The organism is Treponema sp. OMZ 906, from assembly GCF_024181185.1.
Taxonomy (GTDB): Bacteria; Spirochaetota; Spirochaetia; order Treponematales; family Treponemataceae; genus Treponema.
Map to the genome: position 1 here is coordinate 1 of NZ_CP051196.1, position 57,671 is coordinate 57,671.

51 protein-coding genes and 1 pseudogene (1 of these 52 running past the window's edge) are annotated in these 57,671 nt (G+C 44.6%); 37 read left to right on the top strand and 15 right to left on the bottom strand.

From position 1 onward, the window contains the following. Nucleotides 1-1,389 (top strand): chromosomal replication initiator protein DnaA, encoded by a 1,389-nt coding sequence (gene dnaA, locus E4N69_RS00005; RefSeq protein ID WP_162661916.1) that lies wholly within the window; start codon nt 1-3, stop codon nt 1,387-1,389. A gap of 175 nt (nt 1,390-1,564) precedes the next feature. Here dnaA and E4N69_RS00010 read toward each other — a convergent pair whose 3' ends face one another. Next, nucleotides 1,565-2,278, bottom strand: a complete 714-nt coding sequence (locus E4N69_RS00010; RefSeq protein WP_253824059.1) for a queuosine precursor transporter — start codon at nt 2,276-2,278, stop codon at nt 1,565-1,567. Between the two features lie 547 nt (nt 2,279-2,825). Between E4N69_RS00010 and E4N69_RS00015 the strand changes: the two genes are divergently transcribed. The 6 genes from E4N69_RS00015 (at nt 2,826) to E4N69_RS00040 (ending at nt 9,015) form a co-directional block, all read left to right on the top strand. Then, on the top strand, nt 2,826-3,800 hold the full coding sequence (locus E4N69_RS00015) for an L-threonine 3-dehydrogenase (protein ID WP_253824060.1): 975 nt from the start codon (nt 2,826-2,828) through the stop codon (nt 3,798-3,800). 46 nt (nt 3,801-3,846) lie between these two features. Further along, entirely contained in the window at nt 3,847-5,037 is a 1,191-nt protein-coding gene (locus E4N69_RS00020; protein ID WP_253824061.1) for a glycine C-acetyltransferase, read from the top strand. Nucleotides 5,038-5,374: 337 nt separating this feature from the next. Further along, the gene (locus E4N69_RS00025; RefSeq protein ID WP_016518746.1) at nt 5,375-6,313 is read left to right on the top strand and encodes a hypothetical protein; all 939 of its coding nucleotides are present in this window, start codon (nt 5,375-5,377) and stop codon (nt 6,311-6,313) included. 51 nt (nt 6,314-6,364) lie between these two features. Continuing rightward, complete coding sequence (locus tag E4N69_RS00030) at nt 6,365-7,375, top strand: SPFH domain-containing protein (RefSeq protein ID WP_006187672.1); 1,011 nt, start codon at nt 6,365-6,367, stop codon at nt 7,373-7,375. Beyond that, entirely contained in the window at nt 7,375-8,301 is a 927-nt protein-coding gene (locus E4N69_RS00035; RefSeq protein WP_253824062.1) for an NAD(+)/NADH kinase, read from the top strand. The genes E4N69_RS00030 and E4N69_RS00035 overlap by 1 nt, the downstream gene beginning before the upstream one ends. Nucleotides 8,302-8,346: 45 nt before the next feature. Further along, complete coding sequence (locus tag E4N69_RS00040; RefSeq protein WP_253824063.1) at nt 8,347-9,015, top strand: hypothetical protein; 669 nt, start codon at nt 8,347-8,349, stop codon at nt 9,013-9,015. Nucleotides 9,016-9,088: 73 nt separating this feature from the next. Here the strand turns inward: E4N69_RS00040 and E4N69_RS00045 are convergent, their stop codons facing one another. Further along, nucleotides 9,089-9,922, bottom strand: coding sequence for a hypothetical protein (locus E4N69_RS00045; protein WP_253824064.1), 834 nt, complete (start codon nt 9,920-9,922; stop codon nt 9,089-9,091). A gap of 49 nt (nt 9,923-9,971) precedes the next feature. Further along, the gene (locus tag E4N69_RS12730) at nt 9,972-10,202 is read right to left on the bottom strand and encodes an HTH domain-containing protein (RefSeq protein WP_371922390.1); all 231 of its coding nucleotides are present in this window, start codon (nt 10,200-10,202) and stop codon (nt 9,972-9,974) included. A 656-nt stretch (nt 10,203-10,858) separates the two neighbouring features. Between E4N69_RS12730 and E4N69_RS00055 the strand changes: the two genes are divergently transcribed. The 7 genes from E4N69_RS00055 (at nt 10,859) to E4N69_RS00085 (ending at nt 19,049) form a co-directional block, all read left to right on the top strand. Beyond that, on the top strand, nt 10,859-11,317 hold the full coding sequence (locus E4N69_RS00055; protein ID WP_016522837.1) for a flavodoxin domain-containing protein: 459 nt from the start codon (nt 10,859-10,861) through the stop codon (nt 11,315-11,317). A gap of 19 nt (nt 11,318-11,336) precedes the next feature. Next, complete coding sequence (locus E4N69_RS00060) at nt 11,337-12,359, top strand: ABC transporter substrate-binding protein (RefSeq protein WP_253824066.1); 1,023 nt, start codon at nt 11,337-11,339, stop codon at nt 12,357-12,359. 17 nt (nt 12,360-12,376) lie between these two features. Continuing rightward, nucleotides 12,377-13,396, top strand: a complete 1,020-nt coding sequence (locus tag E4N69_RS00065; RefSeq protein ID WP_253824067.1) for a FecCD family ABC transporter permease — start codon at nt 12,377-12,379, stop codon at nt 13,394-13,396. Continuing rightward, nucleotides 13,393-14,187 (top strand): ABC transporter ATP-binding protein, encoded by a 795-nt coding sequence (locus tag E4N69_RS00070; RefSeq protein WP_253824068.1) that lies wholly within the window; start codon nt 13,393-13,395, stop codon nt 14,185-14,187. Before E4N69_RS00065 ends, E4N69_RS00070 begins: the two co-directional genes overlap by 4 nt. A gap of 70 nt (nt 14,188-14,257) precedes the next feature. Next, nucleotides 14,258-15,403 (top strand): class I SAM-dependent RNA methyltransferase, encoded by a 1,146-nt coding sequence (locus tag E4N69_RS00075; RefSeq protein WP_253824069.1) that lies wholly within the window; start codon nt 14,258-14,260, stop codon nt 15,401-15,403. Further along, nucleotides 15,400-17,178, top strand: a complete 1,779-nt coding sequence (locus E4N69_RS00080; protein WP_253824070.1) for an outer membrane protein assembly factor BamB family protein — start codon at nt 15,400-15,402, stop codon at nt 17,176-17,178. Before E4N69_RS00075 ends, E4N69_RS00080 begins: the two co-directional genes overlap by 4 nt. Nucleotides 17,179-17,270: 92 nt before the next feature. Then, nucleotides 17,271-19,049 carry a P83/100 family protein gene (locus tag E4N69_RS00085; RefSeq protein ID WP_253824071.1) on the top strand — a complete coding sequence of 593 codons (1,779 nt, stop codon included), beginning with the start codon at nt 17,271-17,273 and terminating at the stop codon, nt 19,047-19,049. A gap of 69 nt (nt 19,050-19,118) precedes the next feature. Here E4N69_RS00085 and xdh read toward each other — a convergent pair whose 3' ends face one another. Further along, the gene (xdh, locus tag E4N69_RS00090; protein ID WP_253824072.1) at nt 19,119-21,734 is read right to left on the bottom strand and encodes a selenium-dependent xanthine dehydrogenase; all 2,616 of its coding nucleotides are present in this window, start codon (nt 21,732-21,734) and stop codon (nt 19,119-19,121) included. A 413-nt stretch (nt 21,735-22,147) separates the two neighbouring features. Here xdh and htpG point away from each other — a divergent pair, with 413 nt between their 5' ends. The 3 genes from htpG to E4N69_RS00105 all read left to right on the top strand — a co-directional run bounded on the left by htpG (nt 22,148) and on the right by E4N69_RS00105 (nt 24,758). After that, nucleotides 22,148-24,061, top strand: coding sequence for a molecular chaperone HtpG (gene htpG, locus E4N69_RS00095; RefSeq protein ID WP_253824073.1), 1,914 nt, complete (start codon nt 22,148-22,150; stop codon nt 24,059-24,061). A gap of 101 nt (nt 24,062-24,162) precedes the next feature. Further along, nucleotides 24,163-24,384, top strand: coding sequence for a DUF2281 domain-containing protein (locus tag E4N69_RS00100; protein WP_253824074.1), 222 nt, complete (start codon nt 24,163-24,165; stop codon nt 24,382-24,384). Beyond that, complete coding sequence (locus tag E4N69_RS00105) at nt 24,384-24,758, top strand: type II toxin-antitoxin system VapC family toxin (protein WP_253824904.1); 375 nt, start codon at nt 24,384-24,386, stop codon at nt 24,756-24,758. The genes E4N69_RS00100 and E4N69_RS00105 overlap by 1 nt, the downstream gene beginning before the upstream one ends. A gap of 114 nt (nt 24,759-24,872) precedes the next feature. On the opposite strand, the gene E4N69_RS00110 is transcribed toward E4N69_RS00105, so the two are convergent. After that, nucleotides 24,873-25,919, bottom strand: a complete 1,047-nt coding sequence (locus tag E4N69_RS00110; RefSeq protein ID WP_253824075.1) for an InlB B-repeat-containing protein — start codon at nt 25,917-25,919, stop codon at nt 24,873-24,875. A 231-nt stretch (nt 25,920-26,150) separates the two neighbouring features. Here E4N69_RS00110 and E4N69_RS00115 point away from each other — a divergent pair, with 231 nt between their 5' ends. Next, nucleotides 26,151-26,720 (top strand): hypothetical protein, encoded by a 570-nt coding sequence (locus tag E4N69_RS00115; RefSeq protein WP_253824076.1) that lies wholly within the window; start codon nt 26,151-26,153, stop codon nt 26,718-26,720. 49 nt (nt 26,721-26,769) lie between these two features. On the opposite strand, the gene rsgA is transcribed toward E4N69_RS00115, so the two are convergent. Both rsgA and murI read right to left on the bottom strand, forming a co-directional pair. After that, nucleotides 26,770-27,720 carry a ribosome small subunit-dependent GTPase A gene (gene rsgA, locus E4N69_RS00120; protein ID WP_253824077.1) on the bottom strand — a complete coding sequence of 317 codons (951 nt, stop codon included), beginning with the start codon at nt 27,718-27,720 and terminating at the stop codon, nt 26,770-26,772. Next, nucleotides 27,720-28,508: a glutamate racemase gene (gene murI, locus E4N69_RS00125; RefSeq protein ID WP_253824078.1), complete on the bottom strand. Its 789-nt coding sequence runs from the start codon at nt 28,506-28,508 to the stop codon at nt 27,720-27,722. The genes rsgA and murI overlap by 1 nt, the downstream gene beginning before the upstream one ends. Nucleotides 28,509-28,639: 131 nt before the next feature. On the opposite strand from murI, the gene E4N69_RS00130 reads away from it, so the two are divergent. Together E4N69_RS00130 and E4N69_RS12735 are read left to right on the top strand one after the other, a co-directional pair. After that, entirely contained in the window at nt 28,640-30,424 is a 1,785-nt protein-coding gene (locus E4N69_RS00130; protein ID WP_253824079.1) for an ABC transporter ATP-binding protein, read from the top strand. Nucleotides 30,425-30,538: 114 nt separating this feature from the next. Continuing rightward, nucleotides 30,539-30,658: pseudogene (locus E4N69_RS12735) on the top strand (AAA family ATPase); the annotation flags it as partial. 18 nt (nt 30,659-30,676) lie between these two features. Here E4N69_RS12735 and E4N69_RS00140 read toward each other — a convergent pair. Next, nucleotides 30,677-31,189 (bottom strand): ClbS/DfsB family four-helix bundle protein, encoded by a 513-nt coding sequence (locus tag E4N69_RS00140; RefSeq protein WP_253714730.1) that lies wholly within the window; start codon nt 31,187-31,189, stop codon nt 30,677-30,679. Between the two features lie 84 nt (nt 31,190-31,273). Then, a complete protein-coding gene (locus E4N69_RS00145; protein WP_253824080.1) occupies nt 31,274-32,182 on the bottom strand; it encodes a helix-turn-helix transcriptional regulator in 909 nt (302 codons plus the stop codon). Nucleotides 32,183-32,450: 268 nt separating this feature from the next. Here E4N69_RS00145 and E4N69_RS12740 point away from each other — a divergent pair, with 268 nt between their 5' ends. The 3 genes from E4N69_RS12740 (at nt 32,451) to E4N69_RS00155 (ending at nt 35,648) form a co-directional block, all read left to right on the top strand. Next, nucleotides 32,451-32,678 carry a type IIL restriction-modification enzyme MmeI gene (locus E4N69_RS12740; RefSeq protein WP_371922352.1) on the top strand — a complete coding sequence of 76 codons (228 nt, stop codon included), beginning with the start codon at nt 32,451-32,453 and terminating at the stop codon, nt 32,676-32,678. A 161-nt stretch (nt 32,679-32,839) separates the two neighbouring features. Continuing rightward, a complete protein-coding gene (locus E4N69_RS00150; protein WP_253824081.1) occupies nt 32,840-34,738 on the top strand; it encodes an ATP-binding protein in 1,899 nt (632 codons plus the stop codon). After that, a complete protein-coding gene (locus E4N69_RS00155; RefSeq protein WP_253824082.1) occupies nt 34,722-35,648 on the top strand; it encodes a DUF4268 domain-containing protein in 927 nt (308 codons plus the stop codon). The genes E4N69_RS00150 and E4N69_RS00155 overlap by 17 nt, the downstream gene beginning before the upstream one ends. Before the next feature lie 56 nt (nt 35,649-35,704). On the opposite strand, the gene E4N69_RS00160 is transcribed toward E4N69_RS00155, so the two are convergent. Continuing rightward, nucleotides 35,705-36,343: a GNAT family N-acetyltransferase gene (locus tag E4N69_RS00160; RefSeq protein ID WP_253824083.1), complete on the bottom strand. Its 639-nt coding sequence runs from the start codon at nt 36,341-36,343 to the stop codon at nt 35,705-35,707. 200 nt (nt 36,344-36,543) lie between these two features. Here E4N69_RS00160 and E4N69_RS00165 point away from each other — a divergent pair, with 200 nt between their 5' ends. The 3 genes from E4N69_RS00165 to E4N69_RS00175 are packed head-to-tail and all read left to right on the top strand — an operon-like array spanning nt 36,544 to nt 38,942. Then, the gene (locus E4N69_RS00165; protein ID WP_253824084.1) at nt 36,544-36,798 is read left to right on the top strand and encodes a type II toxin-antitoxin system RelB/DinJ family antitoxin; all 255 of its coding nucleotides are present in this window, start codon (nt 36,544-36,546) and stop codon (nt 36,796-36,798) included. Nucleotides 36,799-36,809: 11 nt separating this feature from the next. Beyond that, nucleotides 36,810-37,061: a Txe/YoeB family addiction module toxin gene (locus tag E4N69_RS00170; RefSeq protein WP_253824905.1), complete on the top strand. Its 252-nt coding sequence runs from the start codon at nt 36,810-36,812 to the stop codon at nt 37,059-37,061. 48 nt (nt 37,062-37,109) lie between these two features. Then, the gene (locus E4N69_RS00175) at nt 37,110-38,942 is read left to right on the top strand and encodes an ABC transporter ATP-binding protein (protein ID WP_253824085.1); all 1,833 of its coding nucleotides are present in this window, start codon (nt 37,110-37,112) and stop codon (nt 38,940-38,942) included. Nucleotides 38,943-39,008: 66 nt separating this feature from the next. On the opposite strand, the gene E4N69_RS00180 is transcribed toward E4N69_RS00175, so the two are convergent. The 4 genes from E4N69_RS00180 to E4N69_RS00195 form a co-directional block, all read right to left on the bottom strand. Then, a complete protein-coding gene (locus tag E4N69_RS00180; RefSeq protein ID WP_253824086.1) occupies nt 39,009-40,388 on the bottom strand; it encodes an MATE family efflux transporter in 1,380 nt (459 codons plus the stop codon). Between the two features lie 8 nt (nt 40,389-40,396). Next, on the bottom strand, nt 40,397-41,452 hold the full coding sequence (locus tag E4N69_RS00185; protein ID WP_162661949.1) for a ribonucleotide-diphosphate reductase subunit beta: 1,056 nt from the start codon (nt 41,450-41,452) through the stop codon (nt 40,397-40,399). Nucleotides 41,453-41,538: 86 nt separating this feature from the next. After that, complete coding sequence (locus E4N69_RS00190) at nt 41,539-42,219, bottom strand: metallophosphoesterase (RefSeq protein ID WP_253824087.1); 681 nt, start codon at nt 42,217-42,219, stop codon at nt 41,539-41,541. A 2-nt stretch (nt 42,220-42,221) separates the two neighbouring features. Further along, nucleotides 42,222-43,592: a tetratricopeptide repeat protein gene (locus tag E4N69_RS00195; RefSeq protein WP_162661951.1), complete on the bottom strand. Its 1,371-nt coding sequence runs from the start codon at nt 43,590-43,592 to the stop codon at nt 42,222-42,224. 34 nt (nt 43,593-43,626) lie between these two features. On the opposite strand from E4N69_RS00195, the gene E4N69_RS00200 reads away from it, so the two are divergent. The 4 genes from E4N69_RS00200 to E4N69_RS00215 all read left to right on the top strand — a co-directional run bounded on the left by E4N69_RS00200 (nt 43,627) and on the right by E4N69_RS00215 (nt 49,740). Then, nucleotides 43,627-44,364, top strand: coding sequence for a tetratricopeptide repeat protein (locus E4N69_RS00200; protein WP_253824088.1), 738 nt, complete (start codon nt 43,627-43,629; stop codon nt 44,362-44,364). Beyond that, nucleotides 44,357-47,806, top strand: a complete 3,450-nt coding sequence (locus E4N69_RS00205) for a tetratricopeptide repeat protein (RefSeq protein WP_253824089.1) — start codon at nt 44,357-44,359, stop codon at nt 47,804-47,806. The genes E4N69_RS00200 and E4N69_RS00205 overlap by 8 nt, the downstream gene beginning before the upstream one ends. 76 nt (nt 47,807-47,882) lie before the next feature. Next, a complete protein-coding gene (locus tag E4N69_RS00210; RefSeq protein ID WP_162661954.1) occupies nt 47,883-49,046 on the top strand; it encodes a DUF8084 family protein in 1,164 nt (387 codons plus the stop codon). Nucleotides 49,047-49,200: 154 nt separating this feature from the next. Next, nucleotides 49,201-49,740: a hypothetical protein gene (locus E4N69_RS00215; protein WP_253824090.1), complete on the top strand. Its 540-nt coding sequence runs from the start codon at nt 49,201-49,203 to the stop codon at nt 49,738-49,740. A 254-nt stretch (nt 49,741-49,994) separates the two neighbouring features. On the opposite strand, the gene E4N69_RS00220 is transcribed toward E4N69_RS00215, so the two are convergent. Next, nucleotides 49,995-52,397 carry a helix-hairpin-helix domain-containing protein gene (locus E4N69_RS00220; RefSeq protein WP_253824906.1) on the bottom strand — a complete coding sequence of 801 codons (2,403 nt, stop codon included), beginning with the start codon at nt 52,395-52,397 and terminating at the stop codon, nt 49,995-49,997. Between the two features lie 184 nt (nt 52,398-52,581). On the opposite strand from E4N69_RS00220, the gene E4N69_RS00225 reads away from it, so the two are divergent. The 7 genes from E4N69_RS00225 to E4N69_RS00255 form a co-directional block, all read left to right on the top strand. Beyond that, nucleotides 52,582-52,854 carry a hypothetical protein gene (locus E4N69_RS00225; protein WP_253824091.1) on the top strand — a complete coding sequence of 91 codons (273 nt, stop codon included), beginning with the start codon at nt 52,582-52,584 and terminating at the stop codon, nt 52,852-52,854. Continuing rightward, on the top strand, nt 52,851-53,135 hold the full coding sequence (locus tag E4N69_RS00230) for a hypothetical protein (RefSeq protein ID WP_253824092.1): 285 nt from the start codon (nt 52,851-52,853) through the stop codon (nt 53,133-53,135). Before E4N69_RS00225 ends, E4N69_RS00230 begins: the two co-directional genes overlap by 4 nt. Nucleotides 53,136-53,213: 78 nt before the next feature. After that, the gene (locus E4N69_RS00235) at nt 53,214-53,882 is read left to right on the top strand and encodes a SanA/YdcF family protein (RefSeq protein ID WP_253824093.1); all 669 of its coding nucleotides are present in this window, start codon (nt 53,214-53,216) and stop codon (nt 53,880-53,882) included. A 63-nt stretch (nt 53,883-53,945) separates the two neighbouring features. Next, nucleotides 53,946-54,944 carry a VWA domain-containing protein gene (locus E4N69_RS00240; RefSeq protein ID WP_253824094.1) on the top strand — a complete coding sequence of 333 codons (999 nt, stop codon included), beginning with the start codon at nt 53,946-53,948 and terminating at the stop codon, nt 54,942-54,944. Next, the gene (locus E4N69_RS00245) at nt 54,944-55,906 is read left to right on the top strand and encodes a vWA domain-containing protein (RefSeq protein WP_253824095.1); all 963 of its coding nucleotides are present in this window, start codon (nt 54,944-54,946) and stop codon (nt 55,904-55,906) included. Before E4N69_RS00240 ends, E4N69_RS00245 begins: the two co-directional genes overlap by 1 nt. After that, nucleotides 55,890-56,546 carry a tetratricopeptide repeat protein gene (locus tag E4N69_RS00250; protein ID WP_253824096.1) on the top strand — a complete coding sequence of 219 codons (657 nt, stop codon included), beginning with the start codon at nt 55,890-55,892 and terminating at the stop codon, nt 56,544-56,546. Before E4N69_RS00245 ends, E4N69_RS00250 begins: the two co-directional genes overlap by 17 nt. After that, nucleotides 56,498-57,671, top strand: the 5' portion of a protein-coding gene (locus E4N69_RS00255) for an SH3 domain-containing protein (RefSeq protein WP_253824097.1). The gene runs 446 nt beyond the window's last position; only the first 1,174 of its 1,620 coding nucleotides appear in the window; its start codon is at nt 56,498-56,500; its stop codon lies off the right edge, out of view. The genes E4N69_RS00250 and E4N69_RS00255 overlap by 49 nt, the downstream gene beginning before the upstream one ends.

Here is a 57,671-nt window from a genome sequence, read left to right on the forward strand (position 1 = left end):
ATGAATAGTTGCGATTATCGTATTTTTTGGGAAGAAACCGTAAAACAATTAAAAGATGAAATAGGCGAACAGGAAATATCCATGTGGTTCTCGCGTATTGGCTACGAGAGGGCAACGGATACCGTAATCGTTTTATCGGTACCTTCCGGTTTTTATCGCGATAATGTGCGGCAACGCTATGAACTTCTCATCGAAAAAAAGTTATTGGAGCTGCTCGGCTCTCGTATCAGTATTGAATTTGAAATAAAAGCTCCGCAGGCAATGGATATTCAGTCGGTACCTAAAAAAGATAAACCGGCGGGGACGTTAGCATCGGTTTCCCATGAACCGCAAAAGACGGCGCTGCCTGAAGAAAAAAAGAAGCACCCGCTGCTGAATGAACGTTATACATTCGATAAATTCGTGATAGATGCCGACAACCCCCTTCCGGCAAATGCTGCGATTGCCGTTTCAAAGAATCCCGGGACGGCTTATAATCCGCTGCTAATTTACGGTGGTGTAGGATTGGGCAAGACACACCTGATGCAGGCAATCGGCAATGCCTTGTATCAAACAACCAACTTGAAGATTTTGTATGCCCCGGCGGAAACCTTTACAAATGAGTATATCGCTCATGTAAATAAAAATAAAATGCATGAATTTAAAAATAAATACCGCAATGCGGATGTGTTGCTGCTTGATGATATTCACTTTTTGGAGAAAAAGGAAGGGACTCAAGAAGAGCTGTTCCACACTTTTAACGCCCTCTATGAAAATAATAAGCAAATCGTATTTACTTGCGACCGTCCGGTAGAAGAACTGAAAAACTTAACCGACCGGCTCCGCTCCCGCTTTACCCGCGGTCTGAGTATCGACTTAAAGATACCTTCGTATGAAACTCGCTGTGCTATTTTATTTAAAAAGCTTCAAGATGAACATTTTTCTGTTCCCGACGAAGTAGTACACCTAATTGCAAAGAATGTTTCTTCCAATGTCCGTGATTTGGAAAGTGCGCTCACTAAATTACAAGCGTATTCGGAGCTGACTGGTCCCGTTACGCTCGAAAATGCGCAGCGACTTTTACAAGACATGTTCGGATCTCCCCGTCAGCATAATATTTCAATCGACACGATTTTAAAAATCGTTGCCGACTATTTCGGTATCTCATATATCGATTTAAAAGGAAAAAAACGGACAAAAAATGTTTCTTTCCCACGGCAGGTGGCAATGTATCTGGCTCGTGAAATGACCGAATTTTCCACTACGGAAATCGGTGTTGAATTAGGCGGACGAGACCATTCGACAGTTATGCACGGGCATCAAAAAATAGAAACACAGACAGCGCTTGAACCTTCGCTGGAAGTTACCATCGCCGAGCTAAAAAAACGCATCACCAACGCCAACCAATAACGCTGATAAGTCTTGCTCAATCCGATATATCTGTATATCGGATTGAGTAGCGGCGTTAGTAGTTCTAAACAGTATTGAGTTTTCTTGAGGAAAACTCATAATTCAGAAATGTACTCAGGATGTATATTTCTTAACAATACCATTCTGAGGCCGTACTGAAGTAGTTTTTTGTAAATCACCTGCTAAACTGCGGCAGCGGGTTATACCGCTCGCCATAATCGTAGGTATCAAGCTGTTCGTGTTTTTTAAAGAAGTTGACAACCAGATAGGTAAAGGGTGTGCAGACAACCTCTATCGTTGTCTTAAAAAGATAATTGGAAAAAGCCATTACAATTAAAACAGAAGATGCGTACAGCCCTGAAAACGAAATCATCACAAAAATGATACTGTCCAGCAGTTCTCCGACCAAAGTGGAACCGATGGTGCGCATCCACAGGTGTTTACCGCTGGTAAGCACCTTCATTTTAGAAAGAACGGTAGAATTGCTGTACTCACCGACAAAGTAGCCGCAGATACTACCTGCGCTGATACGAGGCATTTGCAGCAAAATATTATTAAAATCGCTTTGCAGATTCCAGCCGCCCTCTGCCGGCAAAATACTCACCAGCCAGACATTGAACGCCATAAAAATGAGGACGACAAAACCTGTCCAAATGACTTTCCGCGTATCCCGATAGCCGTATACCTCAGTCAGCACATCTCCGAAGATATACGAAAACGGAAACAGCAGCGTTCCACCGTCAAAAACAAACGGACCGATCTGCACCATTTTTACTGCCAAAATATTCGACAGAACCAAAACACCGATAAAGAGTCCGGAAAGAACCGGCAAGAAATTCTTTTTCTTCGTGAAGCCCTTGGCTTCATCTGTCAAAATAGTGTCATTCATTATTTTATTATAGCAAAATCGGAACAGCAGTGATATACTAAATATATCAGGGCAACCGCATCAGACAGTTACCTAATAACCCCGCAAAATAATTGGGGCTGTTCAACCTGTTCTTTTGAAAATAGAGGGGTATCTACTGTGTCGTACGGCAAAAAAGTATCCTCAACGTATCAAAGATACGCCTGCGGTGCTTTTTTGCCTATCTCCTTGTATCTACCGCTCTCTTTTCAAAAGGCTAACGAAAAGTCTCTTTTCAAAAGCGTCGGTTCTATGTGGTAAACTTTTATTCTGAATTTTTACATATTTGTCTGATGCGTTTGCCCTTCCTTAAAATAAAATACACGAAATTTTATTTAAAATTTCGTGCGAAGGTAAAAGTGTATTATCTGAGGAGGTATCATAAAAAGTACCGTCTGAAATTATCGCCGATACTTTTTATTTCAAGTTTGCGTTGCAAACTCGATTATTGTTATGTGCGCATTATGCGCACGGCTAAAAATTTTTTCGGAAATTGATATTTCCTGCAAAAGTTTTTATAGGAGGTAATATGAAAACAATACTGGTAACAGGAGCCCTCGGTCAAATCGGCAGTGAGCTGGTTATGCACCTACGCAAGACCTACGGCGGCAGCAATGTAATTGCAAGTGATGTAGTTAAAAAAGACATGCCGGAAGTCCTTGAATCCGGGCCGTTTGAGCAATTAAACGTATTGGAACCGCAGAAGGTTGCTGATGCATGTAAAAAATATAAGGTCGATACTGTCATTCACTTAGCAGCGCTCCTTTCCGCTGTTGCGGAACGCGATCCGCAAATGGCATTCAACATCAACATCCACGGATTATATAATATGCTGGAAATTGCCCGGGAAAACAAATACCGGTTCTTTGTCCCCAGCTCTATCGCAGCTTTCGGACCGGGTACTCCAAAAGATAAAACCCCGCAAGACACTATTCAGCGCCCTACCTCAATGTACGGCGTAACAAAGGTCTCAGGTGAGCTGCTCTGCGACTACTACCACAAGCGCTTCGGTGTTGACACCCGCGGCGTGCGCTTCCCCGGCCTCATCTCGTATACAACTCCTCCGGGCGGCGGCACTACCGACTATGCCGTTGACATTTATTACGAAGCGCTTAAGAACAAAAAATACGAGTGCTTTATTAAAGAAGGCACCTATATGGACATGATGTATATGCCCGATGCCCTCAAAGCGGTTCAGCAGCTTTTGGAAACAGATGAGTCAAAGTTAATCCACCGTAACGCCTTTAATATCGCCTCGATGAGCTTCACGCCGGAAATTATCGCAGCGGAAATTAAAAAGCACATCCCGGGATTCCAAATGACTTACAAGGTTGATCCCATGCGGCAGGCAATCGCCGATTCATGGCCTAACTCCATCGATGACACCTGCGCACGGAATGAATGGAACTGGAAACCCGAATACACACTGGAAACCATGACCGTCGATATGCTGGAAAAACTGAGCAAGCGACTCGGCGTTGCGTATCAGTCGGCACGGAAATAAAGAAACGTTCCAATGAGCATTAAATTTCATTGAAGAGGAGAAAACAATGAGCAATATTCACGAAATGGCTTTTTTACAACAAAAAGTACAGGAATTAAAAGATCAAGGCTTGTATAAGGTACCGGTAACCCTTGACGGACCGAACGAAGCAGAATGCGTTATCAATGGAAAGAAAGTTATCAACCTTTCATCAAATAACTATCTGGGCTTTGCAAACCACCCCCGTTTAAAGAAGGCTGCAATCGCAGCGATCGAAACCTACGGCGCAGGTGCAGGAGCAGTTCGCCCCATCATCGGCAACATGAAAATCCACGATGAGCTGGAAGAACTGTTGGCGAAGTTCAAGCGGGAAGAAGCAGTACTCACCTTCCAGTCAGGTTTTAACTGCAATGCCGGGGTTATCCAAGCAGTTACCGACAAAGGCGACCTCATCCTATCCGATGAATTAAACCATGCGTCCATTATCGACGGCTCCCGCCTTTCAAAAGCCGATAAGGCAGTGTTTAAGCACTCCGACATGGCAGACTTGGAGCGGGTTTTAAAAGAAAAGCGCCCCAACTACCGCAACATCCTCATCATCACCGACGGCGTGTTCTCCATGGACGGCGACATTGCCAAGCTGCCGGAAATTGTTGCACTTGCAGAAAAATACGAGTGCTTAACCTACGTGGATGACGCCCACGCAAGCGGTGTATTAGGCGAAAGCGGACGCGGCTCCGTTGACCACTTCCACCTGCACGGCCGAGTAGACTTTGCAATCGGCACCCTGTCCAAGGCAATCGGCGTTGTCGGCGGTTACGTTGCCGGCAAGCAAGTTACTATCGACTGGCTGAAAAACCGCGGCCGCCCCTTCCTGTTCTCCACCGGACTTCCCCCTGCCGCTATCGGTGCCTGTATCGAAGCCGTTAAAATGCTGATGGAATCAACCGAATACACCGACCGGCTGTGGAAAAATGCCCGCTACTTCAAAGAAAAGCTCGCTCGACTCGGCTTTAACACCGGACACAGCGAAACCCCCATTACGCCGGTCATCATTGGGGAAGAAGCGAAAACACTCGAGTTCTCCAAAAAGTTGTTTGAAAACGGCTTATTCATCGGGCCGATCGTGTTCCCCACCGTACCCAAAGGCACCGGACGTGTCCGCTGTATGGTAACGGCAGGACACACCACCGAACAGCTCGACCGCGCTATCGCCATCTTCGAAAAAGTCGGAAAAGAAATGGGCATTATCGCGTAATATTTCCTTTTGAAAATATGCATACCGTCTACGGCTTAGATTTAGATGCGATGTTTAAAATTAAGTCATTACTGTGTAAAGACTTGATTTTAAACTCGCGGGGATGTCGAAAAAGTAACCAACTTTTGAGACATCCCCATCGCTCCTGATATAACCAGCGGCATCCGTGCCGCTACTGAAAAATCCTCAACGTATCAATTTTTCCGCGCGGGCGTTAAATAAATAGCCTGCTGCGTTTACTCCGAGTCGGCCTCTTTATCTTTATATAAAAAAAGGATAGACTTAACAGCTGCCGCATTATTTGCGGCACACCTTATTTACTCAAAGAGGAACACTCATGGGAAGTTTAGACTTTTTATCTAAAGATTATCAATTTAAAAAATATAAGAATGTATACGCAGGAATGCTGCAAGGGTTTTATACGATTTTTCACGTAGATGCCAATGCGAAGAAATGTATCCTTACCATCGGCGCTTCTAAGGCAGAAAATGGAGAAGACTTGTTCGCCCTTTTGCAATCGCGGCTTTGCGAAATAAAAAAAGTAAAAACGCGTATCGATAACGCAACATTAATCTTTGAATATCCTACGCCGGCATTAGGCAATTATAAGAAAACATTTGATTTACTGAATGATACCGTTATCCCATTCCTGATAGAGAATAAGTATAAATCCGGCGGATTTATCTATGGTAAAAATGATGGAACGATACGGTTGTTTCAAATAGGACAACAGTACCTGTACCTAACCGAGGCAGAGCGGGCGGAAAAAGAAGCCGATCTTACCGATCAAAAAGAAAAAGACAAAAACACGCAAGAAAATTTTTTACTCGGTACATTGGGCGTTATCGGCGTTGCATTAGCGGGAATCTTACTCTATGTTATCGTCGGAAAAATGAACCTCTATGTTTGGGCGATTCCTGCTCTGCTCAGCGCAATATCCTATGCTGTATATAAACGACTGGGGAAAAAAACAACCATAAAAGCCATCGTTATGATTTTTATTGTGTTGTGCATCGCGCTCGCAGCGGCAACCGTATTGGAATACGGCTGGCGTATCTACGAGGTAGTACACGAGAACCCCGAGAATGAACTTATTAGTTTCTTTGATGTTTTAAAAGAAACGCCGGAGCTTATATTCACTGAACCGGACATCGCAAAGCTGGTTAGAAGAGATCTATTGATAAACGGCGGAGTCTTAATACTGTCCTCAATTCTTACAATGGTAAGCGCTTACAGGCAAGAAGTACGGTTTATCAAAATAAAAAGATTGGATTAGGTGTAAAGAGTCATTGCATTATGCTGTACCAGCTATCAGAGGAGAGCCGATATGTTCGGATTTCGATTTGTAAAATTTGAACCAAATGAGTATATTCACGTAATTAAAAAAGGACGTGTGGTAAAAAAAGGGCGCGGGCTTTCGTTTTGGTTTTATAAACCTTCGACTTCGATTATTACCGTTCCGCTTGAAACAAAAAACGTACCGTTCATGTTTGAAGAGCTTTCGAGTGATTATCAAACGCTGACCATACAAGGTGATTTGATCTATAAAATAACCGATACCGAAAAAATTATCGATCAAGTTAATTTCTCTGTCGATCTTAAAAATTATGCGTACCTCTCGGATGATCCTGAAAAATTGAGCCGGATTATTATCAATTTGGTAAATACGATGACCAAAACCGAAGTTTCTAAGCTGCCTTTGCGGGAAGCGATACAATCAATTGATCGAATTGCAGGAGCATTAAAAGAAGCGGTGCAGCACAACGAATATCTGCAAAATTTGGGAATCACAATCACAAATATCAATATTCTTTCAATCTTGCCGAACAAAGAAACAGCGCGGGCGTTGGAAGCGGAAACGCGAGAAAATATTCTGCGCGAAGCGGATGATGCGGTGTACAAGCGGCGTAATGCAGCGGTAGAGCAGGAGCGGAAAATAAAAGAAAACGAATTGAACACGCAGATTGCAGTTGAAGAAAAACAACGGCAAATTATGGAAGCGCACATGGAGGGAAAACGAGCGGTTCAAGAAAAGAAACGGGTTATTTTACAGGAAGATATGGCATTCAAAATTAAGCAGGAGCAGGAAAATGCGAAGCTTATTGAAATTTCCGTTAAGAACAAGAAGACCGAAGCGGATATTAAAGCCTATTCGCTGAATGCCGTTCTGGAGCCGATGTCCAAGATCAATCCCGAAATTATCAAAGCGCTTTCTTCAATCGGTATGGCGCCCGAAAAGCTGATCGCAAATGCGTTTACCGGACTCGCGGAAAATGCCGGTAAAATCGGTGAACTGAACATCAGTTCGGAACTATTACAGCAGCTGATGAAAAAATAATGGACAGGCTGATTATTATCCGCCGTCCGACTCGTTTGGATGCGCTTGTCGCGCGGTTTAATACAAAGCAGCAGGCTCAATTTTACATCGAACATCTGAATGCGGATTTTAAGGATTATGAAGCGGAACACGAAACGTACTATGCGGTATTGGATAGGCTGGTAAAAACCGCGCAAGGTATCGGCAACGTACAAGTTATCGACTGGAAATTTTTACCGAATTTTATATTCGGCAAAAATGATACGGTTATCACCGTCGGACAGGACGGTCTTATCGCCAATACACTGAAATATCTGGAAGCACAAAAACTGATCGGCATCAATCCCGATCCGAGCAGGTGGGATGGCGTCCTGTCTCAGTTTTCCATAGATGAGGCCGGAACGGTTATCAGGCAGGCATTGAATGATGAGGCAACCGTAAAGCAGGTTACCAAAGCGAAAGTACAGCTTTCCGATAATCAGGTGCTGTATGCCGTCAACGATTTTTTTATCGGTGTTAAAAATCATGCGTCGGCGCGGTATGCTATTACGGTTGACGGAGCCGTAGAAAATCAATCTTCAAGCGGCATTATCGTTTCTACGCCGCTCGGACGCTCCGGTTGGATGAAAAGCGTATTGGCAGGCGCTTCGGGAATTACCGGCCGCTTATCAAAACAATCGCTCGCAATTAAAGCGAAGTCCGTCATCGATTGGGGCAAAGAACAACTCACCTTTGCCGTGAGGGAACCGTTCCCGAGCGTCAACACCGGTACAAAGATTATTTTCGGTTCTATCACCCCCGGTACGGATTTCTGCGTTGAATCGAGGATGGGAGAAAACGGCATCATCTTTTCCGACGGCATTCAAGATGATTATCTGGATTTTAATTATTCGGTTGTCGCGCGTATTTCCATTGCAGATTCCAAAGGCAATATCGTGGTGAAATAAACACTCGGTCTTTCATTAACATATTCTCCTCAAAGGAGTAATACCATGAAAAAGATAGACATACTCTGTGTCTTATATGTTTTTTCTACGGTTGCAATATATGCACAAAATAGCGATACTGCTTTATTAAAAGATATTTCATATTCTATTCCTAACAATTTCTATATCATAGATTATGCCATCGGAAACTTCATTTCTAAAGAAGAGACTTCTATCATTATTTTTTGTGATGCTGTAAAAAATAAAAACGCATCAAAAACGGTGCAGAAAACATTCTTATATGAGGTTCATAACGAAAAGCCTAAATTGTGGGGAGAATTAAAAATCAATTGCTGCTATTATAATTATGAAGAAAACATGGATTCTTTTTATAAATCTTTGAAAATGGAACAGGACTTATCAGCATTAGGCAAGCCCTATCGTTTTGGTTGGGTAGGAGATTTTAATGAGAATGGAATTACGGAACTTATGTTTGCTCAATCAGCATACTCAGAAGAAGGTGTGACTTTGGAGTTTTGGGAATTCCATAATGGAGCATTTAAGATAACTTTACCTGCACAAGATGATATTTGTTTTATTCTCGATGTGAATAAAAAAATGCATTCAATGAAGTTAGAAAGAAGCAAATATTCTGCTGTTATTGACAATTATGAGACAAGAATTTCAGAAATTTTTTGGGATTCAAAAAAATTTCAATATTCCGTGCAGGAATAATTAAGAATTGCTGTTGGTATATTGCACAGTTTCATTATTAGGACGGTTCAACGAGAAGTTAAGAACAGCTCCCTCAATAGCCCACATACTCAGCCGCGGGATAGATGCACCCCGCACAAGCAATATCCGCGAAGCTTCCGGGCTTCACCCGTACCGGCTTAAAATAATTTCCGGCAGCCGGTTTGATTTTTTGTATGATGCCGTCGGGACAATGAATTGAAACAGGCACTCGTTTTCCCGGTAAATGAGATGAATGTTTGCAGGTTGCTGCGGAAGAAATCAATTCGCATACCCGCGCCAAGAAAGCGATCCGTTCTTCAAGCTCAAAGATAAAGCGGGAATAAAAAGCGAGCATTCCAAACTCATTGCCGGAAAGTACACTTTGCTCAAGCTGCTGCAGCAAGCCGCTCAGCGTTACAAAGGCAGACTTCGCGTCTTGATAGCGGGCAGCGGAATACTTGCAGCAGTACACCTGTTGCAGCACGGTCTTGAGTGTCTCCGCATCGTTGTATATATGCACAGTTTTTTGCGTACACTGCCGGAATGCAGTTTCGACAGCAGGGCAACAGCCGTCAAGTACATACATCTTGGAAGAATACAGCAGCGGACACTTTTGCGTCGTTAAATATACCATCGTACTCTTGATTGCATCGCAGGCAGGATAATCACCGTGTTTAAAAATAAAGGCATCCACTCCGACAATCGGCACCGGCACAAGACCGCAGCCGTAGATGAGCGCCTCGTCGATGACGGGAGACTGAGCTTCCGAATACGCAGAGCCGAACACCCCAACGATATTATTATCCGCCTGCATCCGCAGTGTCGCATCTACATAGGCCTCCCTACGGAGGTCGGGTGCGTAGTCAAGGATTTCCTGTAATGAAGCATGCTTAAAATCAAATTCCATATGCCGATCGTTTTATTCCTTTTCAAATTCTCGCTTTTGTAATTCACAACTATTCATTCAATTCCCAATATCCGTTATTTCCGGTACCGATATATCGTAGATTCTCTATCTCTTTTATGGTTCTCTGAATAGTTTTTACACTTACGCCGGCACTATCTGCAATAGCTTGTCTTGTAATCTTATTATTTGACCTCACCTTTGCCTTTATAAATTCAATCAGCTCCTTCTTATTCTGAGGGACATTCTGAGGGACATTCTTTTCGCCGACCTTATTCTTGATTCCTTTTGCTTTTTGATGATTATTTTATCACGCCAAGAGCTTATTTTCCATACCGGAATATTTATCGGCAGGGCAACCGCATTAAAAATATTTTTAGCGGTTGCCTTCCTTCTGTGCGAAATTTCATAGGTATAAGGTGAGCGTCTACAATGACGCCGCTCACCTTAACCGTCAAGTTTTCTTTCGAAAACTTGCGTATTGATGTGTGCGCTTTTCGCGCACGAATGCAACAGTTTCCAAAATTCATATTTTGTTCAACTGTTGCATTTTAAGGAAATAAAATTTCGCACATTTTTTTCAACAGGCGGGTAAACGCATCAGGTAGAGTAAATAAAAACCGCGGAAAAATTGAGACTGTGAGACCATTTGAACCGTCTTCAACGGTTGTACGTCCATGTACAACCGTTGAAGGCGAGTTTTGTGCACGCACAAAACATCGCTACTGTATGGAACCACTGCCATCCTTGGCAGTTCGGTAGAATAGTATCGATTTTTCCGCGGGAATGTTAAAAAAACGACCTGATGTGTTTACCCTGATTTATCATTTGCATCGGTATCGGAAAAGTAGTACAATCGCACCGTTAAAAAAAGACGCTGTCGGATAATGTAAGTACATTGCTCGGCATGGAGTTTTAACATTTTTATTGGGAGATTTTATGAAAAAAGCGGCTATTATCTATGCATCGGTTCATCATGGAAATACGGAAAAAGTAGTTACGGCAATGGCACACGATATGCCGGTAACGCTGTTTAAGGCGGAACAAGCTCAAAATGTCGATTTTTCGGAATATGATTGTGTCGGCTTCGCTTCGGGAATATATGCGGGAAGATTTCATAAATCGATATATGCATTTTTGAAACATCACCGGCATGAATTTCCGAAATATGCTTTTGCCGTATGTACAAGTGGAATGGGAAAAGGTCGGTATGCGAAAAAATTTGCCGGTTATTTACAGGCAAACGGCTTTACCGTCTTGGGGGAGTTTGAATGCAAGGGATTTGATACTTTCGGGCCATTCAAGCTGTTCGGCGGCTTAGGCAAAGGACACCCTGATGATAAAGAGCTTGCAGACGGGGTTGAGTTTATTAAGAAGATTATGTTAACGTCTATCTAAGTCTATAAAGGAGGATCCTATGTGTAAAAAACTCTGTTCATTAGCAATCTTAGTTGTAATGCTTGCAGCTTTGCCGGTATGGGCAGGCGGAAAGCAGGACAAAAAAACATCGGAAGGTTTTGCAACCGTAACCGATCATCAGGGTAGAACCGTTGTTATCCCCAAAAAGCCGGAGCGGATTGTCGCGCCGTTTTATATTCTCAGCAACACAGCATTGGCAATCGGCTGTCGGGAATATATCGTATCGGGCGACGGCGGGAAAGGCGGACGGCCGTTTATTAAAGAATTTGCTCCCGAGCTGGCAGACAAACCCGCATGTGGCGGCGCAAAGAACTTGAACCTCGAAGCGGTTGCTTCTCTGTCGCCCGATCTCGTTTTAGTGCCGTTTAAGGCCGCACAGCAGCTTCCTCAAATCGAAGCGCTCGGTGTTCCCGCATTGGTGATTGAGCCTGAAACGATGAAGAATTTTTTCAGCTATGTCGAAATGCTCGGCGCCGCTTCCGGTAATCGCGAACAAGCGCAAAAATTACTGACTTTTTATAAGACAATCTTAAATGATGTCGCAGGTTTCGTAAAAGGCGAACCGGCGGTATCCGTTTATGTCAGCAGCCGCTCCGATCCTCTGAATGCGCTCAGCCCCAAGATGTTCCAAGCAGAACTCGTTGCGGCAGCAGGCGGAAAATTGGTGAGCAATGATATTACCGATGTCTATTGGACAAAAGTATCGCTGGAACAGGTACAGAAATATGCCCCGCAGGTTATCGTTGCCGCAACAGGCTCGGAGGTAACTCCGGCAGAACTTGCAGGAAAGGCTGAATGGAAGGGTATTCCTGCAGTGGATAACGGCAAGGTCTATGTATTCCCGTCAAGTGTTGACGAGTGGGATTCCCCCATTCCGTGCTCATGCCTTGGTGTTATCTGGCTTGCCGATAAACTGCATCCGGGAAAAGTTCCTGCCGGTTATTTAGCGGAAAAAACCAAGGCCTTTTATCGGGACTTCTTCGGTAAAGAAAAAGGCCTCGCCTCTCTTAATGTAAAATAAAAAGATAAAACCTTTCAATGCAGATGCGGTACCGGACTAAACTGATATGTGCAGCCTGTATAATGCCTCTGGCGGCGCTGATATTCTCGCTGAGCTGGGGGCGTTATCCGCTCTCTTTTATTAAGATACTTTCGATCCTGTTCCGCACCGATGCATTTGCGGCGATAACCACAGCCGATTACAATATCTTTATGAACATCCGGCTGCCGCGTACGCTCTTTGTCTTTCTTTCAGGAGGTGCAATCGGGTTAAGCGGGGTAAGTCTGCAAAGTCTGTTCCGCAATCCGCTGGTGGCGCCCGACATCATCGGTGTTTCTACCGGCGCTTCCCTCGGTGCGGCAATCGGTATCGTGCTGCTCCATGCAAGTTCGGCAGGCATCCAGCTCTGCGCCTTTGCGGGCGGCATCGGGGCGACGTTGCTTGTGTTGCAGCTTTCGAACATCGGCGGAGAACACAGCCTGATACGCCTCGTGCTTGCAGGCGTCATCATCAATGCCCTTGCCGGAGCCGGGGTATCCCTTATCAAATACATGGCGGATCCGCTCAACGAGCTGCCTGCTCTGGAGTTCTGGCTGATGGGCTGTTTTAACGTTATCACATGGAAAAAACTCGCCGCCTTTTTACCGATTGCCATTGCCGGATGCAGCTTTATTATCCTGTTCCGCAGACAGCTCAATATTCTCTCGCTCGGCGACGAAGAAGCGGCATCACTCGGTACGCCGGTTAAAAAGATGCGGCTGCTGTTTATTATCACCTCAACATTGTTGGTTGCAAGCGTCGTGTCAGCCGCCGGTATTATCAGCTGGATCGGGCTTATTGCGCCGCATGTTATCCGGCTGCTGTTCGGCAATAACAATTACAAGGTTGCCCCGCTTTCTTTTATGTGCGGCGCCGCCCTGCTGCTGTTTGCGGATACCGTTGCCCGCTCTCTGTCCGGCAATGAGATACCGGTCAGTATTATCACGGCTGTAATCGGCGCGCCGATTCTTGCGCAGCTGATGCTCCGCCGGAACAACGATATTTGGATTGGAATATGAACGCGGCTTTTGAGCTTGACGGCGTTACGGCGGTGCGGGGAACGCAGCCTATTCTGAAAGATCTCCGACTGGATATTCCGCAGCAACAGGTTATTGCGCTGATAGGCCCTAACGGCGCGGGCAAGACCACGCTGTTGCGGCTGCTCGCCGGATTGGATATGCCCGCGTCCGGTACGCTTTCGGTATTGGGAGAAAATGCGGCGCAGCTTACACGAAAGCGATTTGCCCAAAAAGTATGTTACATTCCGCAGGGACATTCCGGCGTATTTACCTACACGGTACGCGACTTTGTCGTGATGGGGCGTAATCCCCATCAAACCGCGCTGCAAGCCCCGTCGCGAAAAGATTGGGAATATGTCGATCATGCGCTTGAGGTATTCGGCTTAACGCAATTCGCAGACCGCTATTACAGTCAGCTCAGCTCCGGGGAATCGCGGCTTGTGATGCTTGCCCGCGGCATGGTACAGGATGCGCCCATCATCCTCTTGGATGAACCGACCGCCAATCTCGATTTTTACAACGAGCATAAGATTATGCAGATTACCCGTAAGCTTTGCACAAAAGCGCACAAGACGGTACTCGTTTCTATTCATAACCCCGCGCTTGCCTTGCAATACGCCGACCTTGTCTACTGCATTTACGGCGGAGGTATCGCAGCCGTAGAAGAAAAAACTAATCCCGATTTTGAACGCAACATCACCGCGATGCTGAATGTTATGTACGCAGAAAAAGGTTGCGGCGCTATCCGGTTCCAACGCATCGATGATATCCCGTTTGTGTATTTGAAATAACGGCAGCGCCGACCGTTTCTGTCTCCGCGGCTGCTTTATAAAACGTCCGGTTTCCTGTATACTACACTTTATGCGGGTTACTACGGAAAAGATCGTATTCGGAGGAAAAGCTCTTGCGCGGGTTGACGGGAAAACCGTGTTTATCCCCTTTGCACTTCCCGATGAAGAACTCGATATTACCGTTACGGTAAATAAACGCGATTACAGCGAAGCCGCCATTAAAAAAGTTCTTACTCCTTCTCCGCACCGGATTGAACCGCCCTGCCCGTATTTCGGACACTGCGGCGGATGTAATCTGCAAATTGCGGATGACGACTTTCAGCAATCACTCCGGCAGATAATGGTTGCAGAGCTTTTCGACAGGGCGCATATTACGCCGGAACGTCCACCGATTTTTATTGCGGGACCCGCATGGGAATATCGAAATCGGTTTCAATTCCATACGGATAAAAACGGAACAATCGGGATGCATGGGTTTTCGAGCAACACGGTTATTCCCGTACGCGACTGTCCTATTGCGGCACCTGCGTTGCGTACCGTTTTGCAGCAAGGCGGACTGCAAAAACTTTTTCCTCATAATAAAAAGATGGATAAAGATCGGCTCCATGTTTTTGCACAAGATGCGGTGGTGTACAGCCCTGCCCGCCCCAATGCTTCGGCACGGGTAAATGGTACCGTACTGAACTTTAACGTATTCGGCTTTTTTCAGTCGAATATTGCAGTGCTGGAAAAACTGATTGAACCGGTATCCGATCTTCCTCGATGCACACGAATACTCGATTTTTATGCCGGCGTCGGTACGTTCTCCGCTTTTTTAACGGGCAAAGCGGCCGAACTTCACTTGGTGGAACACAACGAACGGGCACTTATCACGGCAAAGCAAAATCTTGACCGGATTATTGCGGAAAAAAACAGCCCCTGCCGATGCTTTTTCCATACAGTTTCCGATGCCGATTGGCCGGATATCCCCGCTGCACAACTCACTTATGATGCCATCGTTATCGACCCCCCGCGGCAGGGTATCCATGAACGAGTCCTTATCTATTTGGGGCAAGCAAAAATTCCGCGTATTCACTATGTTTCCTGCAACCCCGCAACCTTTGTCCGCGATGCAAAAAAACTAACCGCATTGGGGTACCGATTTATTGAGTACCGGTTATTCGACTTTTATCCGCAAACGCACCACTGCGAACTTTTAGGAATTTTTATACGATGAAAAACTCGAAGTATTTTTTAGTCACCTTATCTACAGCGATCCTTTCGTTCGTTCTTTTATTTATCCCGGTAAGCCTACTTACTGCACAAACCGCACAAATAGAGCAAGCCCAATGGTCGGCGGTTATGGCGGGCGAAACACTCTGCGATCCGGTCTTACATGGAGAATATATTTATACGTTAAGCTCGGATCAGGCTCTTAACTGTATCGATTACACCGGTTCCTTTGTGTGGCGGAGAAATATTGAACGAACGATAAAACCGTTTTTGACCGTTTCCAATTCCGGTATACTGATTATTGCGGATGCGTCGAGGATGCTGCAGGCTGTTTCCGGTCAGGGGATTTATCTGTGGTCGGTGCAGCTGCCGGAACCGGCTATCTATGCCCCTTACAGTACAACCGACGGTAGAATATGCGTACTTACGCGATCCAATCTTTACTGTTTTTCCGTAAAAGGGAAACTTAAGTGGCAGGTGAAATTATCCTCTCCGCCGGCCCGGCAGTTATGCGAAACGGGAGCAGCGTCATTATTGCTGATCCTTACGAACAAAGATTTTTTAACTATTTCCCTCACCGGACAGGTGTTAAACACAAAGACTTTAAAAAAAGATATTGCCGTACTTTCCGCTGCTCCCGGCGGGTATGTGATGAGCACCGGTGACGGCATCCTCGCCTATTACCGCAGCGAAACGGTCTCTACTGGAAACAGGAAAACAACCGCTGAAGCCGTCGCACAGCATACAACCAATGCCGGACAGAATGGAAAAACCGTAGGGCAAGAAAAAGTCGGTGCAGCAACCGACAATGGTTTTGCAGTTTGGCAAGCGCAGGAGCCCGTTCCGCTGTTTATACAAAATTCCGGCGATGAACTGGTGTGCATATATGCCGACGGTACCGTTTCGGGGCGGGACATTGCCTCAAATAAAATTAACTGGATGGCAAAGTTGAGTAGCCGCATAGCGCTTCCAGTATATTATTCCAAGACGGATGGTGAATATTATATTGCCTGTAAAAGTATAGCAGCAATTATCAGCGGAACGGGAACCGTAAAGCGGGAACAAAAAATTGCCGCCTCCGCTTTTCTGCCGGTTATTACATCAAGCGGCATCCTTATTGCCGTTGATGATTGGGTCATCAACAGCTGGCGACTGGATACAAAAATTATGCAAAGCAATCCGCAGCCGGAAGCGCCGCCTCAGTATCACATTTTGAAAACACAAGAAAAAACGCAAGTACTTCCTTTTTTCGTTCCCTATGGAGATACGGGCTCACTACTATCGAGCATCGATGAAGCCATTACAAAAGGAACACTCGGTACAAATGAAGCGGCATACGCACTTACCCTGCAAACTATTTTAACAAACAATCAGAAGGCAGCGTATTTCCCATACAATTTTACGATTTATGAGCGGGCACGGGCAGCGGAATTACTCGGACTATTAGAATCATTGGAGTATCGGACGATTTTACTCGATGAGGCATCAAAAACTTCCGACCCAACCTTAGCTGTCGCAATTATCCGTGCATTGGGATTTATTGCTGCCGACCCTGACACAAGTTCGATCGAATCGATACAACTGTTGCTACAGCGTTGTGGGGTACGCGTCTATGAACCCGCGTATGCCGCCTGTGATGCTTTGACTGAAATTGCAAAATATGGTGATAAACAGACTGCCGGTTCAGCTGTAAAAGCACTATTTACCATCGCAGCGAGTGCTTTTCCCGAAAATATTAAACAGTATGCAAGACAAAAGATAAAAACTATAGTAGAATAAAACTGAACTTTGTTTTACTGAGAAGCTCTTTTCCTCCGGGATACCGAGGGTGTGAGTTTCTCCGTATCATCTTCATAGAAAGGGGTTGTTCAATGAAAAGAATAGCGCTTGTATGCCTCTGTACATTTGCCTTTATGAGTATGGCTTTTGCGATAGAGGTCGATCAAAGTGAACTGAAGCAGGCCGGAAATACGCCGATTGAATTTATCAACTACACAGGGCCTCATGCCGAAATCGATACGCTGCGGGCTATCGCAGAAATCGGGGAATCGCTTGCAGGGGCTGCCCAAAGAGGACGCGCCGGTGATACGAATCGCTACGCCGTTATCCACGCGGTCGATCCGTCGGTGAAGACTGGTCTCGATGCCGATATCATGATTATCGGAAGCGGGGCTAGGGTAGACCATATCAACAACTTACGGGTTATTATCGCCGGTTATTTACAACGCGCCTATGGATACTCCGAAAAAGATGCGAAGACAATTGCCCATTTTGTAACGATTTACAACGCAGTATACCGCGGCGACATGAATATGTTTAAGAGTAAGTATAAAGCGGTTGTTATCAAGAATTTGGCTACCGATAAAGTCGGTTTGGCGCTACGCTATGATGAATGGCCGGGAAAGACACAAATTGTTATTCCGCTCTCCGATCAGAAATACAGTGGTACGTTAAGCACGATCGATACAAAATCGCTCTCCGATAAGAACGTCGTTGACAAGATGCGTGAGCAAGATGATAAAGATATCGCGACACGCAAAGACATGATCGACCTGAAAGAGCGCGAAAGCAGCGCCGCCCGCGATCGTGCGGATGTTGCACAGAAAAATGCCGCCGCGGCTCGGAAAGATGCTGATACAAAACGGAATGAAGCTGCATCTGCACAAAAGGAAGCTGATAAATCAAAGACAGCTGCGGTTCAATCAAAGCAAGATGCGGAAAAAGCTCGGAAGGATGCAGAAGCGGCAAAGAAGAAGGCTGCCCAATCCGAAAAAGCAGCAGCAGCAGCGCAGAAGCAGGCTCAGAAAAATCCGAATGATCGTAAAGCAGCCGAAGAAGCTGCAAAAAAACAGCAAGAAGCCGCAAAAAATAAGCAAGAAGCAAGCGATAAAGATAAAACTGCTGCAGAGAAAGCAAATGCAGCAAAAAAAGGTGATCAGGACGCAGCGGCAAAGCAGAAAGAAGCCGATGCAAAGCAGAAGGCTGCCAATGAAGCTGCAAAACAAGCTCAAGATAAAGAACGTGAAGCTTCTTCCGAAAAGCAATTTGCCGATACAAAAGAGCAGGAAGCCCAAAGCGACCGGAAAGATGTTGCTGCGGATACCCGGAAAATTATCGAAGAAAAGCGGGAGGAGCGGAAAGCTCAAGATGAGGCGGCTTTTGCGTCTGCATTACCCGGAGCCATGTTGAAAGTAGTTGATTCCGGTTCTTTGCTTTCAGAAGTGGTGCTACTTGACCTTAAAACGGAAAAACCGCTGAAAACCTCATCGCTGAATACCATACGCGGGCGTGCCCTTATCGAAGGAACGGATTCCCTTATCGCGATTGCCGGTTCAAAATCCGGTAATCAGATGATTACATTGGTTGCTATTAACCCTCGTACACTTGAAATGACCAAGCAGGCGACAGTACCTATTGCTGCCCAGAGTCTTTTAATACAGGCTGATGACAGCTACTATGCCGTAATTGAGCAATCGGGCAAAAACTACCTTGCGCGCTTCAACAATAATCTCGAAATGCAAGCGAAATCGAGTGTAACCGTTCTTCCGTACACAGCGATAAGTGTTACGGAAAAAGGCTTGCTTGTACAGGATACGGCAAACAATATTCGCCTTTTGAATGCGAATAATCTCGCGGAAGCGATAAAGTAAAAAACTTGCAACCGTCAAAATAGTAAAAAGCCGATTGAACACGTGATGTGTTTAATCGGCTTTTTTCGTTTACTTTTTCCGGCTATACGGCGTATTTTCCAATGGAAGCTTTGTTCTAAAGATACCGTCGCGGTTATAATACGCAAGAGCAACCGCAGGCGCTGTCGGAATACTGGCAATTTCACCGATTCCCTTCGCTCCACAGGCAAGTTCATTATCGTTATGTTCGATAATATCGACCTTTATCGGCGGTACTTGCGGCGCTTTAAACAAGCCGAGCGTACCGAATTTAGCGGTCGGAACACTCTTTTGCAGCGGATAGTCCTCCGTTAGCGCATATCCGAGGCTCATCACGACGCCGCCTTCGATCTGCCCTTGCAGCGAAATCGGATTAAGCGCGCGGCCAACATCGTGTGCAGCTTCCACATACGCGAGTTTTCCTTCTTCATCCAAATCGATGAGGTGCGTTGCGTATCCATAAGCAACATGACTTACCGGATGGGGTTTATCGGAACCCAGTTTGTCCGTCGGATAGGTATATTCCGCAAAAAATTCTTTGGTACTCAGAGCAGTAAACAGCTCGGGCAGTATATCTATGTGTTCGGAAAGCTTACCTGTTTTGCCGCGCTTTTGCAGTTCTTCTTCAAGCGCTTTTTTGACGTCGGTAGCAGCCATGCGAGCACTTTCGCCGGTAAATACGGTTTGACGTGAGGCGGTTGTTTCTCCTGCGTCGGGAGCAAATTTAGTGTCGGGTGTCTCGTAGTGCAAAAGATAGCGTGGTAAATTAAGTACGTGACTGACAATCTGTAATAAAATTGTTCCGATTCCCTGCCCGATACAGGCCGCGCTCGAATAGATATGCACACCGTCTGCCTGTAGCCGCAAAGTCGTCCGTCCGAAATCGGGAATACCGACTCCAAGTCCGGAGTTTTTAATGGCACACGCGATACCTGCCTTTGGATGAGCGTCATAATATGGCTTTACCGCTTCGAGGGTTTGTACAAGAGCGGTTGAATCGTCGGCATATTGGCCGTTCGGCAGTACTTGTCCCGGGCGGATTGCATTCCGGTAGCGAATTTCCCATGGACTGATGCCGACCTTTTCCGCCAATAGATTGATGCACGATTCAACGGCAAAGCAGCTTTGCGTTACGCCGAATCCTCTGAATGCACCGGCCGGCGGGTTATTGGTGTACCACGCGCAGCCGAGTATGTCGATATCCTGATAGTTATACGGCCCTGCCGCATGAGTACAGGCACGCTGTAGTACCGGCCCACCGAGCGAAGCATAAGCGCCGGTGTCCGAATGGAGCACGGCTTTTAAGCCGGTTAGGTAACCATTCTCGTCGCAGCCGAGTGTAAAATCCATTTCCATCGCGTGCCGCTTCGGGTGGATAATAATACTCTCTTTTCTGCTTAAGCTTACCTTTACGGGGCGTCCGGTCTTTAACGCAAGGATAGCCGCATGGTGTTGCACGCTCATATCTTCTTTGCCGCCGAATCCGCCTCCAACCATCTTTGCGATAACCCGTACCTTGTCGATGGGCAAGCCGGTCGCTTCCGAACATTCCCGTTTTGTTTGATATATACCTTGATCCCCCGAATAAATAATGACGCCGCCTTCTCCGTCCGGCATAGCCACTGCCGTTTCCGGCTCCAAAAAGGCATGTTCGGTGGGGGGAACGGAATAGTGGTGTGAAACGACATACTTTGAATTTTTTAGCTTCTCATCGGCATTGCCGCGCACGAGGTGTTCTTTTGAAAGGAGATTCCCGCCTTCATGAACATGAGGTGCATCTTCTGCCATTGCTTCTGCCATAGAACACACGGGCGGTAGTTCTTCGTATTCGATCTTTACCGCTTTTTTTGCAGCTTCCAAAATCTCGCGACTTTCGGCAGCAATCAGAACGATGGCGTCACCCAAATAGTGCGTTTCTTTACCGAGGGGAATAAGCACATCCCAGTCTTTTTTTAAGTGTCCGATCTTTTGCATACCGGGAAGATCTTTTGCTGTCATTACAATATGAACGCCGGGCATCTTCTCCGCTTCTTCGGTATTGATAGACAATATCTTTGCTCGCGGATATGCAGTGCGTACGGCGCTTCCGTACAACATCCCGTCCGGATACATATCGTCGACATATTCGGCAGATCCCACCGCTTTTGTATATGAATCGACACGGAGCGCACTGCTGCCTACCGCCGTTTCGATTTTTGCTTCCGGCACGGGTATATTTTCACGTAACATCTTTGCTGCTAATAAGATAGCTTCTTCAATTTTTACATAGCCGGTACAGCGGCAAATATTATTGCGGATTGCCTGTTTTACATCTGCAGGAGAGGGGGCGGGGTTTGTATCGATAAGTGCTTTTGCGCAAATAACCATACCGGGAATACAAAAACCGCATTGCACCGCACCGCAGTGCGCGAATGCGTATTGATACACGGCATATTCACGTTCGGGGAAGCCTTCAATCGTCATGATCGATTTTCCCACTAATCTGTTTGTAATTTGTACACAGGCCTTCATCGGTTTTCCGTCTATTAAAACAGTACAAGTACCGCATGCACCTTCCATACAACCGTTTTTAACGGAAGTTAAACGCAATGTATCCCGTAAAAAATAGATGAGTTTTTGATTTTCTTCGGCTTCAACAATCCGGCCGTTAACGGTTAATGATACCATAGCATACTCCATCCGGAAAGATATTATGTAATTGTGGATACCCAAAGCGGATACACACAAAAGATACCTAAGGGAAGTCCCTAAAAAATTGAGATTTTTAAAGACTGTTCATCAATGAGCTAACTCTACCGTATTAGTATAAGGGATAAAAATGGAAAAATCAACAATAAAAAAAGAAAATTAGGATGCCAAAAAAATAGTTTGATTTATATGGAAAGGTGAATATTCGTACTCTGCATTGGAATACGCTGATTTGCCGTTTTCCACTATTTTGAGTACATTTAATCTGCCTTTTCATTTAGAACCAGCAAAGGCTCAAAAGCGATAGTGTTTATTCTTCGCTATCTTCAATAAATAGCGGCAATAAACAGTTTCAGACCGCTTAAAATTTTTTATTAACTTGAGGTTATAGCATGGCAAAGTATGAGTTTCAAACGGAAGTTAATCAGCTGCTCCACCTGATTATCCATTCTCTGTATTCAAATAAGGAAATATTCCTGCGGGAGCTGGTGTCGAATGCCTCCGATGCGCTCGATAAGCTGAAATATCTGACCGTATCGGATGCCGCATTAAAAAATCTGCAATTCAATCCCCGTATCGATATTACGTTTAACGAAGATGCCGCAACGCCGACGCTGACTATCCGCGACACGGGTATCGGTATGAACGATGAGGATATCAAAAACAACCTCGGTACGATTGCCCGCTCCGGCACCAAGGCATTTTTGGAGCAGCTTGCCGCGGATGATAAAAAAGACTCCAACCTGATCGGTCAATTCGGCGTCGGTTTTTATTCAGCCTTTATGGTTGCATCTAAGATCGAAGTGATTTCGAAAAAAGCAGGTGAAACTACCGTATGGAAGTGGATTTCCGACGGCAAGGGCGAATATGAACTGGAGCAAACCGATGATTCGGCGTTCCCGCTCATCGATGACGTTCCCGAAGGGGCTAACGGTACTTGCATCACCCTGTATCTGAACAATGAAGATTCCGAATTTGCAAGTCGCTGGAAGATTGAAGACATTATCAAACGCTATTCGGATCATATAGCCTTCCCGATTTATCTCCATTATATTCACAAAGAATATGATGATAAGGGGAACGAAAAATCGCAGGCAGCAAAGAGCGAGCAAATCAACGATGCAAGCGCGCTGTGGCAAAAGCCGAAGTCTGAGCTGAAAGACGAGGACTACAAGAATTTTTATAAGTCGCTTTCGCACGATTCTACCGATCCGCTCTTATATGTCCACACCAAGGCGGAGGGGACGCTGGAGTACACCACGCTCTTTTATGTTCCGGCAAAGGCTCCATTCGATATGTACCATGCCGACTACAAGCCCGGCGTAAAGCTTTTTGTAAAGCGGGTGTTTATCACGGAGGATGAGAAAGAATTGCTGCCGGTGTATCTACGGTTTGTACGCGGTATTATCGACAGTGAAGACCTGCCGCTCAATGTCAGCCGCGAAATCCTGCAGCAGAACCGTATTTTGAACAACATCCGCTCCGCCTCGGTAAAAAAACTCTTGAGTGAATTTAAAAAGCTCTCTGAAAATGATAAGGAAAAATACGAAACCTTTATCGCCGAATATAACCGGCCGTTAAAAGAAGGTTTATACAGCGACTATGAACATCGCGACGAGCTTTTGGAACTGATCCGCTTTAGAACAACGAATGAGGAAAACACATGGACGAGTCTTGCCGACTACGTACAGCGGATGAAGGAAGGACAAAAGGCGATTTACTATATCACCGGCGGCGATGAAAAGGCGCTGAGGCAGTCCCCGCACTTGGAAGCATACAAGGCAAAGGGCTTGGAAGTGTTGATTATGCCGGATGAAATTGACGATATCGTGATTCCCTCCGTCGGCAAGTATAAGGATTGGGAACTCAAGGCTGCAAACCGCGCCGGCTCCGACGAAGAGCTGAGTACTGACGAAGAAAAGAAAGAAGCAAAGCAGAAGGAAAAAGACTTTAAGCCGATTGTTGAAAAGATTAAAAATGCGCTCGGCGATGCGGTAAAAGAAGTACGCCTTTCCAAACGGCTTGCCGACTCACCTTCGTGTATTGTCGTGGACGAAAACGATCCGAGCTTGCAAATGGAGCGCATGATGCGGGCAATGGGGCAGCAGCTCCGCGGCGAGGTAAAGCCCATTTTGGAAATCAATGCGGAACACCCCATCTTGCAGCGGCTAAAAGATACCGATGACGAAACATTCATCGCCGACACTGCATTTGTGCTGTTAGATCAGGCGCTGCTGCTTGAAGGCAGTACGCTCAAAGACACCGCCGACTTTGTAAAACGCTTGAACAAGCTGCTTGCACGGTAAAGCCTTTGGCATTATCCCCCGCCTCGATAGTGTAATATCGGGGCAGGGAATTGCAAGAAATAGAATTTATGATATAGTCAAAATGTACGAGGAGGTGTCTTATGCCATACAGTACTCTCGAAAAAAAATTGAAATTGCTTCCGCAAGCAGCGCTTGAAGAGGTATCTTCTTATGTGGACTATATTTTCTTTAAATTTACTACAGCAGAAAAAAATACTGCACCCAAAAGCTCCAAAAAAGGCTTTGGCTGTTTGAAAGATATTCCTTGCAAAATGTCACGTGAATTTGACGAACCGCTTGAAGAGTTTGCGGAGTATATGTGATGTATTTGTTGGATACTCATGCAATCATTTGGTACGTAACCGGCAGCAATGAACTTTCTTTAACAGCACGAAATCTAATGGAAACGAAACGATGTTTTTTCAGTTATGTTTCATTATGGGAAATTGCAATAAAGCAGGCGAAAGGAACACTTGATTTTAAGATTGATATTCCGAGGTTGAAGAATGTTTTGGAAAATGAAGAATTTGTGTATCTTTTTCCAACAGAATATGATGCGGAAAGAATAAAAAGTTTACCTGATATTCATAAAGATCCATTTGACAGACTCCTCATCGCACAAGCTAAAGAAAATGAATTAACCATGATAACGAGGGATGAGAACATTCCGTTGTATACGATAAAAACCATTTGGTAAAAAATCCCGATAGAAAGACTCTCTTTCTATCGGGATTACGTCTTCAAGCGTTTTTTCTTCGCTATAAAAACTTGTCGTTGAGCAGTTGTACATTGCTGCACAACTGCCGACAGTCTATTTTACAACATTTCCGTCATCATCATAGTAAATAATGGGACAAACGAAACTTTCTGCTTTTATTTTCGCTCTTTCTGTTTTTCCGCTATAAATCAACTCATCTTTGACTAAATTTATGGCATACGCATTAGATACATCGTGTTGTGTCGATGTCCAAAAATGTGCTACGTCCCCGGAAAATGATCCTCCTATATGTGTTATTTGAGAAAAAGTTGGAAGCCCCGTTATCTTTTTATCCCTTATTGCCTTAAATATAAGGAATACTTCAGCTTCTGATGGCAAATATCCGTTCGGGCTTATGTGTTTACAGTATTTTGCGGCATTATTTGTTTCATCATCATGCGAATATGCTGCTAGTATTTTTTCAGTATTTTCTTTACCGCCTCCGATGCCGTTTGACGAAATTATATTTTTTGCTAATGAACTCCATTGCTTTTTTTCGGAATTCTTTCCGGCATCAACATCCGCTGCTATATACCGCCAATTTTCTCCGATCACATTATAGTCCGTATACGTCCCTTCCAATAAAAATTGGGTTTGTATTTTATCTTTTTTACCGTGCCGGACATAGATCACCGTTTTACCATCAATAACATCTCCCATTCCATATTTCGATAAGGCAGGATAGAGCGTCATATTACCGGTAGGTTTTATTTTTTCACCGAAGGCATAGTCAACTGTCTCGCTATTTTTGCTTTTACTCCATCCTTTGATAGCTTTACTATCCTTATGTTTTACATATTCGACTTTCCACGGTTTGCCGGAGGTACTTTCACTGCCGTCTTTTGCAAGCGTTATTTCTTCCCCTGATTTTGCAGTCTGTGATTTTAGCTTCCAATCATTAGAAAAACCGGTAGTTGATGTACAATCGGGGAACTCATACGTAATTGTAAAAGTCTGCGGTTTCGGTTTTTCATCCTGTTCTTTAACTTGCGATGAGTCGATCTGAGGATTTTGCTGAGTTGGACATCCGGTCATCATAAACAGTGCACCCATAAATACACAAACCGTTCCGATAAAAGAAATCAATCTTTTTTGTTTCATTATTTTACCTCCATGGCTTAAACTGTCTTAATTATTAAAGCAGTTTAAAGTTGAAACTTCTCTTCCATATTCCCCCCCCCCCCCCCCCCCCCTCAAATGTCAAGAGTGTTTTTACTGATTTACAAAATGGAATGAAGACGTTACTCAGTAAATCAATAACCAAAGCCCTTGACTTTTCAACAATGTTGACCTAGTTTTAAAGGATTTTATATAGTATTATGGGAGATTTTTATGAAAAAAATTATATGCACTCTTGTATTGTTTACAGCGATTTATACGGCACATCTTTTTGCACAAGCGCCGGTAGATTTATTCGATCCCTTCTATGAAGATTTGTCGATTTGGGAAGGAGCAGGATTGATCAATGATGCACCGAGTATTCGTCCGTATCCTCTACAGGAAATAGAGCGACTTTTACAAATTGTCATAGAGAAAGGAGATGCTGATCAACGGCGAAAGGCTTCCGAATATCAAGCGCGATTCTTTCACCGTGCTTTTCATTTCGGAGGGCGAGTTGAATTCAATTTTGCCTCACGGGGTTCTCAAAAGCAATTTGTCATAAGTCCATTTGCCAAACTGAATTACTCAATAATGAAACTATTGACTATTTCAGCTTACGTTAGCTTTAACGGATTAAACAAGTTGGATAATGAAAACTTGTTACCTGCTTATTCCTATTCGCAAAAGGACATTGCGGATGATGACGGCAATATCGGAAAGACAAGCTGCTTGCACGGTAAGGTAAAAAAAATCCCGATAGAAAGGCTCTCTTTCTATCGGGATTATCACCTCAAGCGCTGAACAGGCCTTATGATTGCCTTGATAAATTGCCTATTTGATACTTCATTTCCTAGTATTCGTCTGCGGTAAGCAGTGTTAGTTCGTCACGCATAGAACGCCAGCTTTCGTAGCGGTCGGGGTGGATATGTCCTGCGTCCAGTTCTTCCAAGATACGGCAGCCGCGTTCGTGAATATGTGAGCAGGAAAGCCCGAAAGCACACTGTATTGCTGCGGTCTCCATTTCGGGAAAGTAGAAGATGACCTCCTCCGGTTTAATGCCCCACAGCGCAAAGTGTCTGATGCCGGGCGTATCGATGATGTTGAACGGCAGCCGCGTTCCGTCGTGAGCGGTAAAGGTCATCGGTAAAAAAACGCCCTGCGTTGTCGTATGGATACCGCGATCGTACTTAAACGAAATATCGGCGGTTTTAAGCGCAAGGCTGGGATCAAGGCTGTTCAGCAAGCTTGACTTTCCGACGCCCGACTGTCCGGTAACGGCACAGGTTTTACCCGAGAGGAGACATGCGAGCAATTCAAGGCCTTCTCCCGTCTTTGCCGATACCTCACATACCTGTATGCCGATACGCTGCCAATCTCGTATACGTTCCCGTATCGATTCCGGAATCCCCAAATCGATTTTATTTACGATGATGAGTGTAGGGATATCTTCTGCAGCGGCTTGTACCAGCGTGCGGTCGGTAAAGCGCGGTCGGAAGGGGGGATTGGCAGGAGTGGTAACGCAGAGCAGTAAATCGATATTTGCAGCTAAGAGCTGCGGACTGCGTGTTTTCTGATTCCAGCGAGCAAAACCATTGCGCCGCGGTATGAGTGCGGTGATTTGCCCCTGATCGGGATGGAGGGTATCGTATTCGATATCAACCGTATCGCCGGGCGCTAAGGGGTTGTAATACCCTCGAATTTCCTTCAGTTTTTTTCCTTTAATAGAACAGCGTACTACGTTTCCTTCGGGCGTGCGTACTGCAAAAAAGTTATTTGCGCCGCTTAATACCAGCCCCTGCATTACAGCTCTCCCTTCCAGTCGAGGTCGAAAAGCTCGCAATAGCCACGGTACAGCCGGTCGATGCGATCGGTGATTTCGCCCGTAACATAGCAGCTACTGCGGCATACTTCTACGCCGGGTAGCGGGGGGAGAACCTCCAAAGCGTGAGAGACCACGCCGGGAAGGGAATCAACAATCTTAATTGACGGCGCAGCGCATTCGGTAAAAATATCTGCAAGATGCAGAAAATGCGTACATGCCAGTACAATCGTATCGACACCGGCATCTTTAAACTGCCGGATTGCAGGCATTACCGCCTTCCGTTTTTCTTCATCAGGAGCGGTAATGAGGCCGTTTTCAATTTTTGCAACTAATTCGGGATCAGCTCGTTTTTCGATCGTGCACCTTGCAGCAAATGATTCAATGAGGTTATCAAGATACGGGTCGTTGATTGTCCGTGCCGTGGCGATAACTCCGATGCGTTTATTCGCGCTAACTTCTGCTGCGACCTTTACCGCCGGTACAGTACCGATAAAAGGAATTGAAAAGTGTTTGCGCAGCGCATCGAGGGCAGCCGTTGACATAGTATTGCACACAACAATAATCATTGCGGGATTCAACCGGTCTATTATTTTTTCCGTAACATCGAGGGCATACTTAATCACTTCCTCCCGCGTTTTTTCTCCGTAGGGAAAATGTTCCAAATCCGCTACATACGCAGCCGATGCTTGCGGTGCTTTTTTATGAAAGTACCGGAAGTATGGCAAGCCGCCTATCCCCGAATCTAAAAAAACATACTTTTTGTGCATTTAATGTAACACCTCGTAAAATAAATTCATAATGCGAAACTCATGATTTTATAATTAAGGATTATAAATTATGCACTATTCTTGAGCAAGGTGCATAGAATACAACGGATGCTCCTGTTATAATAAACGCCGTGAAAAACCTTGTTCGGCTCTTTTCATATTTAAAAGGCCATCGCCCCTTATACCTACTTGCTCTGATGTTTGTGTTGCTTGCTCAGATTGCCGCAGCTTTGCAGCCGGGCTTAATCAAAATCACTGTTGATTCGGTGTTGGGCAATGAACCGCTTACGCATACAGCCCTTGAACGGCTCGTTGCACTTTTCGGAGCGGCTGCAAAGGGGACAAACGGACTGCTTATTATGGCCGCTCTGATTCTTGCATTTGCGATATGCCGCAGTATATTTACGTTTTTGCAGATGAATACGGCAAATGCAGCAACCGAGCGGGTTATTCAAAATGTACGGAACCGGTTGTATAATCATATTCAGCTATTACCATACACATATCACGCAAATGCAAAAACGGGCAATCTTATCCAACGCTGTACCTCCGATATAGATACTATCCGCATTGCATTGTATTCTCAGATTCCCGAAACGGTCGGCTCGGTATTTTTAATTATATACACAGTCTTTTTGATGATACAGTCGAACATCAAGCTGGCGCTTGTGTCATGCGCGGTATTACCGATTACGGCTATTTTTTCCGGTATCTTCTTTTATGTAATTGAAAAACAGTTTAAAACCGCAGCAGATCGGGAAGCGGCAATGACCGCGGTTCTCCAAGAAAGTCTTACGGGTATTAGAGTGATTAAGGCTTTTACCCGTCAGCAATACGAGATGGAAAAATTCAAAACGGCCAGCGAGGCGTATATGAAGCGGAATTTGATCGTGATACGCTGCTTTGCGTTTTTTTGGTCGGGTTCCGATTTTTTATCGTACATCCAGATTTTTATCGTTATCCTCTACGGAAGCTTCTTAGCATACCGCGGTGAAATTTCAGTAGGAATGTTGATCGCGTTTATCTCGTATATCGGTATACTGATACAGCCGGTACGGCAGCTCGGACGGATTCTCGGCAATATCGGCAAGGCATGTGTGTCGGTCGGCCGTATTGAAGAGCTATTCCGCGAGGAACCTGAGGAGCTTTTCCCCACACAGAAAAAACCGGAGATTAAGGGCAACATCATTTTTGATTCCGTGTCGTTTGCTTATCCGGGAGCGGAGAATACGCCTGTTTTGGATAATGTTTCGTTCAGCATCAAACAGGGACAAACGGCGGCAATTTTAGGGCCGACCGGTTCGGGGAAAAGTTCGCTGGTGCATCTGCTTGACCGGCTTTACGACTATACATCAGGTTCTATCACAATAGACGGCGTAGAATTACATTCGATAGACAAGGGCTGGATACGGTCGCAGATAGGACTGATTTTGCAGGAACCGTTTCTCTACGCTAAAACAATTATGGAAAATATTAAACTTGCCGCTCCCGATACGAACGATGCCGCCGCACAACGATACGCCCGCATCGCAGCCTTAGACGAAGAGATTCACTATTTTGCAGACGGATATTCGACCGTTGTCGGGGAACGCGGCGTTTCTCTATCAGGCGGACAAAAACAGCGGCTGGCGATTGCACGAACACTGATAAAGGATGCCCCTATTTTGATCTTTGACGATTCACTTTCTGCAGTCGATGTGGAAACCGATGCGTCAATCAGAGCTGCCTTAAAAAAGGAGAGCAAGCATAAAACGGTGATTATCATTTCTCACCGCATCGCTACCATAAAAGATGCCGACATTATTATCGTTTTGGAAAAGGGAAAGATTACGGAACAAGGAACGCATCGTGAGCTGATACAACACGACGGCCTATATAAACGTATTTATGATATTCAGAGTAATCGAGATCGGTGATTCATAGCAAAATTGAATACCTACCGCTTCTCAGCTGCGCTCTGCATCGGAGTGATTGATTGCCGTGCCGTTTGTTAAATTACAGAAAAGCAGTAACCGTATTATAGTGACAGTATGAACATTTCACGGAAATTGCCGATCGGCGTACAGAGTTTTAAAGTATTACGGGAAGATCATTATCTCTATGTAGATAAGACCCAGTATCTTTTTCGATTAGTACAAAGCGGTCGAGTTAGTTGCGAGAGATGGCTGTTATCGTGCTCTATATTTTTTCAAGGCTTTTTTAATATCCTTGAACGCCCAATCATAGTGGCTGGAAGTTGCAGACACGCAGTAGCTGCCAAGCGTTGTCGTTCCTGTCCAATCGAAAGCGCCTTTGGAAAAAAGGTCTTCGTTGGAAAATGTTTCGATAAGCGCCATCACCTCTTTATGCGTTTTTTTGAGCATTGTTTCTGCATCGGTATATGATGTGTTTTGATGTTTTTCCCAAAAAACAACATTCATCTGAGGATAGGTTTTCCAATTATAGGGCGCCGGCAAAAAAGGGGCAGGATTCCTGTTTGTGTTTGACCGTATCCAATTCAGCAGAAGACAGTGCCACTCATATAGATGAACCAAAACATCCCGCACGTTTTTATCGCGTTCGTTCGGAACAATATCCGCGCTCTTTTCTTTGTCAGACATTTCGCCGATTAACGTCCATAGTTTTGCGAATTGTTCATTTGCAGCTTGTATTAAATCGGCTTTGGTGGTAGGTCTTGGCATAGGTTATTGTGACTCCTGTAGGATAGTAAGATGCCCTATTGTACCATAGAAAGCTGACACGGTATGTCAGGTTTGAAAAAACATTTAAACTTTTTTATGGTGCGCCGCTATTTTTTCAGCAAAATCGATTATTCCTTGTTTTAGAGTTTCCGGTTCAAGAATTTCTACCTCGGTACCGAGCGACAAAATAAATCCGTACAGCCAATGATCGATCGGAAGATATACTGAAAGCGTATACGAGCCGTCCATATTTTTTGTGATAAGATCGGGAGGAAATTCATCATAAAACCGATAGGCGATTCCGGCGGTGCATTTTAATTTTATGTTCGTAAGCGTCAGCGCATCGGAATAGTCTGTACGGTCAGGTAGCTTGTTGAGCAATTCCGTACGCTTAAATGTGCTTACTGTCTGCATAACGGAAACCATACGGTTTAACCGGAAAAGCCGATAAGCATTTTTGTCGGTACACAAACTTTCAACGTACCACGTCTTGGATTTAAACAAAAGGCGAAGCGGATAAATCGTACGCTCAGTTTTTTCTCCATAGGAACTGAGATATTCAATGCGGAGCGCACGGCATTCCAAGATGGCTTGTTTAACCGTATCGAAAATGGACGTGTCGTTTTTGTTTTCCCAGCGAGAATAATCAACCTTAACCCAATCGGCATGACGCTGAAAGACAGCAGACAATCGGTTTAAAATCGATTCGGTATGTATCTCGTCAACAGGCGATAAACATTGCAGGGCGAGCAGAATTTTATCTTGCTCTTCTTGTGTTACAATCGATTTATTGATGGTGTATGTTTCGTCAATAAAAATTCCGCCGCCTGTTCCCTGCACCGTATACACCGGAATACCGGCACAGCTTAAAATATCAATATCACGATACACGGTACGAATCGATACAGCAAATTTTTTCGCAAGCTCCTGCGCCGTCGTTCGTTTTTTATTGAGGAGAATAAAGACGATTTCAAAAAGCCGTTCGGAACGCATAACGATAAAAGTATAGCATAAAAAGCAGACGGGTTCCTATAAAGGACAATTAAAATTATAGCAGTTGCAGCGCTGATAATAGAGTTTGCATACCGGTCAACGAGTTTTAGGCCACGTATCGGCTCACCGTATTTTTATGCGCGTCATATCCGATTGTCCTGCTTTTTCTGCTGCACTTCTTAAACGGTTGTGTCCGATTTGATAAAAAAGGAAACTCAATTTATCCGTCCATAGCGATTTCCCTGATTGCCTGTACGTTTGGCCTTGCATGGAGAATGCTTGCTGTATACAGTATTATAGATGTAAAAAAACTGTTTTTTATCGCAGCCGTATTTTATTCGGCAGACTTTCGGTATTCACCAAAGCGCACGCCACCCTTGATTCCGCTGTGGATAAGCTCTATCGTAAAACAGCCTTCCTCGACGATGCCTCCTGTGTGGCTTTTTTGTTCGAGCTGTATGGGAAGAAGATGGAAGGGTTTGACTTCGCGTGCTAAGAAACAGGGGAGGGGGTAGGGATGGAAGAAACCCATATTTTATAACAACTTATAAGATTACGTAGAGAAACATCTGAGCGAATTTTCGGGGCAACTGGAAGTCTTAGAGTAAATATGATACAATTATTGTTAAATTTAGTATAAAAGCTGAGGAGAGCTTTATGAAAATAGTTACTAAACAAGCCGCTAATTTATTTTTTCCCAACACCTCTCTTGAGTATGTATACTACGAAGCTATTGCCAATGCTATTGATGCAGGAGCAACTAATATAGATATTGCCATTATTATTGATAAATTCACAGACCATAAGACATTAAATATAACAATTATTGATAATGGAGAAGGCTTCACCGATAAAAACTTTGAAAAATTTTGTAATGTTCTATCTGCTGATGACAAGCAACATAAAGGAATTGGAAGATTAGTTTTCCTTAATTTTTTCTCAAAAATTGAAATAGAAAGTACGTTTAATCAGCAGTATCGGAAATTTACCTTTGATGATGACTTTGATGGTGAATGTAATATTGCAAGAACAACTGATACTTCCCAAAAGACAAAACTTGTGTTTTCAGAATACCGGAAAGAAAAACTATATAAACATGATTTTATACGACCTGAGCCATTAAAGAAAAATATTATTTATCATTTTTTACCTCAATTATACAAATTAAAATTACAAAATAATAAATTAAAAATATCCATATCGTTAGACATACTGAAAGAGGATCCGAGTTTTGAATTCCAGCATAGTTCAGCTATTTTTGACCTAAGAGAATTACCGGAGTTAAAAGAGAAATCAATAGAGGATACGCGAAGTTTTTTTGATACCTTTAAACTTCTTTACTCGATTGAAAAAACGTATACCGAAAATAGTATCATCAGCGCTATCTGTGCTGATGATAGAACAATACCGGTTGAAATCATTACCGATAAAAATTGTATTGCCAATTATAAAATGATCTTCCTTTTATATTCCACACAATTTGATGGTAAAACAAATGCAGCAAGAGATAAAATGGATATCAGTGAATCCGACTATAAATATATACAAAAAACTTTTATAAATATGGTCGCTAAGATTATAGAAGAAGAATTGCCTGATATTAAAAAATATAACATACAAACTTCAGATGATATAAAGGCAACATATCCGCATTTGTATAGTTATGTTGATAAGATGTCAATAGGACTTGTTGATAAAAATAAATTATTGGTAGATGCTCAAGCCTCTTTTTTTAATGATCAAAAAGAAATCCTGGAGGCAGATAATTTAGATAATGAACAATATGAAAAGTCATTAAATTTGTCATCAAAAATTCTTGTTGAATATATTTTATATAGGGCAAAAATTATAAAAAAATTACAGGCAATTACAACAGATGATGATGAAGCAACAATACATAACTTGATTGTTCCTATGAAAAAAACGTATTCGAGTAGCGATAAAGTTATCGCAGACTACTTTCATAATAATGCATGGGTACTTGATGATAGATATATGTCTTACACTAAAATACTAAGTGATAAAGATATTGAAACTATCTATGGAGATATAAATGAAGAAGGAACTCATATTTATAGTGATAAGGAAACCGGTCGACCGGATATAACTATTATTTTTTCAAATGATCCCAATGCTGCACAAACATTTGATGTTGTTATCATTGAATTAAAAAAATTAGGATTGCCTATAGGCGACAAGAGAAGAATACTAGATCAATTACGAGAGAGAGCACGTCGTCTTATTCAATATTATCCCAATAAAATTCAGCGGATATGGTTCTATGGTATTATTGATTTCGACATAGAATTTGAAGCATCTTTAAGAGAAGACAGTTTCAAAAAAGTTTTTTCACTGGGAGATGTGTATCATAAATTACAATCGATAATACCTGATCCGCGTAAAGCTGAGGAAGTTGATGTTGATGTTTTTATTTTATCATATCATACAATGTTGAATGATGCAGAAGCTCGAAATAATACATTCTTAGAACTTCTTAAAAAAAGTATGAACTCATCGGTGGAAGATAAGGAAGAAAGATATGCAGAATTTAACTAAGTTAGAAGAGATAAAAGATTTGCGAACAATATGGCCACATGAGGCTATAGATTTTACTCCATGGCTTTCGCAAGACGATAACATAGCGCTTCTTGCCGATGCAGTAGGCTTTGATATTACGGTAGATGGTACAGAAACTTCTGTGGGTGATTTTAAAGTAGATATATTCGCGTCAGAAACAGGGACAGACAGAAAAATTATTATTGAAAATCAACTGGAAGACACAAATCATGACCACCTCGGGAAGTTGATAACCTACGCGGCCGGTAAATCAGCAGATATGATTATATGGGTCGTAAAGCACGCTCGTGAAGAACATAAAGCGGCAATCGAATGGCTGAATAATCATACCGATGATAGAATTGGCTTCTTTCTCTGCGAGATTAAACTCTATCGTATTGGGAATTCTAATCCAGCTGTAAAATTTGAAGTTATTGAGAAGCCGAACGATTGGGCAAAAGAAGTAAAAAGTAGTGAAGTGGCTAATGAAACACAACAACAACGGTATAATTATTGGGTTGAATTTCAAAATTATGCTTTCCAAAATCAACTATTTGCAAATAATTTTAATCGTAGAAAGCCCTCTCAAGATCACTGGATGAATTTCAGTATAGGATCATCTGCTTGTCATATTGCGGTATCACAAATTCAAAAACGCAATGAACTGGATTTGGAACTATATATCAGTGAAGATAAAGACCTATTCCATTCTTTATTACAGAATAAGAACTCTATTGAATCAGATTCAGGATTAACTTTTGATTGGCGAGAATTACCGGAAAGAAAGGCGAGTAGAATCGTTATCAAGAAAAATGTTATTTTTACTGATAGAGCGCAATGGAAAGAACAGTTTGACTGGTTGATAGATACTATGATTAAAATGAAAAAAACATTCAAGAGATACCTGTAAAATCGATTATTGCAGCATTGTTTATCCACACAACCGGTCAACTATTCCCGCTTATTTCAGTCAAAAATCTGTCCGGGCAGCTTTAACTTCTCTTTGTACGGAAAACCTGCCTCATACACAGCGAAGTCATTCGGATGTTCATCGCAGACAGCATAGCCCTTCGGCGTAGCATATTCTCCGGTAATACCGGTCAGATAGCCGGGAATTAATTCTTTACAGAGAAAGAACGAAGCATCTGCGCCTTCCGGCAATCCGTGATACCTGATACCGTATGCACTCGCGTAGGTAAATCCGCTCTTGTCGTAAAAATCGATATTGCCTTCAAAGCACACCGCACCGCAGCCGAGCGCCATTGCTTTATCAAGAGAATAATCCAGCAGTATTTTTCCGTAGCCCTGCCGCTTTAGTTCCGGCGCAATACAAATCGGTCCCATCGTCATAATCGGAAGATCGCGTCCGTCATCAGTTTTAATCAGAGCCCTGACAAAGATATTCTGCCCGATCAGCTTCCCGTCTTTTTCCATCACAAAAGCAAGCTCGTGCACAAATGCCGGATCATCCCGCAGCTGCTTGAGAATATAATGTTCCTGACACCCCGGACGGTACACATTCCAAAAACTTTCTCGTACAAGGTTTTCAACATCACGGTATTCTTCTTTTCTTTCCAAACGGATGATATAGTCGTTTTTATTCATTGTAAGTTCCTTATGCAGAGAAATGTTTGTCCGAATAGTATTGATAGGCAGTGTAGAAGTGTCAATATGATGATGTAATATTGCACGAATAACCGGTAGTACAAAGTCAACAAAACTTCCGGTATGATATCTCTAAAGTTGAAATTATATTGACACTATCAATAAATCTATCTACAATAAAGATAAAAGGAGCTACTACTATGGCACAGACAAACATAAATATCCGTATGGACGAGAACCTAAAAAAGCAGTTTGAAGCTTTTTGTTCCGACATTGGGATGACTATGACAACAGCATTTTGCGTATTTGCAAAAACGGCGGTTCGGAAACAAAAAATACCGTTTGAAATATCAACGGATCCGTTTTACAGTGAAAGCAACATGGCTCACTTACGCCGCGGCATTGAGGCTCTGAATGCTGGGAAAGGCGTAGAGCATGAGCTTATCGAGGCATAGAATGAAAAAAAATATGGTTTGATGAAGCTTGGGAAGATTATGAATATTGGCAACTACAAGATAAAAAAACAATAAAGCGTATCAATATGCTGCTTAAAGATATTGAACGGGGAAGCTTTGACGGTATAGGTAAACCGGAGTCTCTAAAGGGCGAATTGAGCGGGTTTTGGAGTCGCCGTATTGATGACGTGAATAGGCTTGTGTACCGAGTGAGTAAAAATACTTTAGAAATCCTTTCCTGCCGTGGACATTACGAGAATTAATTGAATTTTTTGAAAAGCCCCAATACATTGTAACGACAAGGTACTATTATGGAACAAGATCAAGAAAACGATTACAACCAAAAGTTTAACGGCGGAGTTTGGAAGCGGATTGTAAAAGAATTTGCGTTCTTTAAATTGCTCTTTATTTTAGGTTTCATTTTTTCAGGGCTTGAAGGAATCTGCGCAATTGCACAACCTAAAATCACCAACTATGTTATCGACGTTTTTGTAAAAGAGCGGAATTTACAGAATTTTATTCCGGTCGTTGTGCTGACCAGTGTCTTCATAGTGTTCGCAGTTCTCGTTACGTTTTTCTACATTATGACAATCGGCACGGTCGAAGTAAAGATGTGCAATCGCTTACGAATCCGTTGCTTTAATCATTTACAAAGTCTTTCTCTTTCATTTTACGATGCGAATTCAGTCGGCTCTCTTATGTCGCGTATCGCCTCGGATATCAATAAATTATCGGAGCTGGTGGCGTGGGGCATATCCGATTTATTGTGGGGCTTTTTTATGTTATTCGCGCTCATCTTTACGATGTTCCATGACAATATCAAACTCGCCCTTATTGTATTAACGACATTCCCACTGATTATTGCATTGAGCATTTATCTGCGTGCAAAGATATTAAAAGCGCAGCGGAGAGTACGGGCGGTAAATGCGCAGCTGACGGCGGCATATAACGAAGATATTCAAGGCGCAAAGACGACCAAGACGCTCGTGCGAGAGGAGTTGAACGCAAAAGAGTTTTTCGCCAAAACGGAGAAGATGAAGGCTGCTTCGATACGTGGAATTTTGCTTTCTTCTATTTTGATGCCTTCGGTACAGATTATCGGATCGTTAGGTACGGGGCTGGTTGTCTTTTACGGCGGAAATGCTGTTATCTCGCAGGCGATTAGTTTGGGACTGCTTGTTGCATTCCTTTCGTATGTTACTCAGTTCAACGCCCCGCTTGCAGGAGCATCCACGCTATTTGCGGAACTGATATCGGCACAAGCAGCGGCGGAACGGATTTTTGCACTGCTGGAAGAGAAGCCTGATATTCAGGATACGGAAGCGGTTATCAAAAAATACGGCGCCGCGCTTAATCCGACGGAAGTGCAGCGTCCTGCTATAAAAGGAACCGTACGGTTTGAGCACGTATCATTTTGGTATAAGGAGAGCGAACCCGTTTTAACCGATTTTAATTTGACGGTGCAGGCCGGTGAAACGCTTGCTCTCGTCGGTTCTACCGGGGCGGGAAAGTCGACTATCGTAAATTTATTTTGCCGATTTTATGAGCCGAAGCAGGGACGTATTTTAATTGATGGAATCGACTACACTGAAATGCCGGAAACATGGATACACGAAAACCTCGGCTATGTACTGCAATCACCTCATTTGTTTTCGGGCACAATCGAAGAGAACATCCGCTACGGCAAGCTTGATGCAACGGAAGAAGAAATTATCGCGGCGGCAAAGCTCGTGGACGCTCACGAATTTATTTCCACGATGCCGGATGGCTACCAAACGCAGGTAGGCGAAGGCGGCGGCTTACTTTCAACGGGGCAAAAGCAGCTGATTTCGTTTGCACGTACGCTTGTGCGGAATCCGCGCCTGTTTGTGTTGGACGAGGCCACTTCTTCCGTCGATACGGAAACGGAACAAAAAATTCAAAAAGCGATTGCCGCCGTGTTGAAAAACAGAACCTCGTTCGTAGTGGCGCACCGCCTTTCCACTATCCGCAATGCCGATAAAATCATCGTTATCGAAAAAGGCAGGATGATTGAGGCCGGTACGCACGAAGAACTGCTGCAGAAAAAAGGACACTACTATCAGCTTTATTCGATGCAATTCCTGCAGGAAAAAGAAGGCATCATGCAGGGCAAAAGAGCGTGATTGTTCCGTATGAAAGCCGGAATCCTCGGCACCCTGCGTAGTGCCGTATTGCTTTTTTATAAACCCTTACGCAACAGTCAAATTCTTTACCCACCGCTCTTTTTTCAGTTGATGTCTGGCGATGAGCAGTTTAAGAAAATCACTGAGCTTTGCAAGTCCGAACATCGCAACGGGCGAAAGCGCGGTACAATAGGTGAAAATAAGCATTACCGGCAAAAATACCATTGAGTTGACGCTGATATCGACCCATGCGCCAAGTTGAGCATCACCGCCCGCGCGGGAAATTGCAAGCTGCGTATTAAGGTACGACCACAGCGGCATATAAAGCGCGATAACCCATATAAGATTCCGCGTGATGATATGTGAGGCCGGCGAAAGCCGGATAAACACAACGGGAATAAGAAACACCGTGAGAGCCTCGCAGATGCCGACGAAGATACCGAAGATAAAAAACCCCGAAAGGAACCATCGCGCCTGTTTGCGGGCTTCGTCCAATTTATTTTGTCCGAGCGAACTGCCGACGATTATACGTACGCAGGTAAAAATCACCGGAAAAATTAAAAAGAATATATTTGCAATCGTCCAACCGGCAGCCATGCCTGCGACGACCTCCGCCCCACCGCGGCTGTTGTACAGTGCCGCGACAATCGTTTCGGTTCCCACCCACGAAATATCGGATGCAAACACCAAACCGAGCTTCTTAACCATCTGCATGAACAATTTCCATCGGACTTTCCAAAGCGACAATATCCGTACATAAAATGCAGGTTTTTTGATATGCACGTAGGCAAGCAGCAGAACAACTTCGGTACAGCGAGCTATCAGCGTCGCATACGCAGCGCCCTTTACCTCCAGACGCGGTGCCCCGAAATTCCCATAGATCAGAATGTAATTTCCACAGGTGTTGATCAAGGTAGAGATAATTGCGCTGTACATAATAATCTTTACATTGCCGATGTCACGCAGGGAAGAGGTAATCGCGGTAGAAAAGGCAATAGGGATAAAGGTAAGTAGGATAATATGCAGGTACCGTTGCCCCTCTGCAACGATTTCCGGCGCCTGCTGATTCCTATGAACTAAAAAGCCGAGGATATGTCCTGAAAAAAAGAATGAGAAAACCGTAAACAGCGCGGCACAGGCAAGCATCATAATCTGCTTAAACCGGTACGTTTGCTGCATTCCGCCTGCATCTTTTGCGCCGTTAAATTGGGACATAAACATACCGCCGGTTTCGGCAAACGTCCCGATCGTTGTCAAGAAGAGGAAGGTGAATTGATTGGTGATATTGACCGCGCTCATTTTGATGTCGCCCAACCCGCCGACCATAAAGTTATCAATCAGCGAAACGAGGCTCTGCACAAAGGTTTGAATCATTACCGGTATGGCGAATCCGAGTGCCGTCCGGTAAAAATGAACCGGCCCCAGCGAAAATCTTTTAAATTGCATTTTCTTCCCTATAGATCATCCTTTAGCGCGGAAGATTTTGCATAAGCCGTAGACTTTGCTTCAAAGAAATCCGTCTTGATGAGGTTTGCGTTGCTGTATTGGCTTACCCAGCTCATGGAGGCAGGTTCTTCACGGTGGCCTTCGTACAATGGTTCAAAACCGAGGTTTTCGCAGCGAAGGTTGCCGAGGTACTGAATGTAGTCGGTAACCATGCCGCGGGTCAGTCCGGGAATGTCGTCGCCGATAACGTAATGCCCCCATGCAATTTCCTGTTCACAGCCTTCGCGGATCATGCTGCGGAACAGCTCGTTGTTTTCCGGCGTGAACAGCTGCGGCTCTTCCTTTTGCAGCTCATGGATGATCGAGCGGAATAGCCACAAATGCGTGTTTTCGTCGCGGTTGATGTAGCGGATTTCCTGCACGGAGCCGGGCATCTTGTTATTCCGACCGAGGTTATAAAAAAACATAAAGCCGGAATAAAAATATACCCCTTCCAGAATATAATTGGCGACGGCAACCTTGAGCAAGGCAAGCGCGCTTTTATCATCCTGAAACTCATTATATAGGTCGCCGATAAACTTGTTTCGTTTTAAGAGGTGCTCATCATCCTTCCACTGATAAAGGATGGCAGTCCGCTCGTCGGGGGAGCAGATGGTGTCCAACATGTAGCTGTAGCTCTGCGAGTGTACTGCCTCCTGAAACGCCTGAATGGTAAGGCAGAGGTTTACTTCGTTTGCGGTAATATACTGTCCGACATTCGGTAGGTTCGCCGTCTGAATGCTATCCAAAAAAATGAGGAAGGAAAGGATTTTATCATACGCGGTTTTTTCCGCGGGGCTGAGTTTGCGGTAATCCTGCACATCGGTATTCATATTGATTTCTTCCGGTATCCAGAAATTATTCATCGCCTGCCGATACCATTCGCTTGCCCATGTATACTTCATGTTGTTAAAGTCGTTGAGGTTGGTGGTATTCCCGCCTATCATCTTCCGCAGATGGACTTCGATGTCGCCCGTTTCGTTAAAGAGCTTTTTACGAGAAAGCACGGTTTCGTTATCTATCATCAAAATACTCCTTGTACTGTTCTATATATATAATATTTAGCTCTCAAACATAAAGGATAAAAGATATTAGCTCTCTATTAATGAGATCAAGTGGCAGATTGCGTAGTATCGAATTCCAACAGATAGTTGCTAAACACATTGATGACTGTTGTGTTTTCGTAGACGGTTACTCGCGGGGCTTGAAGATCATAAAGATGAATGTGTCCGTGTAAAAAATAGCGCGGCTTAAACTTTTTTATGAACCATAAAAAGCATTTAAATCCCACATGGCATGGATCGGGGCGGTCGTGGATACCGAAGGGCGCTGCATGAGCGACAAAAACATCTACATATCGACCATAGCGCAGCTTGTTGTAAATGAGGCGCGGTACCATTGCGAGTAGCTGCATCTTCATTTGATGTTCAGTGTATTGCCCGATGTCGCTATTATACCGGATACTTCCCGAAACCCCGGCAAAAAGTATGCCGTTCTCTCGGCGTGTGGTAAAGCCAAGATACGTTGACCCGTACCCTTCAGAGCGGATTGCGGCAATAGTTTGTAAGGAAGCGCTCGATCCAAGGTTTTTATGATAGTACGGCAATGCAGTGAGATTATGATTCCCAAACACAAAGAAAAGCGGTTTATTCAACGATGAAACGATAAATTCCAAATACTCCATTGGTAAATCCCCTGCCGAAATCACAAGATCGACATCTTGGTACCGCTCTTTGATATTGACACTGTAAATGAGCGGATCGATTTGATCGGAAATGCAGAGGATCTTCATGCCTATATGCCTTTTATTGTTTTTAAAATTGACTCCAGTTTGTCTTTATCTATTAATTCAAATGGACGATTCTCGGCAAAGCTTAATGCAGCCCGTGAGAAACCGCTTGAGGTAATGACAACGACCCGCACTAATCCCTGCGCTTTCATCTGTTCATGTAGCGAACGCAAAAAGGAATCTCCTATGATGTCGCTATCCCGCGAATAGATAAAGAGTTTGGGCTGCTTCCGTACATTCATCCATTTTTCGGAGTTATCTTCCAAGGCGATGATGGCACAGCCTTGTTTAATTTCCTTTTGAGACTGAACCAAAAGCGCGAATGCTTGTTCTGTAACCGCTTTACAGAGTTTGAGGAATGCTTCCGCGCTAACGGTAAGATATTCCTTCATGAGATCGTTTGAACGGAGGTCTCGATACTGGTTCAGCTTCTCTGTAACATCCTTATAGCTCGGCATTACAGTATGGATTGCCTCCCACTGCTCAATAGCGCGGTCGAGGTCTCTCATTTTTTCGTAACAGGCCGCAGCCGCATAACGGAGACGTAACGTATCGGGATTCGAATTTTTTGCAGTCGTGAGTTTAAGCGCGCGATCGAACTCAAAGGCGGCCTTTTCAAGACTATTTGCATCAAGATAGCACAAACCGCGCTCGGTAAAACACTTTTGTCGGAGATCTGCATTGCGAGCAGCTTTTTCAAATGAAGCCAACGCCTGTGCATATTCTTTTGATTCACGAAGTAGCCGCCCTTGATAGTACAGAGCAGTCGTATTATCCGGTTCAAGCTTCAGTGCGATAGCGATTTCCTGTTTTGCCTCATTCATCATCTTATTGCGGAATAAAAGCAATCCGAGCGCTGCATGAGCTGCGGCATGTTTAGAATTAAGATTAATCACCTGCCGGTAATGAAAAATAGCCTGCTCCGTCTTATTGAGCTGCTCAAAAAGTTGCCCGATAGCATAATGATATTCCGCATTTTGGGGGTCGAGTTTTATCAGTAATGCATATTCTGCGAGTGCTTCCGTATGTTGTTGGAACCGCTCATATAGTTGCGCCGTTAAATTTCGGAATTCTTTTTCTTGGGCTTTCGAGTCAAATACGGCCTTACTGATGGTTTTGAACTCCATCAAAGCGAGTTCGGCACGACCATCAGCTAAATAAGCTTTTCCAAGGAGATAGTGGGCTTTTGTATCACGCGGGTTTTTTGCTATAATAGCTTTTGCCCGTTTAATTGCTGTTGCATACTTGCCGGCATTGATATATTTTTCTATTATAGCTGTTTTTTTCGGTGAAAGAATCGAGCGTATTAGTAAAAAAGCTAATAATAAAATAGAGAAAGCAAGGATACCAATGAAACTAATAAGGTACAAAGACATAGATTTATGGTATAATTTTTGAGAGGTAATGTCAATGAAGTATATTTGCCGCGTATCGGCTCGAAAATTAATTTCGATTGTTATCTATCTAATAATAGCCACACAGGGTTTTACAGAAGACGCTATAACACAAGGAAAGAAATTACTGCTGAATAACCAGCCGGATAAGGCAGTGCCACTTTTCTATGAGGCTATGGCGGAAGAAAAGGACAACCCTAAAATCAACTTGTATTTAGGTGTATGCTATATTAGCCTCGGTAAATATGCAGAAGCCGAACAGCAATTGCTGGCTGGCAAAAGCAAAGATACCACAGGTTCATATCTCTACTCATATAATTTAGGGAATGTCTATTTTTTGCAAAGTCGTTTTACAGAGGCGGAGGAGGCTTATACTGCGTCGTTGGCAGCACGCCGTGCCTATCCACCGGCGGTGTTGAATAGAGCGAATACCTATATTAAATTGGAACAATATCCGCAAGCATTGGAAGATTATAAATTTTATTTAAACCTTGATCCTGCTACTTCCCAAAGACAGGCAATTCAGCGTATGGTATCGCTTTTGGAATCGGAACAGCGTGAGGCGGAAATGATTCGGATGAAGGAAGAAGCACGGAGGTTGGCGGAAGAAGCCGAACGGAAGGCCGCAGAAGATCGATATAAAAAGTTACAAGATGAAATAAATGCTAATTTACAATCAGTGGATAATGCTTCTTCTCTTTCTGTCGGATCGGATGAAACACTTGACTATTCGGAGGACTATAATCTTGAATGATTTACACAAATATTTAATAGGAACGGCGGCGGGTATTGTACTGTGCCTTTTAATTTGGGGCGGGTACTCTCTTATTTTCGGTAGAAAAGGAACAAATAACATACCGATTTCAAAAAATGAACTGAATGGTGACGCTATGGGAACCTCTCCAGGGCGCTCTTCCGATATTTTAGGGAATAATGGTGTGTTTGTACCCGAAAATGACAATAATGAACTCACGCAGGAACAACAGGAACGGCTTTTGGCTGCACAAGCTGCAAATGAAAGTCTTACTAAAAAGTATGATCCCCAAGATGGAAGCAACGTACAAAATCAGCAAAGTTTATCGAACGGTCAAGCGGATGGAACCGGGGATGCCTATCAGGGAGTATTCGGCTATGACACGCTTGCGCTTAACCGCGGAACACAGGAGCAGGAAGCAGTACGGGAAATAGGAAATCAAAAACTTGAGGAAGGACGCAATAAAGTACGCGCTCATATTGTGCAAGGGAAAAATGCTGCTCAAAAAAATCAGCTGGGCAATGCACTCACTGCTTTTGAACGGGCTGATGAAGCTATGCCTGATGACAAAGATTTTGAAGCATCTTCATATTACGATATAGCATCTTCGCTCTTTTTATTATCAAAAACGGTGCCTGATGTTCAGACTGCTCAAAAAGCTCGGGATGAAGCTGAACGGTATATAAAGAAATCTCTCGCGGCTCGCAATGATACGGACGCTCGCGAGCTTTATAGTAATATCATAGCTGAGCACCAAAAAGCGGCCGAAGCAAAGCGTCAGCAGGCGCTGTTAGCCCAACAGCAAGCGGCAGAACGCGCACGTAAAGAAGATCAAGCACAACAGCAGCGGAGACAGGTCGTAGAACTGATCGGACAAGGGAAAAACGCCGTAAACAAACGGCAGCTGAATAACGCCGTATCATCCTTCGATAAAGCGGCCGCTTCGATGCCGGACCATAAACAGTTCGCAAGCGATTCATACGCGGAAATGGCAGATGCGATGCTCAATCTTGCACAGCGCCTATCCGATCCGAACGATGTGCAGACATCGCTGAATAAGGCCGAAAACTACATTAAAGCAGCGCTCGCTGCACAGAACAGCTCCGGTGCCCGTAATCTTTACGCTAAAATACTTGATGCCCGCAAAGAACAGGAGCGGCTTGCGCAAGCAAGAGCTGAGGCTCAGCGTAAGCAGCAAGAACAGGCTGCTCAAGCCGCAGCGCAGAAAAAAGCTGAGGAACAACGCAAAGAGCAGGAGCGACTTGCACAGGCAAAGATTGAAGCCCAGCGTAAACAGCAGGAACAGGCCGCCCAAGCCGCAGCGCAGAAAAAAGCCGAAGAACAACGCAAAGCACAAGAGCGGCTTGCGCAAGCAAGAGCTGAGGCTCAGCGTAAACAACAAGAACAGGCCGCCCAAGCCGCAGCGCAGAAAAAAGCCGAAGAACAACGCAAAGAACAGGAACGGCTTGCCCAGGCAAGGGCTGAAGCTCAGCGTAAACAGCAGGAAAAACCGAAAACGGCTGCGTACAAACAGGTGGAAAACCTTATAGCACAGGGAACTGCCGCAGCTCAACGGAAACAGCTGAATAACGCTGTTCTTGCTTTAGACAGGGCAGGCCGCATCATGCCAAAAGATAATGATTTTGCGGAAGAGTCCTATCGCAAAATGGCCGATGCGATGTTCGGCTTGGCGGAAAATTCAACGGACAAGCAGACGAAAGCAAGTGCATTAAAAAAAGCCGGTGAGTATATTAAAAAGGGGCTTGCAGCAAAGAACACCCCTGAATCGCAAGCCTTAGCTGCAAAAATTACCAATGCGCAATCGGCACTCCAAGCGCAAGCAAGCCCCTCTGCAAAACCGCAGGCTGCGCAGCAAACCGCCGCCTCACGCCAAGCGCAATCTACTGTACCGCAAAAAAACAATGCGGCAAATAATGCGGGCGCGCGAGCGGCAGCACAAGCCCGCGCCGCAGCAGCTCAAGCGGAGGCTGCACAAAAAGCACAAGCAGAGTTGCTGGCCAAAAAACATGAAGTAGATGCACTGGTGCAACAAGGAAAAAAATCTGCAGCAAGCGGCAACTTTGCCGCAGCGCAAAGCGCTTTCAGTAAAGCAGCGGCGCAGATGCCGTCAGGTGATACCTCCTTTACGGCCGAACAATACAGGGAAATGGCGGAGGCCATGTATTCGCTTTCAAACAATTCTCCGGCTAATAGAGGGCAAGCACTAAACGAAGCAGCCGGCTATATTAAGAAATCGCTGGCGGCTAAAAACGATGACGCAAAAGCTCATTATGTATATTCGCAAATAGCAGATGCCCAAAACAATGCGGCGCTTGCCGTACAGGAATTGGAGTCCGCTCGCCGCTTCGATCCGCAAAATGCTCAATATAATTATGAGTTGGGTAGAAAGTATTTTGCACAGAAAAAATACCCCCAAGCCCGTTCCTGTTTTGAACAAGCCGTGAAATCCAATCCGCAATTTGAAGCAGCTTTTTTCAATCTCGGTATGACGCATAAGGTTATGAACGCAAATGACGCTGCTCTTACAGCTTTTTCAAAAGCTGCAACGTTAAAGCCGGATTATGTCCGTGCCTGGATCGAAATAGCCCGTATGCAAGATAAAAAACGAAATTATAGTGAGGCAATTAATAACTATCGAAAGGCATTATCATTGGAACCATCAAATACTTCAGCATTAAAAGAGATGGCGCAAGTGTATTCAAAACAAAAAGATGCCAAACAAGCGGAGCGCTATTTTAAAGAAGCATTAGCGTTAGGGGATACCGATCCGGTAACGTATTATAATCTCGCTGCGGTACAACTTGAACTTGGTAAGGTGACGGAAGCGCTACAAAATGCTCAAAAAGCGTTAGCCGGTAACGATAAGGACGCCCGCTTCTTATATACGTATGGTTTGGCGCTTGAAAAAAACAATCGGCTGCGCGAAGCGGAAGACTATTATGCCCGTTCTGTGGCAGCCGATGGACAATACGGTAAACCCCGCATCAACCTCGGACGGATACAGCTGGAAGCCGGTCGTCTCGATAGTGCAGAAGAGCATCTGCTCGCGGCATACAGGGCAGAAGCTTCAAATTTTGAAGTAAATATAAACTTAGGAAAACTCTACGGGTTAAAACATGAATATGGGAAAGCCATCGATTATTATACAAATGCGATAAAAATTATGCCGAATAATATTGATGCACGTCAGAATCTCGCAGCTGTCTACCTATCAGCCGGATTAAAAGAAAATGCACGCGATACCTATCAGACTATCATAAAAACAAATCCGCAGGCATGGGATAGTTACTATGAGCTCGGAAAAGTGTATATTAGTTTGGATAACAAGGCGGAAGCAAAGGCCATTTTTGAGCAGTTGCTTAAACAAAGGCCAAATGATCGTCATGCGGCCGAAGTTAAAAAGTTGTTGGTTAATCTTTAGAAATGAAAATTTTTATAACGGTACTTATTAGCCTTTCGGCTGTTTTGGTAGTATCTTTAAGGCAAGGATAACGATTATGGCATCAGTAGAAAAGAAACGGTTGTTAAATCTTCCTATTAAGTTGGTTTTAACACAGGAAGGTTCGACCTTCTTTATTAAGCAGAATAAGAAACTGTTGCGATTTACTTTGGCAGGAAATGTTGAAGAGTATGGAATCTCTCTGGATTCTTTTGTCCCCGACAACATTCAGCGGCTTATCCTTGCAAACTATATCTCAAAGATTGAAATCTCGCAGTCGGAATTAGGCTCTTCTCGCCAAGAAATTATGGATTTATCCAAATTGATTGTATTTTCTCTATTATATCGTCAATACGATGTGTTTATATTTAAGCAGATATTGGCTTCACCGGTAATTAAGAAGTGGAATAGACTCAACCCAGCGAACATTATCGATGAGAAGACGCACATTAATCAGAGATATTTAGCAGCAATTTTAAAAAAAAATGAAGATATTATTTACAAAACAAAAAAGGAAATCTTGGCGCCATTGTCTGCCTTTATCAGCAAAGAAGATCTCTCTCCCGCAGATAAAAATATGAAGCTCTTCCTAAGTGAAAAATTCCTTAATAATTTGCGGCCCTTTATATGGTTTATCATTACAAAATTTAAAACCGCCCCGAATTTTGATCTTATCATACGGACAATCCGTACCAGCCTTAATGAATATATCGACAAAACTAAAATAGCCGAATATATCTCACTTGTGTTGATGGAGTTGATTTTAAGTGCCGAAAATATAAATATGCGGAATGAAGCAAAGCAATTATTCCCCAATATAGAAGATCCACAAGATGCACTTTTCGACCCGAAAGTTCGCCAATTGCTTATTGCTGAACTGAAACGGAAAGAAGAAAAAGTCTTTGTCTCATGGAAAATTGGAGGTGGCAGTACTACTTCGATCGGTACACAGGGTAAAATGCAAATTTCAGTGTACAATAAAGCTGATTCTTCCGAAGCAATAAAAGCGAGTATAAACGACATGAAAAAGGCAGACATTAACAAAAATTCGCTTATCGATTTTTACCGTGCGCTGCCCGAAGGGTCTGATATATGCAGTCTTGGCATGTATTATATTTCGTATCTTATAGAACAATGTGAGAGTAGAAATGTTCACTTTGAATCCAGTGCAAGCAAATCTGCTTCCGATTTAACAGTCGTCAACCTATCTTTTATGTTCTAGGCCGATGAAGCACCTGTCCTTTATCTATCTATTATCATTTATTTTAATATATACCTCATGTTCATTTAATACGCCGTCTGCTGTACTTGCAAAAGAGCAACGGATATATAGTTATAATCAACAAGGTGCCTTAACGGAGTGGTTGGCTGTTTTTATGCTGATTGAAGACAACGATGGAAGAAATGATTATAAAGGCTTGATATTACGTGAAAATGCTACCGGCCTGGAGTGGGCACTCCATCGGGAAAATACTGTTTTTTTACAGGAAGCAGGATATTCAAAAAATACACAATGGGTAGGTTCAAATAAGTTCAAGTATCCCCGCCGCTTTTTTCCCGCAGGGCAGTATACACTTACAGCCTCAGATTTGGGTGGAAATAAAACGGAACTATCTTTTTCGCTGCAGGAACCCCAAGTGATAACCGCTTTACCCTTTGAGTTTACGTTGGAAAATGAACAATGGATGCTGCACATTACTCATAGCAACGCATGTTCACATTTTTCATTGATTATGCTGAGTGCTGATTTACAGCCACTGACTGTGTATCAATTGCAAATAAACGATGCCGAGCGACAAAATGGTTCGTTTGAAATGCTTGAGAATAGACCTACAGATGCACGGTATATCCAGTGTTTCGGAGAAAATTCCGACCAATCAATCGGCTTTCTCAGTACACCACTCCCTTTGCCGTAATTACTGATTTTTTACCTAAAAAGGCGAAAAGATGACATTGAAAGGACGTTTTGACGGTGATGATAAAGAGATAGTGCTGCAGAAGGTTTCCAGCCCCACTGAAGAAGAAATAAAAAAGGCTGTTCATTAAGGTATCTTTTATATAAAGTATTGACACTATTGTATTCATACCCTTCAAATACCTAAAGGGTATGCGTTTTCTAATGAACTAATCCCGATAAAAGAAAGCCTTTCTTTTGTCGGGATTTTTTGTCTTACTTCTTATTAAAATACGCTGCAAAGGGATTGTACTTTGTGCCGTCGTCATCCTTTCGCGGGCGGGCTTCTGCGACACGCCGCTCCGAACGGACTGCGGGCTGTCGCTCTCCGCGGTGGCTCAAGTGTTTTTCTCCCTGCACGGCAGGAGCGCCGCTGGTCTTTACCGCAACGGTTTTTCCGTCCTTGGTTTTTACGGTGATTTTTTTTACTTCCGCCTTTTGCTTTGTGGTCAGCTTCCCCTGTACCCCGCTTTCGCTTTTCCGGCTGAGTGAGATGCGGCGGCGCGCTTCATCGAGCGCAATAATCCGGCATTCCACAATATCGCCGACCTTTACCGCCTCAAGCGGGTCGGAAACAAAACTGTCGCTCATCTCGGAGATGTGCAGCAGGGCGGTTTCCTTAATACCGAGGTCAACAAAGGCGCCGAAGTCCACAACGTTTTTGATCTTGCCCTTAACGGTCATGCCGAGTTTAAGGTCTTCAAACAAGAGAACGCCCTGCTGCATAATCGGCTTGGGGCAGTCCTCACGAGGGTCTCGGTTCGGTTTTTTCAGCTCTTCGATAATATCGCTGACTGTTTGCTCGCCGAGCTGATACTTTTCCTGCAACTCCATTCGCACCTCTTTGGTTACCGGTTCGTTTTTGCGTACAATCTGATAGATAACCTCCGCTGCAGGATAGTTTTCGGGGTGTACCCACGAGTTATCCAGCGGATTGGCGCTCTCCGGTATCTTTAAAAAACCTGCGCATTGTTCAAAGGCCTTGGGGCCTAAACCGCTGACATTATGAAGCTGCTCCCGGTCGGTAAAGATGCCGGTTTTTTCGCGGTAACTCACAATCTTTTTCGCCAATCCGCTCGTAATACCGGATACGTATTTGAGCAGCGAGGCGCTTGCGGTGTTCAAATTGACGCCGACGTTGTTTACTACCGAACCGACAACCGCATCCAGCTCTTCTGAAAGTTTTTTCTGGTTTAAGTCATGCTGATAGAGCCCGACGCCAATAGACTTGGGATCGATTTTGACGAGTTCGGCAAGGGGATCCTGTAAGCGCCGCCCGATGGAGATAGCACCGCGGATGGTCAGATCCAAATCAGGGAATTCCTCGCGCGCCACATCTCCTGCGGAGTACACGGAGGCTCCGTCCTCATCAACTACCGTAAACAGCACCTCGGGGCAATGTGTTTTAATCACATCGGAGACGATTTCCTGCACCTCGTGAGAGCCTGTCCCGTTGCCCACTGCGATGAGCTGTACCTTATAGTCTTTTACCGCCTTGAGCAGCGCTGCTTTTGCTTCCTCTGCCTTATGCTGATAAATAACAAAAGAGCCGAGGTACTTGCCGGTTTCGTCTAAGGCGGCGCATTTGGTGCCGGTTCTAATACCGGGGTCTACGCCGAGTACGCGGGTTCCCTTAATCGGCTGCGTCATCAAGAGGTGTTTTAAGTTTTCGCTAAAAATAGTAATGCCGTGGGTGTCAGCATCTTCGCCTAAGTTGCTGCGGATTTCGCGGAGTACCGCAGGGCTGAGCAGCCGCACGACTCCGTCTGCAATCGCTTCACTGTGGTATTTGTTGTGCTGTACCGAACGGCTCTGCACCCGCGCAACCGCTTCGTCTACATCAACATTGATTTTTACTTCCAAAACACCTTCACGCTCTCCGCGGTTGATGGCAAGCACCCGGTGCGGTTTAATCTGGTTCAGCGCTTCGGAATACTCCCAGTACATCTGATACACGGAGGTTTTCTGCGCTTCTTCATCCCCGATACCCTTCACTTCAAAAAGACCGGTTGCCATAAAGAAATCATGTACCGCTTTCCGGTTTTCAGTATCCTGTGCTGTTTCTTCGGCAATAATATCGGAAGCTCCCGCAAGCGCATCCTCTACCGTCGGCACATTGAGTGTTTCGTCTTCACAATCGGTTTTAACAAAGTCCTGCGCCCGTTTTACAAGCTCGGCCTCTTCCAATTCCTTCATTAAATCGGCTAGACCCTGCAAACCGCGTTCAACAGCAAGCATACCGCGTGTCTTTTTCTTCTTTTTAAAGGGCGCCCAAATATCTTCAAGCTCCGTCAAAGTCGACGCCTTCATAATGTTGTCATAGAGCAGCTCAGTCAGCTTTCCCGCCGCAAACACACCCCGCACAATCTCCAACCGCCGCGTTTCCAGATTAAGATACGACTTAAAAAGCTTATCGGAATCCCGCACCTGAACCTCATCGAGTGAGCCGTGCATTTCTTTACGATACCGTGAAATAAAAGGGATTGTGCATCCTTCGTTGACCAATGTGATAACTGCGGAAACCTGCTGCATTCTAATGTTCAGCTCCTCCGCAACCTTTTTCATAATGTCGATCTCGTTCACTACAAGACCGTCAATAAACTCTTGCGTTAATTCCATGCGGGCGAGTATACCGAATTTTGGCTTTTTTTTAAAGGGGAGAAATTGTATCCGTGTAACAAGTGGTATTTCCATCGGTTGAGCTAAACGGTTTGCCGTATTACTCATCGTTAAATTTTTACTAATTGACGTTTCTTCGAAGCTGTTTATACTCAATAATAACATCATCCTCTAGGAGAATATCATGAATGAAAATGAGGCCGTGGAAAAACCAAAACAGACATTGCAAGACATTGATATACCGAAATATATTCAAATCGCCAGTGTTATTTTTATCGCTCTTTCTGTTTTTGCTGCAGCTCTTAATCTAGTTATTGATATTTTAACGCAAGGTCATGCAACGTTACAGCAATTAGCATATCTTGAAAAGACCGTATCGAATGTAACACTCGGATTGGTATTCTGGGGTACAGGTCAAGTTTTTGCTAAGTTACTGTGCAAGGAAAAAAATACATGAAATTCCTGTTAAAATATTTTAGATTGTATTTCGGGATTTCTCTTGTTCTTGTGATGTTAGGGGTGATTGTTATAGGGATGTCTGCAGTGGCAGATTTTCATGAGTATACCGCATATCCAATCTTCGAACAACAGCCGTATTTTTTAGTGATTTTGCAATTTATTGCTCAAACAATGAGCTCACTTAAAGCAATGTTTGGCTCATTGACAGCCTGCCTTATCGGTCTTTTTATCGCTGTACACTTCCGCCGACTATATGGGAAGTTACGAGAAATGATATAAAGTCACTGCCGATCATCGCTAAAGCCAACCGAGTTTTTAGAGATGCCCTACCAGCTGATGAGAAGAGGATGCATGAAAATGCCGAAACGTAAAGCACTTTTAAAAACGACACTTATTATATGCAGTGCACTCGTTTTTGTTGCTCTTTGGATCAATTACGATATGGTACGGTTTGCAAAGCCGTATATCAAAAATGCGGATGATGCGAGCCTTATGGAAGCGGATTGCATTTTGGTATTGGGCGCCCGTGTTTTAAAAAACGGGTATCCGAGCCATATCTTAGAAGATAGAATTATAACCGGTATCGATTTGTACCGTGCCGGTATTTCTCCGGCGTTACTGATGAGCGGCGACCATGGTACAAAAGCCTACGATGAAGTAAAGGCGATGAAGCAGTATGCTGTAGCACGAACTGTTCCAGCAGATTGCGTGTTTATGGATCACGCGGGATTTTCCACTTATGATAGCTGCTATCGAGCGCGGGATATTTTTTGTGCAAAAAAGGTTGTGATCGTAACGCAGCGGTATCATTTATATCGAGCTGTGTATATTGCACGCTGTTTGGGGCTTGACGCTTACGGAGTTGCAAGCGATCGGCGGTTTATCTACGGAAAAAACAGCCGCCATCTGCGGGAATTTTTTGCTCGGATAAAAGCAGTCGGCGCAGTATTTATCAAAGTGCGTCCCCGCTATTTAGGCGAACAAATCCCCATACAAACTTCACCGGGGAGCGTGACGGACGGTTAAACGTGGAATTAGCTTATAAAACTGCTGCGGATGTGGTATAATGACCGTGATAAGGATACCCGTGTGCTGAATTTTCAACGACCGCTTTCTTTTTTCCTCCTGCTGTTACTGCCGACTTTTGTACTGCTCCGGCGGACGGGGAGATTGCAAGCGGTATCGATATCGCTGCCGCTTGGAAATTGGAACGGATTTGTTCCTGAAAAAAATCTGCGGGTGTATCTGGCGCACCGTATCTCCCAGTACACCCTTGCGGCAGCCTTTGTATTCGCCGTCGCTGCGCTTGCGGAACCGGTACGGCAAACTTCCGAAGCAATGTATGCCGGTTCGGGACAGGCGCTGATGTTTGTCATCGACACCAGCCCCTCGATGGCGGCACAGGACATGGGAACACAGACACGGCTTGAGGCGGCGAAGCAGATTATCAAGTCTTTTGCGGAAAAGTACGAAGGCGACTCGTTAGGGCTTACCGCGCTGGGAAGTTCCGCCGCCGTACTCATTCCGCCGACAATCGATCGGCACACATTTCTGACCCGTTTGGATCAACTGCAAGTCGGTGAATTCGGCGACGGAACGGCAATCGGTATGGGGCTTGCCTCTGCCGTGCTGCATCTGACGCAGTATTCCGCGATCACCTCACATATCATTCTCTTTACCGATGGAGATAACAACACCGGCGAGGTACATCCCCGCGCGGCCGCGGATATCATCAAGCATAAAAAAATCGGATTTTACATTATCGGATTGGGGAAGTCGGGATATGCGCCGGTTAAGTATATTGATCCCATTCAAAAAAAAGAAATTTCCGGTACGCTCAACACCGTGTTTAATGAAGCGGAGTTACAAAAAATCGCCGGTTACGGTAACGGCCGCTATTTTTCGGCACAGTCACCCGAATTATTAACGGATATTTTTAATCGATTTATTCAAAAAATACCGGCGACGCCTCCTTCAATGACGATGCGTAAATACGCGTACCTTGACGGGCTGTTTTTATTGATTGCAATGAGCTGCGCGGCAGGAGCATGGCTGCTCCGCAGAATCGGAATGCAGGCGGTGTCATAATGATTGAATTTGAAAAACCGTTTTTCCTGTTGTGCATCATCGGTATTCTGCCTGCCTGTGCCGTTACGTTGTACCGCATAAAAAAATTAAAAGAAAGCTACGCGGCAGCGGGAGAGATTCGCGCCATTATACGGACACTGCGAATCCGAACGGCGCTTTGGAGCATCGGCTGGCTGTTTCTCAGTATTGCCGCAGCCGTACCGCTCTGGGGCACAAAACAAACCACCGTAGTTAAACACGGAAATGCGGTCATCTTTGCCGTCGATATTTCGCGCAGTATGACCGTCGCCGACATTGCACCGAACCGGCTTGAATTTGCAAAGCGTTATGTTTCCTTTTTGATAGAACGCTTGTCGGAAACCGCCTGCGGACTCGTTACGATAAAGGGACTGGGTACGCTTGCCGTACCGTTGAGTTTTAATCATCAGAGTGTACTGACCGCAGCGGAAACACTGTCGCCGTTCAATGCAACCTCGGCGGGAAGCAATCTTGAACACGGACTGCGTGTCGCATTGGAGGCATTCCCCGAAAATCGATTGACCGGAAAAACGGTTGTGCTGTGTACCGACGGCGGTGAAACAATCGGTTCGGTGCCGCGTATTCTTCCGCGGTATCGGCAAGAAAGTGTTCAACTGATTATCATCGGCTTTGGAACGGAAACAGGCGGCACGCTCTCCATCTTGAATGAAAAACACGAATCGGCCGTGCAAAAAAGCGCGTTGGAGGAATCTGTTCTTAAACGCTATGCGGAGCAAGCATTGAACGGAAGTTTTTATATTTCCGCGGCCGACCTCGGTTCGGCACAGAAGGTGCTGCAATCGCTGACAGAAGGCGATGCCGAAAGCGAGAAAATACGATATGTGCAAAAACCGGTACGGCGGACATTCGAGTGTACGGCGATGGCGCTCCTCTTTTTTTGTATCGGTCTTTGTGCAGGAGGTATCCGTGCTAAAAAAATGTAGACGTCCGGCTGCCGTCATATCACCCATGTCATCATTTTTGTCGGTGAGCTTTATCTTTTTACTGATGACGATGTTCGCCCTATCGGGCTGTAGCGCAGAACAGCAAACCAAACTTGCACACGTAAAAGGAACACTCGCATGGATGCGGAGCGATTGGAATGATGCCGTGTTGTATTTTTATGAGGCTGAAAGTTTAGCGGCGGAGTTATCCGATGAGACCATAAAACCGTACACGGATTTTGCCCTTGCCTCTTCATATCTGATGCAGGGAGAGGATGAGGCTGCGTCCGGAAAATTACAAAATATTTCCGAAACGGCACCTGAGATTTTACGGGCGCACCGGTTTTATCAACAAGGTATTATTGCGTTTCACTCAAAGGATTATGCGGAAGCGGCGGCATTGTTCCGAAAATCCTTGGAGCTGTCCGGCAATGACATGGCAGCAAAGATTAATTATGAATTGAGTAAAAAGTTGAGCGACACACAGCGGGAGATGCAGCATCAAGCTCCGCAACAGACGCCCGAAGATCCCGAAGCCGATCTGACGGATTCGATTATCTTAGATATTATTCGCAAAAGAGAGCAAACCGAATGGAAAAAAACACAACGCGAATCGGAACCGGCGATAAACGATTATTAGGACTTTTAGTATGCATGCTAGTCGCGAAGACGGCAACAATCTTTTTTTTCTTTTGTGCAGCCGCAAGTCTCTATGGGCAGCAAAACGATTATGCTGAGCATTTTATTGAACTCAAAATAGACGGTACCGAATTATCAATTGATCGCGAATTTGAAATTGAAGTTATCATCAAACGAGAGGCTCCGTATTTGCAGAAGAATAATGGCGATACGCCGCGATTTATCCTTGAGCAGAGCGCAGATACGGCAGAGCTGATACAGAGCAGTGCAATTCCCGAACGGGACGGCCTGCATTTGCGCTATCGGTATCGGTTTAATAAAACCGGTAGATTCCGATTCGAACCGGAGCTGCAATGGAAACGGCAAACGGTCGAGCTGACACCGCTGGATATAACCGTACACCGGTCGCGGCTCTCGGAACATACGCCGTTTGTGTGGACGCTGTATTCTGTAAGCGGTCTGCCGGTTGCGGACGGCACAACCCTTGAACAAGGCACAGAATACATCCTGTGTTTAACTGCAGCTTTTTATTCGGCAGGACATACCGAGCGTTACCGGCACGCTTTACAGACCGCCTCCGCTCAAATCGAAGCTGCCCGCCTCAAATCGTCCGGCTCCCAAGAGAATCGTAACAGCGCTGCTGTTCGGGATATTCACAGTGGGCTGCCGTTACCGGCTGAAATAGTCCGTATCGAATGCGCTCCATCCGAAAGCGCCGCGCTGAAACCGCTCTCTCTTGCCGAATTGCCGTTCGATGCGGCTGTTTTAATAAACTCGGCGGCTTTGTCAAATACTGCCCTGTCTAATACCGGCAGTTTCGAGACCGACGATGAGTATTATGTTCTTGCCGCCTTTAGTTTGATACCCTTGCGGATAGGTGTTCAAAGCTTTCCTCAAGCGCAGATATTTTTTGCAGCGGGTGGAAAAGCATTCAGCGCTCCTGCTACCTACCGCATTGACCGGCAGGCAATTACCGAGGCCGCCGCCGGTGCAGGTGGCGCGGACGGCTTCACCGCCGCTGCGTTTCAGGCGTTCCCGCCTGAAACGCAGTACAGCGGCAGTACTATGTCCGAGCAAGAAAAAAGCGCCGCGGCAAAACAAATAGCCGAATACCGTAAGCAGGAAG

Bases quoted from the DNA above. Each gene is read 5' to 3' on its own strand.
- dnaA (WP_162661916.1), top strand. From the start codon at position 1: ATGAATAGTTGCGATTATCGTATTTTTTGGGAAGAAACCGTAAAACAA.
- E4N69_RS00010 (WP_253824059.1), bottom strand. From the start codon at position 2,278: ATGAATGACACTATTTTGACAGATGAAGCCAAGGGCTTCACGAAGAAA.
- E4N69_RS00015 (WP_253824060.1), top strand. From the start codon at position 2,826: ATGAAAACAATACTGGTAACAGGAGCCCTCGGTCAAATCGGCAGTGAG.
- E4N69_RS00020 (WP_253824061.1), top strand. From the start codon at position 3,847: ATGAGCAATATTCACGAAATGGCTTTTTTACAACAAAAAGTACAGGAA.
- E4N69_RS00025 (WP_016518746.1), top strand. From the start codon at position 5,375: ATGGGAAGTTTAGACTTTTTATCTAAAGATTATCAATTTAAAAAATAT.
- E4N69_RS00030 (WP_006187672.1), top strand. From the start codon at position 6,365: ATGTTCGGATTTCGATTTGTAAAATTTGAACCAAATGAGTATATTCAC.
- E4N69_RS00035 (WP_253824062.1), top strand. From the start codon at position 7,375: ATGGACAGGCTGATTATTATCCGCCGTCCGACTCGTTTGGATGCGCTT.
- E4N69_RS00040 (WP_253824063.1), top strand. From the start codon at position 8,347: ATGAAAAAGATAGACATACTCTGTGTCTTATATGTTTTTTCTACGGTT.
- E4N69_RS00045 (WP_253824064.1), bottom strand. From the start codon at position 9,922: ATGGAATTTGATTTTAAGCATGCTTCATTACAGGAAATCCTTGACTAC.
- E4N69_RS00055 (WP_016522837.1), top strand. From the start codon at position 10,859: ATGAAAAAAGCGGCTATTATCTATGCATCGGTTCATCATGGAAATACG.
- E4N69_RS00060 (WP_253824066.1), top strand. From the start codon at position 11,337: ATGTGTAAAAAACTCTGTTCATTAGCAATCTTAGTTGTAATGCTTGCA.
- E4N69_RS00065 (WP_253824067.1), top strand. From the start codon at position 12,377: ATGCAGATGCGGTACCGGACTAAACTGATATGTGCAGCCTGTATAATG.
- E4N69_RS00070 (WP_253824068.1), top strand. From the start codon at position 13,393: ATGAACGCGGCTTTTGAGCTTGACGGCGTTACGGCGGTGCGGGGAACG.
- E4N69_RS00075 (WP_253824069.1), top strand. From the start codon at position 14,258: ATGCGGGTTACTACGGAAAAGATCGTATTCGGAGGAAAAGCTCTTGCG.
- E4N69_RS00080 (WP_253824070.1), top strand. From the start codon at position 15,400: ATGAAAAACTCGAAGTATTTTTTAGTCACCTTATCTACAGCGATCCTT.
- E4N69_RS00085 (WP_253824071.1), top strand. From the start codon at position 17,271: ATGAAAAGAATAGCGCTTGTATGCCTCTGTACATTTGCCTTTATGAGT.
- xdh (WP_253824072.1), bottom strand. From the start codon at position 21,734: ATGGTATCATTAACCGTTAACGGCCGGATTGTTGAAGCCGAAGAAAAT.
- htpG (WP_253824073.1), top strand. From the start codon at position 22,148: ATGGCAAAGTATGAGTTTCAAACGGAAGTTAATCAGCTGCTCCACCTG.
- E4N69_RS00100 (WP_253824074.1), top strand. From the start codon at position 24,163: ATGCCATACAGTACTCTCGAAAAAAAATTGAAATTGCTTCCGCAAGCA.
- E4N69_RS00105 (WP_253824904.1), top strand. From the start codon at position 24,384: ATGTATTTGTTGGATACTCATGCAATCATTTGGTACGTAACCGGCAGC.
- E4N69_RS00110 (WP_253824075.1), bottom strand. From the start codon at position 25,919: ATGAAACAAAAAAGATTGATTTCTTTTATCGGAACGGTTTGTGTATTT.
- E4N69_RS00115 (WP_253824076.1), top strand. From the start codon at position 26,151: ATGAAAAAAATTATATGCACTCTTGTATTGTTTACAGCGATTTATACG.
- rsgA (WP_253824077.1), bottom strand. From the start codon at position 27,720: ATGCAGGGGCTGGTATTAAGCGGCGCAAATAACTTTTTTGCAGTACGC.
- murI (WP_253824078.1), bottom strand. From the start codon at position 28,508: ATGCACAAAAAGTATGTTTTTTTAGATTCGGGGATAGGCGGCTTGCCA.
- E4N69_RS00140 (WP_253714730.1), bottom strand. From the start codon at position 31,189: ATGCCAAGACCTACCACCAAAGCCGATTTAATACAAGCTGCAAATGAA.
- E4N69_RS00145 (WP_253824080.1), bottom strand. From the start codon at position 32,182: ATGCGTTCCGAACGGCTTTTTGAAATCGTCTTTATTCTCCTCAATAAA.
- E4N69_RS12740 (WP_371922352.1), top strand. From the start codon at position 32,451: ATGGAGAATGCTTGCTGTATACAGTATTATAGATGTAAAAAAACTGTT.
- E4N69_RS00150 (WP_253824081.1), top strand. From the start codon at position 32,840: ATGAAAATAGTTACTAAACAAGCCGCTAATTTATTTTTTCCCAACACC.
- E4N69_RS00155 (WP_253824082.1), top strand. From the start codon at position 34,722: ATGCAGAATTTAACTAAGTTAGAAGAGATAAAAGATTTGCGAACAATA.
- E4N69_RS00160 (WP_253824083.1), bottom strand. From the start codon at position 36,343: ATGAATAAAAACGACTATATCATCCGTTTGGAAAGAAAAGAAGAATAC.
- E4N69_RS00165 (WP_253824084.1), top strand. From the start codon at position 36,544: ATGGCACAGACAAACATAAATATCCGTATGGACGAGAACCTAAAAAAG.
- E4N69_RS00175 (WP_253824085.1), top strand. From the start codon at position 37,110: ATGGAACAAGATCAAGAAAACGATTACAACCAAAAGTTTAACGGCGGA.
- E4N69_RS00180 (WP_253824086.1), bottom strand. From the start codon at position 40,388: ATGCAATTTAAAAGATTTTCGCTGGGGCCGGTTCATTTTTACCGGACG.
- E4N69_RS00185 (WP_162661949.1), bottom strand. From the start codon at position 41,452: ATGATAGATAACGAAACCGTGCTTTCTCGTAAAAAGCTCTTTAACGAA.
- E4N69_RS00190 (WP_253824087.1), bottom strand. From the start codon at position 42,219: ATGAAGATCCTCTGCATTTCCGATCAAATCGATCCGCTCATTTACAGT.
- E4N69_RS00195 (WP_162661951.1), bottom strand. From the start codon at position 43,592: ATGTCTTTGTACCTTATTAGTTTCATTGGTATCCTTGCTTTCTCTATT.
- E4N69_RS00200 (WP_253824088.1), top strand. From the start codon at position 43,627: ATGAAGTATATTTGCCGCGTATCGGCTCGAAAATTAATTTCGATTGTT.
- E4N69_RS00210 (WP_162661954.1), top strand. From the start codon at position 47,883: ATGGCATCAGTAGAAAAGAAACGGTTGTTAAATCTTCCTATTAAGTTG.
- E4N69_RS00215 (WP_253824090.1), top strand. From the start codon at position 49,201: ATGCTGATTGAAGACAACGATGGAAGAAATGATTATAAAGGCTTGATA.
- E4N69_RS00220 (WP_253824906.1), bottom strand. From the start codon at position 52,397: ATGGAATTAACGCAAGAGTTTATTGACGGTCTTGTAGTGAACGAGATC.
- E4N69_RS00225 (WP_253824091.1), top strand. From the start codon at position 52,582: ATGAATGAAAATGAGGCCGTGGAAAAACCAAAACAGACATTGCAAGAC.
- E4N69_RS00230 (WP_253824092.1), top strand. From the start codon at position 52,851: ATGAAATTCCTGTTAAAATATTTTAGATTGTATTTCGGGATTTCTCTT.
- E4N69_RS00235 (WP_253824093.1), top strand. From the start codon at position 53,214: ATGCCGAAACGTAAAGCACTTTTAAAAACGACACTTATTATATGCAGT.
- E4N69_RS00245 (WP_253824095.1), top strand. From the start codon at position 54,944: ATGATTGAATTTGAAAAACCGTTTTTCCTGTTGTGCATCATCGGTATT.